The 49,394-nt window shown below is 73.9% G+C and carries 44 protein-coding genes (1 of these 44 only partly in view); 18 read left to right on the top strand and 26 right to left on the bottom strand.

From position 1 onward, the window contains the following. Positions 1-398 precede the first annotated feature (398 nt). Entirely contained in the window at positions 399-1,403 is a 1,005-nt protein-coding gene (locus ACIO5D_RS06980; RefSeq protein WP_400794156.1) for a stage II sporulation protein M, read from the bottom strand. A 213-nt stretch (positions 1,404-1,616) separates the two neighbouring features. Here ACIO5D_RS06980 and ACIO5D_RS06975 point away from each other — a divergent pair, with 213 nt between their 5' ends. Further along, positions 1,617-2,525, top strand: coding sequence for an RDD family protein (locus ACIO5D_RS06975; RefSeq protein WP_400794154.1), 909 nt, complete (start codon positions 1,617-1,619; stop codon positions 2,523-2,525). Between the two features lie 33 nt (positions 2,526-2,558). On the opposite strand, the gene ACIO5D_RS06970 is transcribed toward ACIO5D_RS06975, so the two are convergent. Continuing rightward, positions 2,559-3,194, bottom strand: coding sequence for a hypothetical protein (locus ACIO5D_RS06970; protein ID WP_400653307.1), 636 nt, complete (start codon positions 3,192-3,194; stop codon positions 2,559-2,561). Positions 3,195-3,314: 120 nt separating this feature from the next. Here ACIO5D_RS06970 and ACIO5D_RS06965 point away from each other — a divergent pair, with 120 nt between their 5' ends. Both ACIO5D_RS06965 and ACIO5D_RS06960 read left to right on the top strand, forming a co-directional pair. Beyond that, on the top strand, positions 3,315-3,833 hold the full coding sequence (locus tag ACIO5D_RS06965) for a SigE family RNA polymerase sigma factor (protein ID WP_400653305.1): 519 nt from the start codon (positions 3,315-3,317) through the stop codon (positions 3,831-3,833). Next, entirely contained in the window at positions 3,830-4,891 is a 1,062-nt protein-coding gene (locus ACIO5D_RS06960; protein ID WP_400794152.1) for a hypothetical protein, read from the top strand. The genes ACIO5D_RS06965 and ACIO5D_RS06960 overlap by 4 nt, the downstream gene beginning before the upstream one ends. Positions 4,892-4,962: 71 nt before the next feature. Here ACIO5D_RS06960 and ahcY read toward each other — a convergent pair whose 3' ends face one another. From ahcY to ACIO5D_RS06930, 6 genes are all read right to left on the bottom strand, one after another. Continuing rightward, a complete protein-coding gene (gene ahcY, locus ACIO5D_RS06955; RefSeq protein ID WP_363613101.1) occupies positions 4,963-6,411 on the bottom strand; it encodes an adenosylhomocysteinase in 1,449 nt (482 codons plus the stop codon). A gap of 347 nt (positions 6,412-6,758) precedes the next feature. Then, entirely contained in the window at positions 6,759-7,733 is a 975-nt protein-coding gene (locus tag ACIO5D_RS06950; protein WP_363613103.1) for a cation diffusion facilitator family transporter, read from the bottom strand. A gap of 115 nt (positions 7,734-7,848) precedes the next feature. After that, positions 7,849-9,123 carry an SIS domain-containing protein gene (locus ACIO5D_RS06945; RefSeq protein WP_400794150.1) on the bottom strand — a complete coding sequence of 425 codons (1,275 nt, stop codon included), beginning with the start codon at positions 9,121-9,123 and terminating at the stop codon, positions 7,849-7,851. A 110-nt stretch (positions 9,124-9,233) separates the two neighbouring features. Then, entirely contained in the window at positions 9,234-9,416 is a 183-nt protein-coding gene (locus tag ACIO5D_RS06940; protein ID WP_363613107.1) for a Trm112 family protein, read from the bottom strand. A gap of 87 nt (positions 9,417-9,503) precedes the next feature. Further along, on the bottom strand, positions 9,504-10,889 hold the full coding sequence (locus ACIO5D_RS06935; protein ID WP_400794148.1) for a phosphomannomutase/phosphoglucomutase: 1,386 nt from the start codon (positions 10,887-10,889) through the stop codon (positions 9,504-9,506). Between the two features lie 164 nt (positions 10,890-11,053). Next, on the bottom strand, positions 11,054-11,419 hold the full coding sequence (locus ACIO5D_RS06930) for a DUF3499 domain-containing protein (RefSeq protein ID WP_363613111.1): 366 nt from the start codon (positions 11,417-11,419) through the stop codon (positions 11,054-11,056). A 163-nt stretch (positions 11,420-11,582) separates the two neighbouring features. Between ACIO5D_RS06930 and ACIO5D_RS06925 the strand changes: the two genes are divergently transcribed. Next, complete coding sequence (locus ACIO5D_RS06925; protein WP_363613113.1) at positions 11,583-12,035, top strand: metallopeptidase family protein; 453 nt, start codon at positions 11,583-11,585, stop codon at positions 12,033-12,035. Positions 12,036-12,102: 67 nt separating this feature from the next. On the opposite strand, the gene ACIO5D_RS06920 is transcribed toward ACIO5D_RS06925, so the two are convergent. The 3 genes from ACIO5D_RS06920 to ACIO5D_RS06910 form a co-directional block, all read right to left on the bottom strand. Then, positions 12,103-13,836 carry a DUF5719 family protein gene (locus ACIO5D_RS06920; RefSeq protein ID WP_400794146.1) on the bottom strand — a complete coding sequence of 578 codons (1,734 nt, stop codon included), beginning with the start codon at positions 13,834-13,836 and terminating at the stop codon, positions 12,103-12,105. Positions 13,837-13,842: 6 nt separating this feature from the next. Then, the gene (locus ACIO5D_RS06915; RefSeq protein WP_400653296.1) at positions 13,843-17,721 is read right to left on the bottom strand and encodes a glycosyltransferase; all 3,879 of its coding nucleotides are present in this window, start codon (positions 17,719-17,721) and stop codon (positions 13,843-13,845) included. Between the two features lie 228 nt (positions 17,722-17,949). Further along, positions 17,950-18,222 carry a WhiB family transcriptional regulator gene (locus ACIO5D_RS06910; protein WP_238862849.1) on the bottom strand — a complete coding sequence of 91 codons (273 nt, stop codon included), beginning with the start codon at positions 18,220-18,222 and terminating at the stop codon, positions 17,950-17,952. A 618-nt stretch (positions 18,223-18,840) separates the two neighbouring features. Here ACIO5D_RS06910 and ACIO5D_RS06905 point away from each other — a divergent pair. The 3 genes from ACIO5D_RS06905 to ACIO5D_RS06895 all read left to right on the top strand — a co-directional run bounded on the left by ACIO5D_RS06905 (position 18,841) and on the right by ACIO5D_RS06895 (position 21,806). Continuing rightward, positions 18,841-19,491: a cysteine dioxygenase family protein gene (locus tag ACIO5D_RS06905; RefSeq protein WP_363613121.1), complete on the top strand. Its 651-nt coding sequence runs from the start codon at positions 18,841-18,843 to the stop codon at positions 19,489-19,491. 66 nt (positions 19,492-19,557) lie between these two features. Next, entirely contained in the window at positions 19,558-20,517 is a 960-nt protein-coding gene (gene cofD / locus ACIO5D_RS06900; RefSeq protein ID WP_400794144.1) for a 2-phospho-L-lactate transferase, read from the top strand. Further along, positions 20,514-21,806, top strand: a complete 1,293-nt coding sequence (locus ACIO5D_RS06895) for a coenzyme F420-0:L-glutamate ligase (protein WP_400794142.1) — start codon at positions 20,514-20,516, stop codon at positions 21,804-21,806. The genes cofD and ACIO5D_RS06895 overlap by 4 nt, the downstream gene beginning before the upstream one ends. A gap of 3 nt (positions 21,807-21,809) precedes the next feature. Here the strand turns inward: ACIO5D_RS06895 and ACIO5D_RS06890 are convergent, their stop codons facing one another. Genes ACIO5D_RS06890 through ACIO5D_RS06880 form a run of 3 tightly spaced genes read right to left on the bottom strand, consistent with a single transcriptional unit; the run spans position 21,810 to position 23,358 of the window. After that, entirely contained in the window at positions 21,810-22,079 is a 270-nt protein-coding gene (locus ACIO5D_RS06890) for a type II toxin-antitoxin system RelE/ParE family toxin (RefSeq protein ID WP_363613127.1), read from the bottom strand. Continuing rightward, entirely contained in the window at positions 22,076-22,348 is a 273-nt protein-coding gene (locus ACIO5D_RS06885) for a type II toxin-antitoxin system Phd/YefM family antitoxin (RefSeq protein WP_400653292.1), read from the bottom strand. The genes ACIO5D_RS06890 and ACIO5D_RS06885 overlap by 4 nt, the downstream gene beginning before the upstream one ends. Before the next feature lie 44 nt (positions 22,349-22,392). Further along, positions 22,393-23,358 (bottom strand): DNA-3-methyladenine glycosylase family protein, encoded by a 966-nt coding sequence (locus ACIO5D_RS06880; RefSeq protein WP_400653291.1) that lies wholly within the window; start codon positions 23,356-23,358, stop codon positions 22,393-22,395. Positions 23,359-23,364: 6 nt separating this feature from the next. On the opposite strand from ACIO5D_RS06880, the gene ACIO5D_RS06875 reads away from it, so the two are divergent. Next, a complete protein-coding gene (locus ACIO5D_RS06875; protein WP_363613133.1) occupies positions 23,365-23,856 on the top strand; it encodes an SgcJ/EcaC family oxidoreductase in 492 nt (163 codons plus the stop codon). Here ACIO5D_RS06875 and ACIO5D_RS06870 read toward each other — a convergent pair. Beyond that, entirely contained in the window at positions 23,853-25,151 is a 1,299-nt protein-coding gene (locus ACIO5D_RS06870; RefSeq protein WP_400794140.1) for a peptidoglycan recognition protein, read from the bottom strand. The two genes, ACIO5D_RS06875 and ACIO5D_RS06870, sit on opposite strands and share 4 nt — an antisense overlap. A gap of 103 nt (positions 25,152-25,254) precedes the next feature. Between ACIO5D_RS06870 and ACIO5D_RS06865 the strand changes: the two genes are divergently transcribed. The 3 genes from ACIO5D_RS06865 to ACIO5D_RS06855 all read left to right on the top strand — a co-directional run bounded on the left by ACIO5D_RS06865 (position 25,255) and on the right by ACIO5D_RS06855 (position 29,283). Next, positions 25,255-26,046, top strand: coding sequence for a TIGR03089 family protein (locus tag ACIO5D_RS06865; protein WP_363613137.1), 792 nt, complete (start codon positions 25,255-25,257; stop codon positions 26,044-26,046). 36 nt (positions 26,047-26,082) lie between these two features. Then, positions 26,083-27,393: an LCP family protein gene (locus tag ACIO5D_RS06860; RefSeq protein WP_363613139.1), complete on the top strand. Its 1,311-nt coding sequence runs from the start codon at positions 26,083-26,085 to the stop codon at positions 27,391-27,393. A gap of 237 nt (positions 27,394-27,630) precedes the next feature. Next, a complete protein-coding gene (locus tag ACIO5D_RS06855; RefSeq protein ID WP_400794138.1) occupies positions 27,631-29,283 on the top strand; it encodes an LCP family protein in 1,653 nt (550 codons plus the stop codon). Here the strand turns inward: ACIO5D_RS06855 and ACIO5D_RS06850 are convergent. After that, complete coding sequence (locus tag ACIO5D_RS06850; protein ID WP_363613143.1) at positions 29,241-29,906, bottom strand: N-acetyltransferase; 666 nt, start codon at positions 29,904-29,906, stop codon at positions 29,241-29,243. The genes ACIO5D_RS06855 and ACIO5D_RS06850 overlap by 43 nt on opposite strands. Positions 29,907-29,991: 85 nt before the next feature. Continuing rightward, positions 29,992-31,032, bottom strand: coding sequence for a glycosyltransferase family 2 protein (locus ACIO5D_RS06845; protein WP_363613145.1), 1,041 nt, complete (start codon positions 31,030-31,032; stop codon positions 29,992-29,994). Between the two features lie 164 nt (positions 31,033-31,196). Here ACIO5D_RS06845 and ACIO5D_RS06840 point away from each other — a divergent pair, with 164 nt between their 5' ends. Then, positions 31,197-32,705 carry an LCP family protein gene (locus tag ACIO5D_RS06840; protein WP_400794136.1) on the top strand — a complete coding sequence of 503 codons (1,509 nt, stop codon included), beginning with the start codon at positions 31,197-31,199 and terminating at the stop codon, positions 32,703-32,705. Between the two features lie 191 nt (positions 32,706-32,896). Here the strand turns inward: ACIO5D_RS06840 and ACIO5D_RS06835 are convergent, their stop codons facing one another. The 4 genes from ACIO5D_RS06835 to ACIO5D_RS06820 all read right to left on the bottom strand — a co-directional run bounded on the left by ACIO5D_RS06835 (position 32,897) and on the right by ACIO5D_RS06820 (position 37,371). Then, entirely contained in the window at positions 32,897-35,467 is a 2,571-nt protein-coding gene (locus ACIO5D_RS06835; protein ID WP_400794134.1) for an ABC transporter permease, read from the bottom strand. A 16-nt stretch (positions 35,468-35,483) separates the two neighbouring features. Next, complete coding sequence (locus ACIO5D_RS06830; protein ID WP_363613161.1) at positions 35,484-36,251, bottom strand: ABC transporter ATP-binding protein; 768 nt, start codon at positions 36,249-36,251, stop codon at positions 35,484-35,486. 351 nt (positions 36,252-36,602) lie between these two features. Beyond that, positions 36,603-37,157, bottom strand: coding sequence for an NADPH-dependent FMN reductase (ssuE, locus tag ACIO5D_RS06825; protein WP_363613151.1), 555 nt, complete (start codon positions 37,155-37,157; stop codon positions 36,603-36,605). A 136-nt stretch (positions 37,158-37,293) separates the two neighbouring features. Further along, positions 37,294-37,371: a putative leader peptide gene (locus ACIO5D_RS06820; protein WP_359810240.1), complete on the bottom strand. Its 78-nt coding sequence runs from the start codon at positions 37,369-37,371 to the stop codon at positions 37,294-37,296. Positions 37,372-37,620: 249 nt separating this feature from the next. Between ACIO5D_RS06820 and ACIO5D_RS06815 the strand changes: the two genes are divergently transcribed. Further along, entirely contained in the window at positions 37,621-38,994 is a 1,374-nt protein-coding gene (locus tag ACIO5D_RS06815) for an LCP family protein (protein WP_363613153.1), read from the top strand. Positions 38,995-39,058: 64 nt separating this feature from the next. Further along, positions 39,059-39,520: a hypothetical protein gene (locus ACIO5D_RS06810; RefSeq protein ID WP_400794131.1), complete on the top strand. Its 462-nt coding sequence runs from the start codon at positions 39,059-39,061 to the stop codon at positions 39,518-39,520. A gap of 115 nt (positions 39,521-39,635) precedes the next feature. Here the strand turns inward: ACIO5D_RS06810 and ACIO5D_RS06805 are convergent, their stop codons facing one another. Next, positions 39,636-39,926 carry a hypothetical protein gene (locus ACIO5D_RS06805; RefSeq protein ID WP_363613157.1) on the bottom strand — a complete coding sequence of 97 codons (291 nt, stop codon included), beginning with the start codon at positions 39,924-39,926 and terminating at the stop codon, positions 39,636-39,638. Between the two features lie 632 nt (positions 39,927-40,558). Here ACIO5D_RS06805 and ACIO5D_RS06800 point away from each other — a divergent pair. Beyond that, positions 40,559-44,551: a Pls/PosA family non-ribosomal peptide synthetase gene (locus ACIO5D_RS06800; RefSeq protein ID WP_400794129.1), complete on the top strand. Its 3,993-nt coding sequence runs from the start codon at positions 40,559-40,561 to the stop codon at positions 44,549-44,551. Positions 44,552-44,733: 182 nt separating this feature from the next. Here ACIO5D_RS06800 and ACIO5D_RS06795 read toward each other — a convergent pair whose 3' ends face one another. Next, on the bottom strand, positions 44,734-45,237 hold the full coding sequence (locus tag ACIO5D_RS06795) for a MarR family transcriptional regulator (protein WP_363605790.1): 504 nt from the start codon (positions 45,235-45,237) through the stop codon (positions 44,734-44,736). Between the two features lie 85 nt (positions 45,238-45,322). Here ACIO5D_RS06795 and ACIO5D_RS06790 point away from each other — a divergent pair, with 85 nt between their 5' ends. Together ACIO5D_RS06790 and ACIO5D_RS06785 are read left to right on the top strand one after the other, a co-directional pair. After that, positions 45,323-45,829 carry a cupin domain-containing protein gene (locus ACIO5D_RS06790; protein ID WP_063352400.1) on the top strand — a complete coding sequence of 169 codons (507 nt, stop codon included), beginning with the start codon at positions 45,323-45,325 and terminating at the stop codon, positions 45,827-45,829. 44 nt (positions 45,830-45,873) lie between these two features. Next, positions 45,874-46,293, top strand: a complete 420-nt coding sequence (locus ACIO5D_RS06785; protein ID WP_400794127.1) for a RidA family protein — start codon at positions 45,874-45,876, stop codon at positions 46,291-46,293. 62 nt (positions 46,294-46,355) lie between these two features. On the opposite strand, the gene ACIO5D_RS06780 is transcribed toward ACIO5D_RS06785, so the two are convergent. From ACIO5D_RS06780 to ACIO5D_RS06770, 3 genes are all read right to left on the bottom strand, one after another. Next, on the bottom strand, positions 46,356-46,811 hold the full coding sequence (locus ACIO5D_RS06780) for a barstar family protein (RefSeq protein ID WP_400794125.1): 456 nt from the start codon (positions 46,809-46,811) through the stop codon (positions 46,356-46,358). A gap of 492 nt (positions 46,812-47,303) precedes the next feature. Then, entirely contained in the window at positions 47,304-47,765 is a 462-nt protein-coding gene (locus ACIO5D_RS06775; protein ID WP_400794123.1) for a nuclear transport factor 2 family protein, read from the bottom strand. A 243-nt stretch (positions 47,766-48,008) separates the two neighbouring features. Then, on the bottom strand, positions 48,009-48,911 hold the full coding sequence (locus ACIO5D_RS06770; RefSeq protein WP_400794121.1) for an alpha/beta fold hydrolase: 903 nt from the start codon (positions 48,909-48,911) through the stop codon (positions 48,009-48,011). A 73-nt stretch (positions 48,912-48,984) separates the two neighbouring features. Between ACIO5D_RS06770 and ACIO5D_RS06765 the strand changes: the two genes are divergently transcribed. Beyond that, positions 48,985-49,394, top strand: partial view of a TetR/AcrR family transcriptional regulator gene (locus ACIO5D_RS06765; RefSeq protein ID WP_400794119.1) — the 5' portion only. It continues 229 nt past the right edge of the window; only the first 410 of its 639 coding nucleotides appear in the window; its start codon is at positions 48,985-48,987; the stop codon falls past the right edge of the window.

Here is a 49,394-nt window from a genome sequence, read left to right as displayed (position 1 = left end):
GCTGTTGAGTTCTCAAGGAACGGACACTTCCTTCAGGCCGCCTTCCAGCGGGCCCTCCGGGCGCTTCGTTCTTTCGTGTTCCCAGCTTATCAGATCCGCGCTGCCGGTTTGACCGGCGTTTGTTTCCCTGAATTCCCGCTGGGGGGATTTCCTTCACTTCGCTCCGAAGCTTATCAAAGCTTTCGGTGTGCTCAGTTCCGGAATTTACCTCGTCGGAGGGAGCGCATTCGTAAAACACGCTGGCCTCGTTCGGCGGTGTCGCAGACACTAGCGCCCGAGCCCGACCGTTGTCCAGTCGGTCTCAACCGTTCAAACCTACTAGCCCACCGCCACCACGTCAATGGTTTTGCTGGGATGTGAGAACAGTACCAGGTCAGAGGCCTGTGGATCACATCGGCTCAGGCCGCGACCGGCTGCAGGTCCGCCCGGTCGGCCGCGTCCAGATCGCCGGTTTCGCCGGCCGCGGCGGCCTTCCGGCCCAGGACGAGGGCGTACAACAGGAACGCCACCTCCGCGGCGGCTCCGATCGCGATACGCGCCCAGGTGGGAAGGCCGGACGGGGTCACAAAGGCTTCCAGGACACCGGAGACGGCCAGAACGGTCGTCAGGCCGATGGCCATCCCGATGATGGACCGGCCCTGTTCGGCCAGCGCCGTCCCGCGGGTGCGCGGGCCCGGGTCGATGATCGTCCAGCCGAGGCGCAGGCCCAGGCCGCCGGCCACGAAGACGGCGGTCAGCTCCAGCAGGCCGTGTGGAATCAGCAGGCCGAGGAAGACGTCGAGCCGGCCCGCCGAGGCCATCAGGCCGATGCCGAGGCCGAGATTGAGGACGTTGGTCCACAGCACGAAGAGCACGGGGATGCCGAGCGCGATGCCGTAGAGCAGGCACTGCACCGCGATCCAGGCGTTGTTCGTCCAGACCTGCGCCGCGAAGGAACCGGCCGGGCGGTCCGAGTAGTACGCCTCGTACTCGCCGCCGGGCCTGGTCATCTCCCGCAGCGTCTCCGGCGTGGCCAGGCTGTTGCGGACCTCCGGGTGCGCGGCCACCCACCAGGCGACCACGGCGGTGGCGAGCAGAGAGAGCACGGCGACCGGCAGCCACCAGCGGCGCGAGCGGTGGAGCGCGGCCGGGAAGCTCACCGTGTAGTACCGCGCGACGTCCCGCCAGCCGCTGCTGCGGCTGCCCGTGACCGCGTCGCGGGCCCGGGAGACCAGGCTGGTGAGCCGGCCTTCGAGGGTGGGGTCGGGCGCGGCGGCCTGGACCTTGGCCAGGTGGCCGGTGGCGCGTTGGTAGAGGGTGACGAGCTCGTCGGCCTCCTCACCACTGAGCCGGCGGTTCCTGGCGAGGGCGTCCAGCCGGGCCCACTCCCCCTGGTGGGTGGCGACGAAGACGTCCAGGTCCATTCGGCGGCTCCAGGGTCGGCGCGGGGCGCGCGGGGCAGTCGGGTGCGGGTGCGGCCCAGCATGCCAGCCGACGGGGCCGCCCCGGCCGCCGGGACCTCACTTCCCGCACGGGTGCGCGGCCCCGTATGTTGACGACTGCAGATCGGGGTCGTGGGGGACGATCCGACGGACGTCCCCTCCCCCACGGACCACCAATGGGAACGGACGGGTGTCTTGAGCGACCTGGTGACGGGTGAGGCGGTCGTCCTCGGCCTGCGCACGGCGAAGCTTCCCAGCAGGGCGCTGGCCATCGCACTGGACCTGATCGTGCAGTCGGCCGCACTGGTGCTGTCGTCCCTGATCCTGGGCATCGTCCTCACCGGGCTCGACAGCGCGGCCTTCGCCGCCCTCACGCTCGGGCTGCTGGTGTTCTTCATGGTCGCCCTGCCCGTCATGGTCGAGACCCTCACCCGCGGACGTTCGCTCGGCAAGGCCGCCCTGGGCCTGCGGGTGGTACGCAGCGACGGCGGGCCGGTGCGGTTCCGGCACTCGCTGGTGCGCGGCCTGGTCGGCTTCTTCGAGATCGTCGCGCTGAGCGGGGTGCCGGCCGCGATCTGCTCGGCGGTGTCCTCGGACGGCAAGCGACTGGGCGACATCTTCGCGGGGACGCTGGTGGTCCGCGAGCGGGTGCCGGGCGGCGGCGCCGCGACCGCCCTGCCGGTGGTGCACCCGCAGCTGTTGCAGGCGATGGGCGCCGAGCTGGTCGCGATGGATCTCTCCGCCGTGCCGGAGCCGCTCTGGCTGGCGGTCCGCCAGCTGCTCGGGCGGATCGGCGAGCTGGACCCGGCGGTGGCGCACCAGATGTCCGCCCGGCTCGCCGACGACCTCTCCGCCCGCACCGGGCACCCGGTCCCGTACGGGCTGCACCCGGCGGCCTACCTCGGTGCGGTGCTGACCGAGCGGCAGCGCCGGGAGTGGACCAGGGCGCAGGGCCACGCGTCGTACCGGCAGCCGGCCCCGGCCGCCCCCGCGACACCCACCGCCGCTGCGGCTCCCACGGTGCCCAGCGCGACCGGGGCCCCTGCGGCGCCCGCCCCCGCCCCGCCGCAGTCCCCCGGCACGGGCTTCGCCCCGCCGGCCTGACGCCCCGGGCTCAACCGCTCGGCCCACCGCCGCTCAGCCCCCGAACCCGGCCGGCCAGGCGTTCGGCGGCGACGCCAGCTCCTCCAGCTCGACCCCGGCGGCCGCCAGCACCACGTCCCCCGCGAGGTGGACCACCTGCTGCTCGCCCGTCTCCAGGTCGGCCACCTGGTACCGCTCGACCAGCAGCGGCCCCGAGTCGGTCCGGTGCGTCTCCACCCCCTCCAGCAGCCACCCCTGGTCGAAGGTGCGCGGCGCCAGCACCGGTTCGGAGAACGCGACCAGCCGCACCCGCGCACTGGCCCCCTCCCCCAGCCGTAGCAGCCGGGCGGTCGCGACCAGGAAGGCCGGCGAGCGCCCGGTGAAGCCGTGCGCTCGGTCGTGGCCCTCCGTCGCGTGCTCCCCGGCCGGGTCCGCCGCGTCGGTGCGCACCCACGCCACCCCGTCGACGGCCCCGCCGCGCACCTGCCAGCCGCCCGCCCGCAGCTCCATCCGCAGCGGACGGCTGCGCGAGTCCAGCGTCAGGTCGACGGTGCCGACGACCTGGCCGTCCGGCCCGTACGTCTTGGAGACGTACCGCCAGCCGGCCGGCCCGGGCGCGCAGCTGAAGCGCTCCTCCCCGAGCAGCACGTGGTCATGGGTGTCGTGGAGCGAGTACCGGCCGTTGGGCATGGTCCGAAGCCTACGTGGGCGGTCCGGCCCGGTCGGCATGCAACGTTTACGGCGGGTGCCCGCATTAGGGGGGTGGGCGGCGCGGATCCGCGCCTCCGATCCGGAGGAAGGGGGGCGGGGATGGCGGGGCAGGCACGCGAAACGGAGTTCACCGAGTACGTGGCGACCAGGAGCGGCTGGCTGCGCAAGGTCGCCTATCTGCTGTGCGGGGACTGGCACCGCGCGGACGACCTGGTCCAGGAGAGCGTGACCAGGCTCTACATCAACTGGCCACGGGCCGGACGGATGGAGAACCTCGACGGCTACGCCCGCAGGGTGCTGGTCAACATCTTCCTGGCCGAGCAGCGCTCGTCCTGGTGGCGGCGGACCACCCGCAGCGGCACCGACCGGGAGCTGGACGCGGCCGCCGTCGGCCCCGACCTCGACGCCTCTCTCGACCTGCGGCAGGCCCTCGCCACGCTGCCCCCGCGCCAGCGGGCCACCGTGGTGCTCCGCTACTACTGCGATCTGACGGTCGACCAGGCGGCCGAGGCGATGGGCTGCTCGTCGGGCAACGTCAAGAGCCAGACCTCGCGCGGCCTCGCGACGCTCCGGCACACCCTCGCCGCCCTCCCCGTCGCCACCGAGAGGACGCCATGACGACCGACAAGCCTCGCGACCTGACCGAGCAGCTGATCGCCCTGGCCGACCAGCCCGCACCGCCCACCGCCCTCGACACCGCCTGGGCGATCGTCCAGGGCCGGGCCCGGCTGCGCCGCCGGCGGCGGGCCGCCGTCGGGGCTGCGGCCGCCGCCACGGTGGTGGCCCTGGCCGCCTCACTGCTCCTCCAGGCGCCCGGTGGCGCCCCGGCGCCCGCCGTGCCGGTCGTCTCCCCGTCACCGCCCATGACGTACCTCGGTGCCGACCCGCTCACCACGGAGGTCCGGTTCGGCTGGCTGCCGGACTGGGTCGGCGGCCGGACCGGCATCAGCTACAACCCGCCGGACGCCGAGATCATCGGCCCGTCCGACGCCGACGGCCACATCGCGGCCCGGGGCAAGGGGTCCGACGCCCCCCAGATCCTGCTCTCGCTCTACCCGGCCGGGTCCGAGCCCGTGGAGAGGGATCCGGGCGGATGGCCACTGGCCGAGGAGGAGGCCCCGCCGGTCAACGGGAAGAAGGCCTACTGGGCGCTCCCCCTCAGTGACCGGGAACCCAACGCCGTGATGCTGCGCTGGCTGACGCCCTCGGGTCGCTGGGCGGAGATCACGGCCCACGGCGGCCGGCCGGAGGACGTCTCCCGGGACGTCCTGCACCGGGTCGCGGCCGACGTCCGGTACGGGCACTGGGACGTCCCCCTGCCGCTGCGGATCACCGACCTGCCCGGCGTGGTCAAGGTGGCCGAGGCGCGCCTCCTGCGGTCGGATCCGGGCACGGACGACTGGTCGTTCGATCTGGTGCTCCGGGTCGACGGCCGGACCCTCGCGGTCACCCTGAGGCCGGACGTGCCCGGGCCGAGCCCCACTCCCACCACCCCCGGCAGCTACGGCCGCTACGTGCCGCTCTGTTCGGTCGACCGCGGCGTGCGGGTCTGCGCCCAGATGACGGAGGACCCGCCGCCGTCGCTGGAGCGGCTCGGCGGCGTACCGGCGGTGCTCGACCGCATCCAGGCGCTCGGGCTCGACGACAGCGCCTGGGTCACCGACGTCCTGCGCTGACACCCGCTGAACGCGGCCGCGGCCGGCACCCCTTGAGCAGGGGCACCGGCCGCGGCCGTCGGGTCAACGGATCAGTAGCGGTACTGGTCCGCCTTGTACGGGCCCTCGACCGGGACGCCGATGTAGTCGGCCTGGTCCTGGCTCAGGGTGGTCAGCTTCACGCCCAGCGCGTCCAGGTGCAGCCGCGCGACCTTCTCGTCCAGGTGCTTCGGCAGCACGTAGACGCCGATCGGGTACTGCTCGGTCTTCGTGAACAGCTCGATCTGGGCGATCGTCTGGTTCGCGAAGGAGTTGGACATCACGAACGACGGGTGGCCGGTCGCGTTGCCCAGGTTCAGCAGACGCCCCTCGGACAGCACGATGATCGTCCGGCCGTCCTCCTTGCGCCACTCGTGGACCTGCGGCTTCACCTCGGTCTTCACCACACCCGGCAGCTTCGCCAGACCGGCCATGTCGATCTCGTTGTCGAAGTGGCCGATGTTGCCCACGATCGCCTGGTGCTTCATCCGGGCCATGTGCGAGGCCATGATGATGTCCTTGTTGCCGGTCGTGGTGATGAAGATGTCGGCCGTCTCCACCACGTCTTCCAGCGTCGCGACCTGGTAGCCGTCCATCGCGGCCTGCAGCGCGCAGATCGGGTCGATCTCGGTGACGATCACCCGGGCGCCCTGGCCGCGCAGCGACTCCGCGCAGCCCTTGCCCACGTCGCCGTAGCCGGCGACGACCGCGACCTTGCCGCCGATCAGCACGTCGGTGGCGCGGTTGATGCCGTCGATCAGCGAGTGCCGGCAGCCGTACTTGTTGTCGAACTTCGACTTCGTCACCGAGTCGTTGACGTTGATCGCCGGGAACAGCAGGTTGCCGTCACGGTGCATCTCGTACAGGCGGTGGACGCCCGTGGTGGTCTCCTCGGTCACGCCCTTGATCGTGGCGGCGACCTCGGTCCACTTGTTCGGCGTCTCGACCAGGGTGCGGTTGAGCAGCTCCAGGATGATCCGGAACTCGTCGTTGTCCGCGGTCGACGGGTCCGGCGCGGCCCCGGCCTTCTCGAACTCCACACCCTTGTGGATCAGCAGCGTCGCGTCGCCGCCGTCGTCCAGGATCATGTTCGGGGTCTTGCCGTTCGGCCAGGTCAGCGCCTGCTCGGTGCACCACCAGTACTCGTCCAGGGTCTCGCCCTTCCAGGCGAACACCGGCACGCCCTGCGGGTTCTCCGGGGTGCCCTCCGGACCGACCGCGATCGCCGCGGCCGCGTGGTCCTGGGTCGAGAAGATGTTGCACGAGCACCAGCGGACCTCGGCGCCCAGCGCCGTCAGGGTCTCGATCAGCACCGCCGTCTGCACGGTCATGTGCAGCGAACCGGTGATCCGGGCGCCGGCCAGCGGCTGCGAAGCGGCGTACTCCGCGCGAATCGCCATCAGGCCGGGCATCTCGTGCTCGGCCAGCTGGATCTCCTTGCGCCCGAACGGCGCCAGGGAAAGGTCGGCGACCTTGAAGTCACCGGTGATGTCGGTCGACATGCGTCTGCTCCTCGCTGATGGGGTGGGGCATGGCCACGGTCCTGGCGTGCGTTGCGGCACGGCGGGGCTGCACGGGTGCGCGGCAACGCCGGGGTGCCCGGTCCGTGGAGGACCGGCTCCCTGCTGCGCAGCACAAACCGTCGGAGGACCTCTCTCCCTCGACCGGCGGGCACCCGCACGAGTGCGGACCGCCGATCGACCGCCATCAGCAGCGACGTTCTGGCTCTGGTGACGAATCTACACCGGCGGTCCGGACGGGCGGCTCGGGATGACCGTTTTTCGGCCGGGGGAGGCCCCGCTCTCCAGCGGAACGAGAGCCCGGCCCAAGGACTTTGGGCGAAATATCGTCAGTGCGCCGTGAGCCCCGGGCCGCCGGGGGTGGCCGCCGGGTCGTCACCCTGGGCGGCCTTCTCGGCGCTGTAGACGTCCGGTTCCAGGTAGATCGCCCGGGCGATCGGGACGGCCTGGCGGACCCGTGCCTCGGCGGCGTCGATGGCCTCGGCCACCTGGGCGGCGGTGTCCTCCGCGTTCACCCCGATCTTGGCGGCGACCAGCAGTTCCTCCGGGCCCAGGTGCAGGGTCCGCATGTGGATGACCCGGGTGACGGAGTCGTGGTCCACCAGCGCCTCGCGGATCCTGCGGACCGAGTCCTTGTCGGCGGACTCGCCGAGCAGCAGCGACTTGGTCTCCAGGGCCAGCACCACGGCGATCACCACCAGCAGGATGCCGATGCAGAGGGTGCCGGCGCCGTCCCAGACGCCGTCCCCGGTGATCACGGTGAGCGAGACGCCCAGCAGCGCGAGCACCAGACCGATCAGCGCGCCGGCGTCCTCCAGCAGCACCACGGGCAGCTCGGGGGCCTTGGCGGTACGGATGAACTGCACCCAGCCCTGCCCGCCCTTGGCCTTCGCCGACTCGCGCATCGCGGTCAGGAAGGACCAGCCCTCCATCCCGATGGCGAAGAGCAGCACGCCGACCGCCCAGTACCAGGAGTCCAGCTCCTCCGGGTGGCTGATCTTGTGCCAGCCCTCGTAGATCGCGAACAGACCGCCGACGCTGAACAGCACGATGGCGACCAGGAAGCCGTAGATGTAGCGCTCGCGGCCGTAGCCGAAGGGGTGCTCCTCGTCCGCCTCCCGGCGGGCCCGCTTGCCGCCGATCAGCAGCAGCACCTGGTTCCCGGAGTCGGCGACCGAGTGCACGCCCTCGGCCAGCATCGAGGAGGAGCCGGTGAAGCCGAAGGCGGTGAACTTGGCCACCGCGATCGCGAGGTTCGCGGACAGGGCCGCGACCAGTGCCTTGGTACCGCCTTCGGTGCTCATGCTGAGGAGGGTCCCTCCGTCGGGGGGCCGTCCACACAGCCCGCGCTCCGCTCCGCCGGATCCGTCCCGGTCGGAGTCGTCGAGCGCATACGGTACCGGGCCGCCGGGAACGGCCTCAGGACTGCACCGCCGCGAGCCCCAGGTAGACGGCGGCGAAGTCGGTGAGGGCCACGAGGTCGGCCAGCGCGTGCAGCGGATCGGGCCGGGTGCTGGCGTACTCGGTGAGCCGGACGTCGTGGGCGGCGGCCAGCCGGTGCGCCCGGGAGGCCCCGAACCCGCGCGGGCCCTCGTCGTCCTCCGGCACCTCGACCGGGCCGCCGCCGTCCTGCTCGCCGGGATCACCGGGACCGCCGGACCCGCCCACGCCCCCGGGGACGTGGCGCAGCAGCAGGACCTGGAGGTGCAGCGGGTCCGGCTCGTCCACCCGGTCGCGGAAGAAGTCGTCGGGGTCGGCGCCCGCGCCGAGCTGGCCGGTGAACATGCCGCGGTGCGCGGTGAGCACCTGCGGCAGCGGCCCGGCCAGCGCCGGGCGCCCGGCCCGGTCGGCGAGCTGGGCGGCGAACCGGCCGGCGGCGGCCCCGGCCACCGGCCCCTCGGCCCAGAGCAGCGGGACGGTCCCGGCCAGCCGGGCGGCCAGGCTCTTGGCGGGGTTGGTGTACGCGGCGGCGTCCGGGCGGCAGCGGACGGCGGTCGCGTCGAGCAGGTCGGCGGTGGCCGGCAGCGCGTCGTACGGCAGCTGGGTGACCCCGAGCTTCTGGGCGAGCGCGAGCAGCGGGGTGAGGTGGGCCCAGAGCGCGGCCGGGTCCTCGGCCGGCAGGTCCGGCTCGGCGGACGGTCCCGGCGGCGTCTCGGCCTCGGGGAGGTTGGACGGCACGTACGGCAGCGGCAGCGCGCGCACCTGGAGGGCGGCCTCGGCCAGCGGGCTGCCGGCGGGGGCGGTGACGACGAGGGCGCAGCCCCGCGCGTACGCCTGCTCGGCGAGGCCGATCAGGCCCCGTTCGCCGCCGTCGGCGGAGCTGATGACCAGCAGGTCCAGCGGCCCGACCCAGCCGGGGAGCTGCCAGGCCAGCCCGGCGGTGAAGACCGGCGGCGCGGTGGCGCGGTCCACCCGTGGCACGGCCGCGACGTCGGTCGGCGGCAGCGGGGCGACCAGGCTGGCGGTGCCCGCCAGGACGGCGAGGATCTCGCCCGCCGTCAGGGCGCTGCCGTGGCCGGCCACCAGGACGGCGCGCGGACGGCCGTCCGGGCGGAGCCGGTCGACGCCGGCCGCCTCGGCGAGCCGCAGCGCGGTGCGGACCCGGGCGCCGGAGCCGGCCAGGGCGAGCAGGGCCCGGTCGTGGTCGGCGCGCTGGAGGGCGGCCGGGTCGTCGAGCAGGGTGTCGTCGAGCATGCGGCGGGCCTCCGGCTGCTGGCTGGGCGCTGCGGGCTGAGCGGTGGTGCGGCCGACGGGTGCGGGCGTCCGCTCCCGGACCGTCCGCCCCGAGGTGTCCGCCCCAAGGATCAGGCCGGGCGGCGGGCCTCGTCCACCAGCAGCACCGGAATGCCGTCCCGGACCGGGTACGCCAGGCCGCAGGTCTCGCCGGTGCAGACCAGTTCGGGCTGCTCCTCGGTGCCGCCCTCGGTGAGCGCGGCCCGGCACTGCGGGCAGACCAGGATCTCCAGCAGGAAGGATTCGAGCTTCATGAGGTGTCGGGCTCCAGATCTCGGGGGTGGCACGGCGGTGCCCCGGCCAGGAGGAAACCCTACCGGCCGGGGCACGCGGGTTGTGCGTCAGGCGCGGACGATGGCGAGCACGCCGTCCCGCAGCTCGGCCATCCTGGCCGGATCCCTGGCCTCGACGTTGAGGCGAAGCAGCGGCTCGGTGTTGGAGGCGCGCAGGTTGAACCACCAGTCGGGGCCGGCGACGGTGAGGCCGTCCAGCTCGTCCACGGTGGTGCCCTCCAGGCCGGCGTACGCGGCGCGGACGGCGGCCGAGCGGTCGGCCTGGTCGGCGACGGTGCTGTTGATCTCGCCGGAGGCGGCGTAGCGGTCGTACTCGGCGGTCAGCGCGGAGAGCGTGCCGTCCTGCCCGCCGAGGGCGGCCAGCACGTGCAGGGCGGCGAGCATGCCGGTGTCGGCGCGCCAGAAGTCGCGGAAGTAGTAGTGCGCGGAGTGCTCGCCGCCGAAGACGGCGTCGGTGACGGCCATCTCCTGCTTGATGAAGGAGTGGCCGACCCGGGTGCGGACCGGCTTGCCGCCGAGCTCGCGGACCACCTCGGGGACGGTCCAGGAGGTGATCAGGTTGTGGATGACGGTCGGCTCGTCCTCGCCGGCGGCCTTCGCCCGGGCGATCTCACGGACGGCGACCAGCGCGGTGATGGCGGACGGGGAGACCGGCTCGCCGCGCTCGTCGACGACGAAGCAGCGGTCGGCGTCGCCGTCGAAGGCGAGGCCGAGGTCGGCGCCGGTCTCGCGGACCTTGGCCTGGAGGTCGACCAGGTTCTTCGGGTCGAGCGGGTTGGCCTCGTGGTTGGGGAAGGTGCCGTCCAGCTCGAAGTACATCGGGACGAGCTCGATCGGCAGGCCGTCGAAGACGGTGGGGACGGTGTGGCCGCCCATGCCGTTGCCGGCGTCCACGGCGACCTTGAGCGGGCGGATCGTGCTGAGGTCGACCAGGCCGAGCAGGTGGTCGGCGTAGCCGCGCAGGGTGTCCTGCGCGGACAGGGCGCCGGGCTTGACGTCCACGGCCGGGACGGTGACGGTGTCGTCCTCGCCGGTCCAGGACTCGACCAGCTCGCGGATCTCGGCCAGGCCGGTGTCCTGGCCGACCGGGGCGGCGCCGGCGCGGCAGAGCTTGATGCCGTTGTACTGGGCCGGGTTGTGGCTGGCGGTGAACATCGCGCCGGGCAGGTCGAGCTTGCCGCTGGCGTAGTACAGCTGGTCGGTCGAGCAGAGGCCGATCTCGACGACGTCGGCGCCGTAGGAGGCGGCGCCCTCGCCGAAGGCCCGGCTCAGGGACGGCGAGGAGGGCCGCATGTCGTGGCCGACCACGATCGCGGTCGCTCCGGTGACCCGCACGAACGCGGCGCCGAAGGCGCGCGCGAGGGTCTCGTCCCACTGGTCCGGGACAACGCCTCGTACGTCGTACGCCTTCACGAGCTGCTTGAGGTCGCGCACTGCGGCTCCACCCTGGTCTCTGTCTGATCGGTGTGCGTGTGATCGGCGGGCTGGTCGCCCCCGGTCACGATAGGTCGGGGTACCGCGCCGTTCGGTCGGCGGTAGACGGGCAGCGTACCGGGGCCGGACCAACGGTCCGTGCGCGGTGTGGTCCGGGCCGGGCGTCAGTTGTCGGGCGAGCGCAGCACGCGGAGGTGGCCGCGGCGGCTGCCTTCGATGGATTCGCCTGCGGGCCCGCGGCCCTGACGGGGGGTCTGCGGGCGGGCGGCCTCGCGGACGGCGTTGGCGAGCGCTTCCAGGTCGTCGCTGCTGCGGCGCAGCGGCCCGGCCTCGGCGGCGAGCCGGACGACCTCCCAGCCGCGCGGGGCGGTGAGCCGCTCGGCGTGCTCGGCGCACAGGTCGTAGCAGTGCGGCTCGGCATAGGTGGCGAGCGGGCCGAGCACGGCGGTGGAGTCCGCGTAGACGTACGTCAGCGTCGCGACGGCCGGCCGGCCGCACGCGGTCCGCGAACAACGACGTACAGAGCTCACGAGGGTGGACGGTACCGCACTCCCCGCCGGGGAGCGAAGACCGCCTGCCCGGAGGGTGTGCCGTGTCGCGCTCCGCGCGCCCGTCCGTGCACCCGTCGCCCGGCGCTATTCGCTGTCGGAGTGGTCCACTTCCGACCGTCCAAGGACTACCCTCGGCAGTGATATGGACAGCTCTGCACCGCAGTCATCGACGGGGCCCTCGCGCCGCCCCCGGCACCGCGACCGGCACGGCAGGGGCCTGCGCGGCCCGCTGGCGCCGCCGCAGGTGCCGATCTCGCTCACCCGCTCCGAGTTGTTCGACGACTACGTGCGCGAGTCGGTGGAGCGTCTCGAACGGCGTTGGCCGCAGTTGATCGAGGTCGAGTTCGCCGTCCAGGAGGTGCCGCTGCACGAGGCGGACGGCGCGGACCCGGACGGCGGGGTGCCGCTGGGCCGGGTGTCGCCGGGCCGGCAGGGGCGCAAGAGCCAGATCGTGGTGTACCGGCGGCCGGTGGAGATCCGGGCGAAGTCGCGGGAGGACCGCGCGGCGCTGGTGCACGAGATCCTGATCGAGCAGGTGGCGGAGCTGCTGGGGCTGTCGCCGGACGCCATCGACCCCCGCTACGACGAGGACTGACAGCGCGAAGGGGCGGTACCCGGGTTCGTCCGGGTACCGCCCCTCGGTGTCGCGGGGTGTCGCGGCGTCAGCGCAGCACGACGTCCGGGTCCTGGGCGGCCTGCGGGACCTTGACGCTGCTGCGGTCGTCGCGCAGGGCCTGGACGGTGAACATCGGCACGTCCTTGGTGGGGATCGCGAGCATCCGGGCGGCCACCACCGGGCCGCCGGAGACGGTCTCCACGGTGAGCGCGAAGCTGCCGTTCAGCCCGCCGGGCTCGGGGGCCGGGAGGGCGACCGTGCCGCCGGGCGGGACCTCGACGTCCTTGGTGGCCGGGGTGCCGCCGCCGGTGCCCGCCGAGGCGGTGACCCGGACGGTGGCGGCGTCACCGGTGGAGGTGAGGAAGAGCGTGGACGCGCCCCCGCCGCGGTTGTCGGCCACGGTGGCGCGGGCGCCGACCGGCACGGTGCCGGTCAGCCAGGCGGCGTCCGACTTGCCGTTCTGGCCGGTGCGGTCGATCCGCAGGCCGGCCACGACCGGGGTGGGGTGCTTGTCGTCGCTGGGCGAGAGCCGCAGACCGGCCACCTCGTCGCGGGTGATCTTGCCGAGGTCGACGGCGGCCACCATGCCGGCCTTGACGTGGATGGACTCGTTGCTGGCCGGGGTGAACCAGCCGTTCTTGCCGGAGAGCTCGATCTTCAGGTCGGCGTCGTCCTCCGGCGGCGCCCAGACGATCAGGCGGGCGGCGGCGGTGTCGGCGGGCAGGCCGGGGAGCACCTGGGTGGGCGCCGGGTCGGCGGAGGCGGGGATCCAGTCGGCGCCCTTGCCGCCGTCGGCGGCGTGCAGGGCGGCGCCGATCCGGCCGCTGCGGGCGACCACGTGCACGGCGAGGTCGGTGACCGCGCCCTTGCTGATGGTCGGCAGCAGCACGGACTGCGAACTGCCGGGAGCGACGGTGATGCCGTTGGCGGCGTCGTTGTCGATCAGGCCCTTGTCGCCGTACAGCTTGATGTCCACGACGGCGGCGGTCGACTCGGTGTTGACCAGGCTGACGTAGTCGGTGCGGTCGCCGGCGGTGCTGGCCCCGGCGAACCAGAAGCCGGTGCCGGCCGGGGTGCAGGTGATGCCGGACAGGCCCAGGCCGCGCTGCTCGGTGACGGTGGTGGTCTGGGTGACGGTGAAGCCGGGCGCGAAGGCGCCGGTGGCGACGGCCCCGGCACCGGGGGCGGTGTCGCCGTTGGCGGCGGGGGCGGCCACGGGGGTGCCGGGCTTGGCCAGGTTCAGCCGGGCGTCGGCGGGAGCGCCGCCCTTGTCCGGGCCGCCGGACGCGGCGGGCGCCGGGGTGGCGGCCGTGGTCGGGGCGGCGGACGGCGCGGCGGTCGGAGCGGTCGCGGGGGCCGCCGCGTCGGCCGCCCAGCCGGCTCCGCCGGTGGCGGCGCCGGTGCCGGGCGGGGTGTACGCGGTGAGGGTGGTCGAGCCGGTCAGGCCCTGGAGCGGCTGCGGGCAGACCACGGCCGTCCGCTCGACCTGCGCGGTACTGGCGGTGCCGCCCTGGTCGGCCTTGGCCGGCGCGGCCGGCGGGCGCAGCTCGGCGACCCCGAAGACCACCGCGAGCACGGCGGCGGCGGCCAGGAACGACTGGGTGGTCTTCGTTCCCCCCGAGGCCCGGGAGGGCCCGGAGGACCCCGACGACCCCGGGGCCCCTGCGGCCGTCCGGGCGGAGCCCGAAGATCCGGCGGACCCGGCGGCCGCGGACTGCTCCGGGGCCCGGCCGTCGACGGCCTCGGCCTTGGGCTTCTTCTTGAAGGCGGGCTTCTTCATCGCGGGTCAGCTCCCCGATCCGTGGTGGTGCGGGTACCGGCCCGGCCCGTTGGGGTTGTTCGGATCATTCGGGTCGTTCGGGTCGTAGTAGGGCTCGGCCTGCGGCTGCCCCGGTACCCACGGCTGCTGCTCGGCCTGCTGGTAGGGGTCGTAGGCGTACTGCTGGTCCTGCTGCTGGTAGGCGTCGTAGCCCGGCTGGCCGCCCTGCGGGTAGGCCTGCGGCTGGTAGCCGTCCTGGCCGTACCCCTGGCCCTGGCCCTGGCCGCCGTACGGGGCGGCCGCGGGCTGCTGGGCGGTGTAGGGGTCGTAGCTGTACGGGTCGGCCTGCTGGTACGTCTGGTACGGGTCGGCGTACGGCTCGGCGTCCTGGACGGCGGCGGCCGCCTCGACCGCCTCGACCGGCGCCTCGCCGGTGGCCTGGTGCGGGATCGCACCCGGCCGGCCCTCGTACACCCCGCCGTCGTCGGGGCCGCCGTCGCCGCCCTCGCCGCGTTCGGCCATCCGGCGGGCCCGGCGGCTGCCGGGGGCGGGCGCCTGCGCCTGGGCCGCGGCGGCCAGCGCGGCGGCGGCCACCACCTCCTCGGGCAGGTCGTCGTCCTTGTGGCTGCGGCGGCCGGGCAGGGCCAGCACCAGGACGGTCAGGCCGAGCAGCAGCTGGGCCCAGATCCAGCCGGTGTGCAGCAGGCTGCCCTCACGGGTGACGACCAGCTTGCCGCCGGCGGCCGGGAGCTTGAAGCCCTGCGCCCAGCCGTCGACGGTGGTGGACTCCAGCGCGGTGCCGTCCAGGGTGGCCTTCCACCCGGGGGCGGCCGCCTCGGCGAGGCGCAGCACCCGGCCCTCGGGGCCGGCCGGGACGGTGGTGTCGAGGTCGCGCTCGCCGGAGGGGACCACGACCGGGCCGGTGCCCGGGGCGGTGATCACGGCGCGGGTCGCGGGGGTGCCGCTGACCTGCCAGAGCGCGGCGGCGCCGTCCTGGTTGACCTTGACCAGGCCGGGGGTGGTGTCCAGGACGTCCTTGAAGGTGGCGATCACCGGCTGGTCCACCAGCACGTAGGCGATGCCGTAGCCGGCCAGCGCACCGGCCTGGTCGGCGCCGGAGCCGGCCAGCAGGCTGCCGACCATCTTGTCGAGGCCGCTCCCGGTGCCGGTGGCCGGGTCCACGGTGGACTCGGCCTGGCCCAGGGTCAGGCCGGCCCCGCGCACCAGGGCGTAGCGGACGGAGCCGCCCTTCGGGTCGCCGGTGACGAGCAGGGTGCGGGAGCGGTCGGTGGTGCCGGCCTCCTCCGCGATGAAGGCGGGCACCTGGGCGGACTGGGCGCGGTGCAGCGGTCCGGCGGCGCCGGTGACGGCCCACCAGATGCCGGTGCCCAGCGGGGCGAGCACGGCGGCGGCCACCACCAGCGCGGCGACCGGCTGGCGCCAGCCGAAGGCGATGCCGGCCACCCGGGCGTTGGCGCCGTCGGCGCCGATGGCCGCGGCGGCCAGCAGGGCGATGCCGGCGAGCAGGGTGGCCGGGCCTGCCCAGGCGGGCACGGCCGGGCCGCCGGAGGCGGGGGTGACGGAGGTACCGGCCACCACGACCGCGAAGACCATCCCGGCGCCGGCGGCGCCCCAGGCGGCGAGGACGGCGCGGCGGCGGTCGGCGCGCAGCAGGGCGGCCAGCGCGGCGAGCACCACGCCCGCCGACAGCCAGACCGGCGGCACCCCGGCGCCGCCGGGGTTGACCAGCACCAGGCCGAGCGCGTCGGCGCCGCTGCCGTGCAGTCCGGGCAGGCCGGCCTCCAGCAGCAGCCGCTGGGGGTGCGAGAGCACCTGCAGCGACCAGGGCGCGAGCACCAGGACCGGCACCCCGAGGATCAGCAGGACGCGCAGACCGAGCAGGCGCAGCGCGTCGAGGCCGGAGCCGAACGCCCCGCCGCGGACCACCGCGATGGCCAGCATGGCCAGGCAGAGCGGCACGGCCAGCGCCCAGACCAGCGGGACGAACGCGGTGGCCAGGGTGAGCAGCAGGACGGTCATCCAGGCGGGGCGCCAGCCGGGCCGGGCGCCCTTGGCGGCGGTCTCGGCGCGGATGCCGAGACCTGCGGCGATCGCGGCGGCGCGGGCCAGCGGCGGCAGCAGGACGGCGAGGACGGCGGTGCCGATCCGGCCCTGGGCGAGCGCGCCGGTGGCGGCGGGCAGCAGGGCGTAGGTGGCACTGGCCCAGGCCCGGACCAGCTTGGAGTCGAGCAGCGGCCGGGAGACCAGGTAGGCGCTGACGGCGGCGAGCGGCACCGAGAGGACGACCAGCAGGGTGACCGCGAGGTCGGCGTGGTCGAACAGGATCCAGGAGAGCACCGCCAGCACCCCGAGGTACGGGGGTGCGGCGGCGGTGGATCCGGTGCCGACGGGGTGCCAGGCGCCGGCGTACATGTCCCAGAGACCGGAGGCGCCGTCGGTGGCGGGCAGCAGGGCACCGCCGAACAGGGCGCCGCCGCCGAGCAGGCCGCGGCAGGCGATCAGGGCGAACACCAGCAGGGCGGCGAACAGGACCGGCGCCGGGCGCCGGGCCAGCTTCTTGATCAGCGTGAACTGCTCGACGACCAGGTCCTCGGACTCCTCGTCGCCCGGTCCGGCCTCGACCGAGCCGTGCCGGCCGGCCCCGGCGTCGTCGCCGCCGCCGATGCCGAGCGCGCCGACCACGCCCTCGACGGCGAGCCGGGCGGTGGCCCCGGGCGCCGGGAAGAGCGTCCGGTCGTCCAGGGCGTCGGCGGCCCGGGTGCGGGCGCGCCGTTTGCGGGCGGCCAGCAGCCGGGGCAGCCGGATCAGCTCGTGGCCGAGACCGGCGAGTTCGTCGAAGGCCTGCTTCGGGTCCTTGCCGAGCAGGTTGGCGACGACCCGCAGCAGGGTGCCGAGCACCAGCCGCAGCAGGACGTAGGGGAAGAGCAGGCCCCTGGTGTTGGAGAGCAGGGTGAAGACGGCGCCGGCCTTGTCCAGCCGGTGCGGGTGGGAGGGGCCGCAGTCGATGGCGCGGCGCTCGCGGCTGGCGGCCTCGGCGTGCCGCAGCACGGCGTCGGGGGCGACCACCACGCGGTGGCCGGCGGCGTTGACCCGCCAGCAGAAGTCGGTGTCGTCGCGCATCAGCGGCAGGGCCCGGTCGAAGCCGCCGAGCTCCTCGAAGACGTCGCGCCTGACCAGCATGCCCGCGGTGGAGACGGCGAGCACCGGGCGGACCTGGTCGTGCTGGCCCTGGTCCTGCTCGCGGCGGTCGAGCCCGGTCCAGCGGCGACCGGAGCGGGCGATGGTGACGCCGACCTCCAGCAGCTGGCGGCGGTCGTACCAGCTGCGCAGCTTGGGGCCGACGACGGCGGCGCTGGGGGTGGAGTCGGCCACCTGGAGCAGTCGGCGCAGCGCGTCGGTCTGCGGTTCGCAGTCGTCGTGAAGCAGCCAGAGCCACTCGACCGGCTGGGTCTCGCGGGGGCCGCCGCGGCCGAGGTCGTCCTCGTGGCCGAGCGGGTCGCCGAAGTCGTCCCAGCCGCCGGTGACGGGGTCGTAGCCGGAGGGGTCCAGCCGGTACGGGAGGTCGTCCGGGCGCAGCGGCGCGGCGCCCGCGACGGCCTCGCCGACGGCGGTGCCGAAGCCGGCCCGGCGGCCGAGGATCAGTGGGCCGCTCTCGGGGAGCCAGTCGCCGAGGGTGTCGGCGAGCAACTGCGGAGAGTTGTCGGTGGAGCCGGTGTCGACGGCGAGCACGCGCTGGACCTGGCGGTCCTGGCCGAGCAGGCCGGCGAGGGCCTGCGGCAGCCAGCGGGCGCCGTCGTGCGAGACGATCACGGCGGTGACCAGGTGACGCGGATAGGCGGGCGGCCTGGCAGCGGTGAAGCCGCTCTGGTGGCTGTAGACGGTCATCGCGTGCGCGGGCCCCAGTTCTCGGTGGACACAGCCGGTGAACGGCAACCGGATGGCGCACCACACTAACGGCTCTCGATGGCCTCGTTGTTCGCGGTGTCCGTGCAGAGGCGGTACGCCCGGTCCGGCGGGGATGTCCGGAACGCGAAAGCGCCCCACCAGCACGGTGAGGCGCTCGTCCTGCTGTGCGGTTGTCGAAGAGTCAGAGAGGGTCAGGGGCCGACCCGGTCAGACCGCGCTCTTCTTGAGCCGACGGCGCTCGCGCTCGGAGAGGCCGCCCCAGATGCCGAACCGCTCGTCGTTGGCGAGGGCGTACTCCAGGCACTCGGAGCGGACCTCACAGGCGAGGCAGACCTTCTTGGCCTCGCGGGTGGAGCCGCCCTTCTCGGGGAAGAAGGACTCCGGGTCGGTCTGGGCGCACAACGCGCGCTCCTGCCAACCGAGTTCCTCTTCGTCCTCCTCGATGCCGTCACCGATCAACAGCTCAAAGAGCTCGCTCATGTGGCGCGCCTCCTCTGCCCCTATTGGCGTCCCCGTGGTTGCCGTTGCCTCGTGCGGCGGACGACACGAGTGAAATTACAGTTGCGTCACTCTGGCTCAGTCAAGCCGAGCTCTGGTATTGGGGCCAGGATTCACTCCCCGGCACCAAGCCATTACGAATAGTGTACATATCTGGACACATCGGACTTACCGCCCGAACGCCTCGGATGCCGAGGAACCATCCGCAACCATCCGCCGAGTGACACACGGTCATCGCCACAGGTCGGTCATCGGGCTGCCTTCCCGGCGATCTTCCCATCGAAACATAGAGGGTGATTTATCACCCCATCCGGTGGTTCGTGACTGATCTCGCCCGAATGTCCTAGCTCCCGAGTTGACACCGCCCCTACGGATGCGGTCTCCTTTGTCCCATGTCAGAGTTCGCCAGCCCCCGGAGCGGTTCCGCGCTCCGCCCTGCCGTGAACTCCTGTTGTCGCCTCTGTTCCTGCTGTATCTAGGCGCCCGCAGTCCCACCGCGCGCCGCCCAGGAAGCACAGAGGCCGCCCGCGATTCCCACCCCAGGACATCCCGGATCCGGCTGATCCCCTGACGAACCAGCCGTATACGAGGACGACTCCCGTGCGTATGACCCGCATCCGCAAGCGGAACCGCGACCGCAACAAGCTCGCCCGCCGAGGCCTCGCGCCGACCACCCCGGCCCCCGCGCCCGGCGCCCGCCCCGCCCGCCGCTGGGCCGACGGCCTCAGCGACGTCTCCATCGCCGGCGACCCGCTCGCCTTCCCGCACCTGGCCCGCACCGATCTGCCCGGCCACCCCACCACCGTCGCCGGCTACGCCCAGCTGGCCCGCGAGATCGCCGCCGACCGCGCCCGCTGGGAGCCGCTGGTCCGCTACGACGCGCTCACCCGCTGGTACGCCCGGCTGGAGACCGGCCCCGGCTACGAGGTCTGGCTGCTCAGCTGGCTGCCCGGCCAGAGCAGCGGCTTCCACGACCACGGCGAGTCCTCCGGCGTGATGACCGTCGTCCAGGGCGAGCTGGTCGAGCGCTCGCTGACGCACGCCGGCGAGGGCGCGCGGACCCTGCGCCCCGGCGGGCAGCGGGTGTTCTCCTCCGGCTACCTGCACGAGGTGGTCAACGGCTCGCTGGAGCCCGCGGTCTCCATCCACGTCTACACGCCGGGCCTCACCGCGATGAACCAGTACGCGGCCACCGCCGTCCCCGAGCAGCAGGCCGAGCCGCGCACCCAGGCGGGCGCCGACGCCCACTGACGCCACGCCGCCGACCCGGCCGACGGACCGGGCTGACGGGCAGTCGGACCGTGGCAGGATGGGCGCATGCGCATCGTGGCACTGGCAGGCGGAATCGGCGGAGCGCGCTTCCTGCGCGGACTCCGGGAGGTCGTCGGCCCGCAGGACGAGATCACCGTCATCGGCAACACGGGCGACGACATCCACCTCTTCGGCCTCAAGGTCTGCCCCGACCTCGACACCGTGATGTACACCCTCGGTGGCGGCATCCACGAGGAACAGGGCTGGGGCCGGGCCGACGAGACCTGGTCGATCAAGGCCGAGATGAAGGAGTACGGCGTCGGCCCCGAGTGGTTCGGGCTCGGCGACCGCGACTTCGCCACCCACCTCGTCCGCAGCCAGATGCTCACCGCCGGGTACACCCTGAGCCAGGTCACCGAGGCGCTCTGCGTGCGCTGGAAGCCGGGCGTGCGGCTGCTCCCGATGAGCGACGACCGGGTCGAGACGCACGTGCGGATCACCGACCAGGACGGCACCCGGGCGATCCACTTCCAGGAGTACTGGGTCCGGCTGCACGCCGCGGTGGCCGCCGAGGCGATCATCCCGGTCGGCGCGGACACCGCCAAGCCCGCGCCCGGGGTGCTGGAGGCGATCGCCGCCGCCGACGTGATCCTCTTCCCGCCGTCCAACCCGGTCGTCTCGATCGGCACCATCCTCGCCGTGCCCGGCATCCGGGCCGCCGTGGCCGCCGCCGCCGCGCCCGTGGTCGGGCTCTCCCCGATCATCGGCGGTGCGCCGGTGCGCGGCATGGCCGACAAGGTGCTGGCCGCCGTCGGCGTCGAGGCCACCGCCGAGGCGGTGGCGCTCGACTACGGCTCCGCGCTCCTGGACGGCTGGCTGGTGGACACCGCGGACGAGGCCTCGGTCGCCGCGGTCGAGGCCGGCGGCATCGCCTGCCGGGCCGTCCCGCTGCTGATGACCGACCTCACGGCCACCGGTGAGATGGCCCGGGCCGCGCTGGCGCTCGCCGAGCAGGTCCGCGCGTGAGCCTGCGGATCCTGCCCGTCACCGGTCTGCCCGAGGTCGAGGCCGGCGCCGACCTCGCCGCGCTGATCGCCAAGGCCGACAGCTACGAGGACGGCGACATCCTGCTCGTCACCTCGAAGATCGTCAGCAAGGCCGAGGGCCGGCTGCTGCACGCCGCCGACCGCGAGGCCGCGATCGACGCCGAGACCGTCCGGGTGGTCGCCCGGCGCGGCCCGGTCCGGATCGTCGAGAACCGCAACGGCCTGGTGATGGCCGCCGCCGGGGTGGACGCCTCCAACACCGCCCCCGGCACCGTGCTGCTGCTGCCCGAGGACCCGGACGCCTCCGCCCGCGCGCTGCGCGCCCGCCTCCAGCACCTCACCGGGCGAAGGCTCGCCGTCGTCGTCACCGACACCTTCGGCCGGCCCTGGCGCGACGGTCTCACCGACGTCGCCATCGGCGCCGCCGGGCTGTCCGTCCTGGAGGACCACCGGGGCCGGACCGACAGCCACGGCAACGAACTGGCCACGACCGTCACCGCCACCGCCGACGAACTCGCCGCCGCCGCCGACCTGGTGAAGGGCAAGGCCACCGGCGTCCCGGTCGCCGTCGTCCGGGGCCTGGCCCGGCTGGTCACCGCCGAGGACGGCGAGGGCACCCGGCCGCTGGTCCGCCCGGCCGCCGACGACATGTTCCGGCTCGGCACCTCCGAGGCGCTGCGGCAGGCCGTCACCCTGCGGCGGACCATCCGCTCCTTCACCGCCGAGCCGGTCGACGGGGCCGCCGTCCGCCGCGCGGTCGCCGCCGCCGTCACCGCGCCGGCCCCGCACCACACCACCCCCTGGCGGTTCGTCCTGCTGGAGTCCGCCGGGACCAGGACCGGGCTGCTGGACGCGATGCTCGCCGCCTGGCGGCGGGACCTGCGCGAGCTCGACGGCTGGGACGACGCGAAGATCGCCCGCCGCACCGCCCGCGGCGACGTCCTGCGCGACGCGCCCTACCTGGTGGTCCCCTGCCTGGTGATGGACGGCTCCCACGACTACCCCGACGAGCGCCGTGCCACCGCCGAACGTGAGATGTTCACCGTCGCCATCGGCGCCGCCGTGCAGAACCTCCTGGTCACCCTGGCCGGCGAGGGCTACGGCTCCGCCTGGGTCTCCTCCACGATGTTCTGCCGCGACACCGTCCGCGCCGCCCTGGACCTCCCGGCCGGCTGGGACCCGATGGGCGCCATCGCCGTCGGCCGCCCCGCCGAACCCCCGCGCGACCGCCCCGCCCGGCCCGCCGACGCCTTCATCGAGGTGCGGTAGGGCTCAGAGCCGGCGGTACACATCACGACGGTTGCCCACGTGCACGACGAGAATCACCAGCACCTCGCCGTCGATCTCGTAGATCACGCGGTAGTCGCCGGCTCTCAGCCGGTAGAGACCGTCGTGGCCACTCAGCTTCTTGACGTCAGGACCGTCGGTGCAGGGGTCGTCTCCCAGCGCGGTGAGCGCGGTGAGGATCCGCAGCACCTCGACCTGGCCGATCGTGCGCAACTGGCGCTGGGCATGCGTGGTGAAGCGGAACGCGTACTTCACGCGGCGCTCCCGGCGGAGCCCGGGGGCGAGTCGAACAGGTCCGCCAGCAGCTCGCCCATGCTCACCGTCGGATCGCCCCGGTGCTGCTCGGCCTCGCGGGCGGCGAGTTCGTCCGCGGCCTCCTCTATGGCGTCGAGGATCTCGATGGGTACCACCGCCCCGACGCGTTCGCCCTTGCGCGTGATCACGGTGATCTCGCCGGCCTCGGCCCTGGTGACGACCTCGGCGAGGTGGGCCCGGGCTTCACGGATGCTCAGTGCGTCAGCCATGCATCGAGCGTACACCCGCAGGTGTACACCGGAGGTTCCGTCGCCTATCGCCCCCGGTGGTCGTTGGGGGTCAGGCGGGGGCCGTAGCGGGGGGCGTGGGAGGCGGTGGCGAGGAGGAGGCGGCAGAGCCGGTGGCGGTGCGGGCGGTAGGGCTCCAGCAGGGCGAGCATCTGGGCGTCGTCGCTGCGGGGGCGGCCGGCCAGGGCCCAGCCGACCAGGTTGGGGAGGTGGTAGTCGCCGACCGAGACCGCGTCCGGGTCGCCGTTGCTGCGCTGGAGCGTCTCGGCGGCCGTCCAGAGGCCGATGCCGGGGACGGCGGTGAGCCGGGCGAAGGCGGCGTCGTGGCCGAGGGCGGACGCCTCCTCCAGCCGGGGTGCCAGCCGGACGGCGCGCTGGACGGTGGCGGAGCGCTTCGGGTCCACCCCCGCGCGGTGCCACTCCCAGCTGGGGACGAGCGCCCACTCGCGGGCCGACGGCGCCACCCGCATGCCCTCGGCGGGGCCGGGCGCCGGGGTGCCGAAGTCCCGCAGCAGGGTGCGCCAGGAGCGGTACGCCTCGTCGGTGGTCACCTTCTGCTCCAGGATCGCCGGCACCAGCGACTCCAGGACCAGGCCGGTGCGCCCGAGCCGGAGCCCGGCCGCCCGCCGCCGGGCCTCCCGCAGCGGGCCGGGCGGCAGCACCAGGCCCGCCGGTTCGTCCTCCGCGCCGAGCAGCGCGGGCAGCCGCTCCAGCAGCCAGTCGGCGCCCGGCCCCCAGGCCCGCGCCTCCACCTCGCCGTCGGCCGGGCGGGCCAGCACCCGCAGCGTGCCGACCCCGGCCGGGGTGCGGGAGGCCCGCCAGATCGCGCCGTCGCCGGTGGTCCGGTACGCCGGGTCGGCGGGGCCGCGCCGCAGTGGCAGCAGGGTGCGGGCCGCGTCCAGCGGGAAGCCCGGCCGCCAGCGCCGTACCGCCTCGCCCGTCACCGCCGTACGCCTCCTCCGCTGTCCCGCCCCACCGCCTTCCCCGACCATGGGGGTATGAACGATACGCGGCTGCCCGAACTGTCCCCCGGGGACCGGAGCGCGGTGCGCGCGCTCTACCACCGGGTGCTGGAGGGCTGGAACCTGCGCGACGGCCCGGCCTTCGCCGGACCGTTCGCCGAGGACGGGGAGGTGATCGGCTTCGACGGCACCCGGCACAGCGGACGGTCGGTGATCGCCGCCGAGCTGGGCCGGCTCTTCGCCGACCACGCCACCCCCGAGTATGTGGCGAGGGTGCACCGGGTACGGGCGCTCGGGCCGGGGGTGGCGCAGCTGGACGCCGTCGCGGGCCTGGTCCCGGACGACGCCGAGGACCTCGACCCGGCGCTCAACGCCCTGCAGACGGTGATCGCGGTCAACGCGGGCGCCGGCTGGCGGATCGCGCTGCTGCAGAACACCCCGGCCCGCTACGACCTGCGACCGGACCTCGCCCGGGAGCTGACCGCCGAGCTGCGCGCCCTGGTCGGGCGCGGCCCGGGGCCGGGTTAGCCCGCAGCCGGAGCAGGAGCAGGAGCTGCGTCCGGAGCAGGAGCAGGAGCCGGGGCCGAGTCCGGAGCAGGAGCCGGGCCCGAATCCGGAGCCGGGACTGGGTCCGGGGCCGGGGCGCCGTCGGCGTGCTGGAGACGGGCGGCCGCGGCACGGATGCCGGGGAGGCGCTCGTAGAGGACCGAACCGGGGCACTCGGTGTTGAAGCCGTCCCGGTGGCCGGAGACGGCGTCGAAGTCGGCCTTGCTGCCCTTGGGGTAGCGGCTGGCGGAGGACGCGGAGACCAGCTGGACGCGGCCGGCCGCGTCCTGGCCGGTGAGGCCGAGCTTCCAGGCGGCCGTCCGGGCGATCCCGTCCAGCAGGGGTTCCGGCGGGACGTCGGTGGTGAACGTGCCGATCGCCGCGACGCCCGCCGAGTCGGTGTTGAAGCCGAGGGTGTGCGCGCCCCGCACGGGCAGGCCGACGCCGCCCGCCCGGCCCTCGTAGACGGTGCCGCAGCGGTCCACCAGGAAGTTGTAGCCGATGTCCCGCCAGCCGTTGCTCTGTACGTGGTACTGGTACAGCGCCCTGATCACCCGGGGCGCGTCGGCGCAGTCGTACTCGGTGGCGGTGGCGGTGTGGTGGACGAAGACCGCCCGGACCGGGCCGGTGTAGACGAAGCCCTCTTCCCGCAGCGACTCGTCGGCGCCCCAGCCGGCCCGGGTGACGACGGTGGGGCGGGGGGCCTGGTGCCCGTCCGCCGGGCTCCCGGGCAGCACCTGGGCGGTGGCCGCGTCCGCGCCCTGCCCGGGGTCGACCAGTTCGACCCGCAGTCCGGGCGGCGGCCCGGCGGGGCCCGGGACGACCTCGACCGCGACACCGTCGCTCGGCCCGGTCCAGAGCGGCGCCGTCGCACCGTGCGGCGGCCCGTCGGGGCCGTCAGGGCCCTCGGCGCTGTCAGGGCCGTCGGGGCCGTCGGCGCCGTCCGTGTCCAGGTCGTGCCAGCCGCTCCAGGCGCCGGTGGCGGCGGACCGGACGCGCACCCGGACCGAGCCGTCCGCGAGCGCCGCCGCGGGGCCGTCCCAGCCGACCCCGAGCAGCTCGAACGGCCGGGTGGCGCGCGCCGCGAGGCCGCGTCCGGCGGGCCCGGCACGCCCGGTGGCCCCGGTGGATATCGCGGTCAGCGGGAGCGAGGTGACCGAGCCGCCGCCGGCCGGGGTCCGTGGCCGCGGGGCCGGTTCGGCGGCGGCGGTGACGGGCTGGAGGAGCAGGACGGCGGTGCAGCCGGCGAGAGCGGCGGCCGGAAGATGAAGGGTCATAGAAGGGATGTTCACCGCAAACAGACAGTGTCGCCACGTCACTCCCACCCGGCCCGCCTCCCCTCCCGGTGGCCCACCCGAAGGCCGTAGGCTGGGGCGCACCATGACTGCGCATTTCGCTGCCGATGCCCGAACCCCCGTCGAGCTGCTGCACGCATACCTGCGAGGTGGCACTCCCTCAGTCGACCCCGCCGCCCCGCTGGTCACCTTCTACGACGACGCGACCGGCGAACGGGTCGAGCTCTCCGCCCGGACCTTCGACAACTGGGTGGCCAAGACGGCCAACCTGCTCCAGGACGAGCTGAACGCCGGCCCGGGCGACCGCGCCGCCCTCCTCCTGCCCGCCCACTGGCAGAGCGCCGTCTGGCTGCTGGCCTGCTGGTCGGTGGGGGTGGCGGCCGTCCCGGGCGGCGAGCCCGGCACCGCCGACCTGGTGGTCAGCGGCCCGGACGGCCTGGCCGCCGCCCACGCCTGCGAGGGGGAGCGGGTGGCCCTCGCCCTGCGCCCGCTCGGCGGACGCTTCCCCCAGCGCCCGGACGGCTTCCTCGACTACGCCGCCGAGGTGCCCGGCCAGGGTGACCGCTTCGCGCCGTACTCCCCCGTCACCCCGGACGCGCCCGCGCTGGAGACCGAGGTCGACGGGCTGCCGCTGAAGCTGACCGGCGAGCAGACCGTCGCGCTGGCCCGCGAGGGCGCCGTCCGGCTCGACCTGGGGCCCGGCGACCGGGTGCTGTCCACGCTCTCGTACGACGACTGGACGGGCCTGGAGGCCGGACTGCTCGCGCCGCTGGCGGCCGGCGCCTCGGTGGTGCTCTGCCGCAACTCGCAGGACCTGACCGCCGAGCAGTGGGAGAAGCGGGCGGAGTCCGAACGGGTGACACTGCGCCTCGGGTAACCCCCGGGTCCGGCCCGGCGGGTAGGGATCCCTGCCATGGCCGAGGACGACACCGAGCACCCCCCGACCGAGCGCCCCCCGCCCGGGGCCTCCCCGACCCCGGGCCTCCCCGACCCGGACGCCCCGAAGCCGGACGTCCCCCGGCCGGGCTCCCCGACCGCACCCGGACGAGGGCGCCGGCGGTGGCTGATGATCACCGCCGGCGCCTTCGCCTTCCTGCTGGTCGCCTCCGGCGCACTGCTCTGGATCGCCTACCGCAAGCTCGACGGCAACATCGGCACCGACACCGCCACCGACCGGCTGCTGGCCCAGCTGGAGGCCGAGCGGCCCAGCCGGACCGCCGGGGCCAAGGGTGCCGAGAACATCCTGCTGATCGGCAGCGACGACCGGACGGGCGCGAACGCCTCGTACGGCGAGGCCGGCGGCCGGCGCTCGGACACCACGATCCTGCTGCACCTGGCGGCGGACCGGAAGCACGCGACGGCGGTCTCCATCCCGCGCGACGTCATGGTCACCGTCCCGGCCTGCGAGAAGCCGGACGGCACCCGGAACAAACCCGGGCTGATGCAGTTCAACTGGGCGTTCGAGATCGGCGGCGCGGCCTGCTCGATCCGCACCGTCGAGCAGCTGAGCGGCATCCGGATCGACCACCATGTGATCCTCGACTTCACCGGCTTCAAGTCGATGGTGAACGCCGTGGGCGGGGTCGAGGTGTGCGTCCCCCAGCCGATCCACGACAAGGACGCCAGGCTGGACCTGCCGGCCGGGCGGCTGACCCTGAACGGCGAGCAGGCGCTCGGCTACGTCCGGGCCCGGGAGACCCTCGGCGACGGCAGCGACACCCAGCGAATGGGGCGTCAGCAGCAGTTCCTGGCGTCGCTGATCCGCAAGGCGCAGTCGCAGGGCGTGCTGCTGAACCCGGCCAGGCTCTGGCCGGTGCTGGACGCCGCGACCTCCTCGGTGAAGGCCGACGGGGGCCTCTCCTCGCTGGGCGCGCTCTACGACCTCACCCAGGACCTGCGCGACATCCCCTCGGCGAACGTGGTGTTCCTGACCGCGCCGCGCCGCCCGTACCGCTTCGACTCGGACCGGGACGAGTTCGTGCAGCCGCAGACCACCCAGCTGTTCACCACGCTGCGCGACGACCGTCCGGTCGTCGTCCGCCCGCCGGGCTCCGTCACCGCCCGGGGCACCGGACCCGCCACCGGACCGGGCGCCGGGGCGACCGCGTCCGCCGCAGCCGGCTCGGACGGGACCGCCCAGACTGCCGAGGCGTCAGCCGACCCGTCCGCCTCGCCCACGTTCGAGGGACGCACCGCCGATGTGGACGCCTGCGCGGCGCACTGACCCGCCCGGCACCGGGCACTGATCGCAGGTCAGGGTCACTCTTTTGTGTGCGGATCATTCCTTCGAAGGCTTTCGAGGGAAATTCCCGGTCCCTGATTTACCTGGTGAATTGACGCCCGGGAACATGGCGGAGATCACATCAGGAACAATTCCCCCACGCGACTCGTCTAGTGTGTCCGGGTCGGCGCGCGGCATCCGCGCACCGGCCCGTGGACCGGTCGGAGGGAGGGAAGCCCCGTGCAGCAGGACCAACAGGAGGTCGACCCCGCCGACCAGTGGGTGCTCGATCCGGAGACCGGGCAGTACCGGCTCGACCCCGCCGCCGCCATCCCGCCGCAGCGCCGCCGGAAGCCCGCCCCGGAGCCGTCGGCGGCCGCCGCGCCCCCGCCGGGCCGTCGCGACGGCGGCGGCCGGGCCGCCCACCGCAGGGCCGGCGCCGCCAAACGGAGCCGTCGGCGGCGGGTGCTGAAGTGGACGGCCGGGATCGGCGCGATGGTCCTGGCGGCCGGCTGCGGCGGCGCGTACTACGTGTACCAGCACCTCAACAGCAACATCACCGCCGTCAAGGTGCAGCTGGGCAGCGAGGAGGAGCGGCCCAAGGCGGCCGGCGACGCGCTGAACATCCTGGTGCTCGGCACCGACAGCCGGGAGGGCCTCGGCCGCGAGTACGGCGACGAGGGCAGCGCCGGACACGCCGACACCACCCTGCTGTTCCATGTCGCCAAGGACCGCAGCAATGCGACCGTGATCAGCATTCCGCGCGATCTGATGGTGCCGATCCCGGAATGCCAGAGCGGTGACGGCAAGAAAATCCCGGGCTCGACGCGCGCGATGTTCAACACCAGTCTCGGTCAGGACGGCCGTGACCCGGGGTGCAGCTGGAAGACCGTCGAGAAGGTGACGGGCATTCGGGTCGACCACTTCGTGATGGTCAACTTCGAAGCCGTGAAGACGCTCTCCGCCGCCGTCGGCGGGGTCGAGGTGTGCGCGGCCAAGGACATCAACGACCCCGACTCGCACCTGAAGATGAGCAAGGGCCGGCACGTGGTGCAGGGCGACGAGGCGCTGGCCTTCGTCCGCACCCGGCACGCCGTCGGCCTGGGCGGGGACCTCACCCGGATCCCGCTCCAGCAGCAGTTCATCAGCTCGATGATCCGCGCCATCAAGAGCGGCGACACCCTGACCAACCCGGCCAAGCTGTGGAAGCTCGCCGACGCCGCCACCAAGGCGCTCACCGTGGACTCCGGGGTCGGCAGCGTCGACAAGCTGAAGGACCTGGCGCTGGACGTCAGCAAGGTGGACACCAAGAACATCACCTTCGCCACCGTGCCGGTGCTGGACGACCCCAAGGACAAGGACCGGCTGGTGCTCAAGCAGCCGGACGCCGGGCAGCTGTTCTCGATGATCGCGAACGACCGCTCGCTGACCGAGACGGCCACCCCGGCCGCCCCCGCCACGCCCGGGGCCGGCGCCCCGACCACCCCCGCCCCCGGGCCGACGGCCACCACCCCGGCCGTGGACACCAAGGGCCTCCGGGTGACGGTGCGCAACGGCAGCGGGACGCCCGGGCAGGCCCAGCAGGCCGTCGACAAGCTCCAGGCGAAGGGCTTCACCAGGGCCGCCACCGGCGCCAACATGCCTGCCACACCGGCCAGTTCGGTGTCCTACCCGGCCGGCCGGTCGACCGAGGCGGCCGCGCTGGCCGCCGCCCTCGGCCTGCCCGCCGACGCGGTCAGGGAGGACCCGAAGGCCGGCACCAGGGACGCTCTGGTGCTGGCCCTCGGCAAGGACGTGCTGGCGGCTCCCGCGAACCCGGCCGCCGTGCCGACCGAGGCACCCAAGGACCTTCAGCGCGTCCAGGCCGACGACACCGACGCCTGCGCCAAGTAGGCCGCTCGGGCCTCGGCGAGGAGGCCGCCCGTCTCCCGGCACTCCTCGCCGGTGCGCGGGCAGCGCCAGCGGCCGGGGCCGTCGGGCTCCAGCGGCTCGCCGGCCCGGCCGACCCACTTGATCCGGCGGGCCGGTACACCGGCGACCAGGGCGAAGTCCGGGACGTCCCGGTGGACCACGCCGCCCGCCGCCACCAGCGCCCGGCGGCCGGCCGTCACCCCGGTGACCAGGACGGCGCGGCCGCCGGCCGAGCAGCCCTCGCGGAGCGTCACACCCTGGGCGTGCCAGTCGTCCCCGCGCTTCAGCCGGCCGTCCTCGACCACCGACCGGGGGTGGAGGTCGTTGGTGAGCACGGCCGCCGGGCCGATGAACACCCCGTCCTCGGCCATCGCGGGTTCGTGGACCAGCGCGTGGTTCTGGAGTTCGACCCGGTCCCCGATCCGCACGCCGGGGCCGACGTGGGCGCCGCGTCCGATGACGCGGTCGGCGCCGATCACCGCGTCCTCGCGCACCTGGGCGAGGTGCCAGACCGTCGTCCCGGCGCCGAGCACCGCCCGTCCGTCCACGTCCGCGCCCGGCTCGACACGGGCACCGACGACGGACCCGCCCTCGACTGTCCCCATGGCGACCGGCGATAGCGCCGGGCGGCGGGTCAGGAGGGCGGGTCGGTGGGATCGGCCGGACTGCGGTCGGCCGGGCTGCGCCGGGTCAGCGGCCCTCGGTCACCACGTCCGTGGCGGACGGGGCGCGGCTGCCGATCACCCGGCGGGCCAGCGAGCTCGGCGAGGTGAGGAAGCCGAAGCCCCAGCTGAGGTGCATGGTCGCGAAGGCCACCGGCAGCATCGCCTTCGCCTTCGGCGCCAGCCCGCGGCCCTCGACCAGCGCGCCGCCGACGATGCCGAGCAGGTAGGCGCCGGGCACCGCGAGGAAGACCGGGTGGACGGCGGCACCGAGCACCAGCCCGAGCGTCACGCCGACGAAGGCGGCCGGCGGGGCGAGGTAGCGGAGGTTGACCGAGCCCTTGTGGTAGCGGGTGACCACCCGGCGCCAGCGGCCGTAGTCCTTGTACTGCTTCGCCAGCGCCCGCACGCTCGGCCGGGGCCGGTAGGTGACCCGCAGCTGCGGGGTGAACCAGACCAGCCCGCCGTCCTGGCGGATGCGGTAGTTGAGCTCCCAGTCCTGGGCGCGGACGAACTCCTCGTTGTAGCCGCCCAGCTTCTCCAGCACCTCGCGCCGGAACACCCCGAGGTAGACGGTGTCCGCCGGGCCGGCCAGGCCGCCGGTGTGGAAGGCGGCGTTGCCGACGCCTATCTTCGAGGTCATCGCGGCGGCGACCGCGTTCTCCCACTCGGTCTCGCCCTCGGCGTGCATGATGCCGCCGACGTTGGCGGCCTCCATCTCGCCGAGCAGCCGGACCGCGGTGGTGATGTACCCCGGGGTGAGCAGGCCGTGCCCGTCGACGCGGACCACGATCGGATGGCTGGAGCCGCGGATCGCGGCGTTCAGCCCGGCGGGGGTGCGGCCGGTGGGGTTCTCCACCGTCCTGACCCTCGGGTCCTCGGCGGTCAGCTCGGCGGCGATCTGCGCGGTGCGGTCGGAGGACGGACCGAGGGCGATCACCACCTCCATCGGCCCGGCGTAGTCCTGTTCCAGGATGTGCCGGACGGCCGTGCGCAGGTGTCGTTCCTCGTTGAGCACCGGCATGATCACGGAGACCGCCGGCAGCTCCTCAGCAGCCTTGGTGTTCATCGGGGCCAACCGTACCGGTGCGGGCGGGTCGCCGTCTTGTCCCGGTCTGGGCGGCTCCTCGTACCCCTCGCTGAAGGAACGTTTCGCCAATCAGGCCCACCGTACTACCCACCCCCGGCGCGCCCTCACCCGGCCTAGTGCGAGCCACCCCTACCATCCGAGAGATGCCCGTCTCCCCCCTCTCCGCCCGTCCCCGGCGGCGCCGCTCCTGGCCCCGCCGGCTGGCCGCAGGCATCGCCTTCGCCGTCCTCACCACCTCCTGCGGCGGCTGGGCGGTGCTGCACGGCCTCGGCTCGATCGACCGGGTCGACGCCTTCGGCGGCGACCAGGCCAGACCGGCCGACGACGGGGCCACCACCTTCCTGGTGGTCGGCACCGACGACCGCTCGGGCATCCCGGAGAAGACCCTCAAGGAGGTGCTGCACGCCGGGGGCGAGTCCTGCCGCTGCACCGACACCATGATGATCGTCCAGCTCGCCAGGGACGGCGCCCGGGCCAGCGTGGTCAGCATCCCGCGCGACTCCTACGTGGACATCCCCGCGCACCGCGACCCGGCCACCCGCAAGGAGGTGCCGGCCGGCAAGGGCAAGATCAACGCCGCGTACGGGATGGGCGGGCCGCAGCTCACCGTCGCCACCGTCGAGCAGAACACCGGGCTGCGGATCGACCACTACCTCCAGGTGGACTTCGCCGGGTTCGTCTCCGCCGTGGACGCCGTCGGCGGGGTGCGGGTCTGCACCGCCAAGCCGCTGAAGGACGAGTACTCCGGGCTCGACCTGCCGGCCGGCACCAGCACCCTGGACGGCGCCGGGGCGCTCAAGTACGTCCGCGCCCGGCACGTCGACGGCAGCTCCGACCTCGGGCGGATGCACCGGCAGCAGCGGCTCGTCGCCCAGCTGATGCACCAGGTGACCAGCGGCGGCACCCTGCTCAACCCGGTCCGGCTGGCGCGGGTCACGGACAGCCTGCTGGGCTCGGTCAAGGCCGACAAGGACCTCACGGCGGACGAACTGATCACCCTGGCGACCAGGATGAAGGACCTCTCGGCGGGCAAGGCGGACTTCGCCACGGTGCCGCTGGCGCAGCTGGGCCACCAGGTGAACGGCTGGGGCTCGACGGTGCTCTGGGACCAGGCGGGGGCCAAGGCCCTGTTCGACGCCGTCCGGGACGGGCGGCCGCTGGACGAGGCGGTTCCCACGGCGGCGCCCACCGCCGCCCCCACAGCGGTTCCCCCGACGGCCCCCGCCACCGCGCCGGCCGCCAAGCCCGCCGTGACGCCCGAGCAGGTGCACGTCCAGGTGTTCAACGCGGCCGGGACCGCCGGGCTCGGCTCCCGGGTCGACGGCGACCTGCGACGGGCGGGCTTCGCGACCACCGGCGCGCCGTCCAACGCCCCGGCGGGCGGGCCGGCCGCGCGGACGGCGATCCGGTACGACCCGCGCTGGGACGAGTCGGCCCGGACGCTGGCCGCCGCCCTGCCGGGCGCCGAGCTGACGGCCGTCGCGGGGCTCGGGCCCACCCTCCAGGTGTACGCGGGCACCGCCTACCAGACGCCCCCGAGCCCCACCACCGGCCCGGCCGCCGGCGCACCGTCGGTTCCCCCCGCTCCCCCGGTGCCCTCCGCCGCCACGACCGTGACCGCCGACAAGGCGGCGGACATCCTCTGTCCCTGACCGCCCCGGATCGCCCCGACCTCCCCGACCGTCCCGGCCCGGGCCGGACACGCCGCGGGGGCCGGATGCGGTGTCGCACCCGGCCCCCGCGGTCCCCTGTCCCCCCGTCCCCCCGGTTCCCCCCGTTCCCCCTGCCCCGCCCATGCCCTCCCCGGCGCTGTCCCCCGGCCGGGAAGGCCCCCGTGGCGGGGTCAGTCCGTCGCGATCGCCGCGAGGACGTTCATCCGCCCGGCCCGGAAGGCCGGGACGAGAGCGGCCAGCAGACCGATGACCACCGAGGCGGCCAGCGTGGCGACGATCGTGCCGACCGGCACGGCCAGCGTCGCCAGCCCCTGGTCCTTCAGCACCTGCTGCCCGGTGATGCCCCAGGCCAGGCCGAGGCCGGTGCCGAGGACGGCCCCGAACAGGGCGATGACCACGGACTCCAGCCGGATCATCCGGCGCAGCTGGCGGCGCGAGAGGCCGATCGCCCGCAGCAGGCCGATCTCCCGGGTGCGCTCGACCACCGACAGCGCCAGGGTGTTGACCACGCCGAGCACCGCGACCACGATCGCCAGGCCGAGCAGGCCGTAGACCATGTAGAGCAGGGTGTTGACCTGGCCCTGCACGAGGTCCTTGTAGCCGGCCTGGTCCTTGATGCCGAGCTGCGGGTACTCCTTGAGCGAGTCCTCCAGCGCGGCGAGCGTCCTGGTGATGTCCGCTCCGGCGGCGGCCGTGCCGTAGACCGAACTGTCGAGCGGCAGCTCGGCCGCCGGGACGGCCTTGGCGACGGTGTCGATGGCCACGAAGACGGCGCCGTCGAAGAGCGAGCCCTTGGCCAGCACGACCCCGACCGGCAGCGACTGGACGTGGCCCTTGGCGTACTCGACCTTGATGGTGTCGCCGACCTTGAGGTTGCGCTCCTTGGCGTACTCCTCGCCGACCGCCAGCGAGCCCTGCTGGACCGAGGCCGCCGTACCGGACGTGACCGGGAGCCGGAAGTCGTCGGTGAAGCGCTCCGACACCGCGGCGAGGAAGGACTTCGTCGTGTTGCCGTCCGGCGTGGTGAGCTTCGCCGGCATGTTCTTCTGCTCGGTGACGTGGTCCAGGCCGGGGGTGTTCCGCGCGGCGGTGACCATCTCGGTGCTGAGGCCGGTCCGGCCGCCCGAGATGATGTAGTCCGCGCCGACCGACTTGTCGATCTGCTCGGTGGAGGACTTGACCATCGAGGAGGTGAACACCGAGGCGCCGATCACCAGCGCCAGCCCGATCATGAGCGCGCCGGCGGTGGCACCGGTACGCCGCGGGTTGCGCATCGCGTTGCGCTGGGCGAGCTTGCCGGACGGGCCGAACAGGGCGGGCAGCAGCGCGCCGAGCACCCGGATCACGGCGGTGGCCAGCAGCGGGCCGAGGACGACGAAGCCGAGCAGGGTGAGCAGGACGCCCAGGCCCAGGTACGCCCCGCCGGTGGCCGCCTTGTCGGCCTTGGCCGCGAGCACCAGCAGTCCGCCGCCACCCGCCGTCAGGACGAGGCCGATCACCGTGCGGACGGTGTTGGACCGGCCCTCGGCCGGGGTGCCGTGGTCGCGCAGGGCGGCGATCGGCGCGATCCTGCTGGCCCGGCGGGCCGGGAACCACGCCGCCACCAGGGTGACCCCGACGCCCAGCAGGTAGCCGTACACCACCGCGTCCGGCCCGATCTGCAGGTCGTCGGTGTTGAGGTTCATGCCGACGGCCTTCATCAGCTGCATCAGGCCGACGGCGAGGCCGAGCCCCGCGCCGATGCCGATGGTGGAGCCGAGCACGCCGAGGATCAGCGCCTCCACCAGCACCGAGCGGTTCACCTGCTTGCGGCTGCCGCCGACGGCGCGCAGCAGCCCGATCTCCCGGGTGCGCTGGGCGACCAGCATGGAGAAGGTGTTGACGATCAGGAAGCCGCCGACCAGCGCCGAGACGACCGCGAAGCCGAGCATCGCGTTCTTCATGAAGCCGAGGAAGGAGCCGATGCTCTTGTTGTTCTCCTCCTTCTGCTCCGCCGCCGTCTTGATCTGGTAGCCGCCGCCCGTCGTGCCGGCCGCGTCGGCCTTGAGCTGGTCGTTGCTGCGGCTGCCGTCGCCGAAGACCTCGACGGAGGTGTACGCGGTGGTGCCGAGCAGGACCTGCTGCGCGGTGGCGGTGTCCAGGAAGGCCAGCGCCGCGCCCGGGTTGGTGGTCTTGAAGGAGACGATGCCGACGATGGAGAAGTCGTGCTTGCCCTCGACGGTGATGACGCGGAGCCTGCCGCCGAGGCCGAGCCCGGCCTTCTTGGCCGTGTCGGCGTCCAGCACGATCTGGTCGGGGCCCTGCGGCGCATGGCCGCTGGTGACCTCCACCGAGCTGCGCGGGGTGTCCGTCCAGCTGCCGGTCAGGGTCGGCGCACCGCTGGTCGGGCCGACGGCCTTGTTGGTGACCGGGTTGACCAGGGTGGCGTTGGCGATCATGATCTGGCCGATGGCCTGCTTCACGCCGGTGGTGGCGGCCACCTTCTCGACGACGTCCACCGGCAGGGTGGCGGTCCTGCCGCGCGCGTCGTCGTCCTCCTCGCCGTCGAGGCCGGTCTTGGCGGGCTGGACGGATATGTCGGAGGCGGTCGAGGCGAAGAGCCGGTCGAACGTGCCGGTGGCGGTGTTGGAGAACACCAGGGTCCCGGAGACGAACGCGACCGACAGGACGACCGCGATCAGGGAGAGTGCCATCCGCCCCTTGTGGGCGAAGAAGCTTCTCAGTGAGGTCTTGAGCAGCATGGTTCCGGTTCCCCGCTCAGCTCGTGCGCTTGCCGTCGAAACGGCGCATGCGTTCGAGGACGGAGTCGGCGGTGGGGGCGTACATCTCGTCGACGATCACACCGTCGGCGAGGAACAGCACGCGGTCCGCGTAGCCGGCGGCGACCGGGTCGTGGGTGACCATGACGATGGTCTGGCCCAGTTCGTCCACCGAGCGGCGCAGGAAGGTCAGCACCTCGGCGCCGGCCCGGGAGTCGAGGTTGCCGGTGGGCTCGTCGCCGAAGATGATCTCGGGGCGGGCGGCCAGCGCCCGGGCCACCGCGACGCGCTGCTGCTGGCCGCCGGAGAGCTGGGTCGGACGGTGCTTGAGGCGGCCCGCCAGGCCGACGGTCTCCACGACCTGCTCCAGCCAGGCGGTGTCCGGCTTGCGGCCGGCGATGTCCATCGGGAGCGTGATGTTCTCCAGCGCGTTCAGCGTCGGGAGCAGGTTGAAGGCCTGGAAGATGAAGCCGATCTTGTCCCGGCGCAGCCTGGTCAGCTGCTTGTCCTTCAGGCCGGTGATCTCGGTGTCACCGATCCAGATCCGGCCCTCGGTGACGGTGTCCAGGCCGGCCAGGCAGTGCATCAGGGTCGACTTGCCGGAGCCGGAGGGGCCCATGATCGCGGTGAAGCGGCCGCGCTGGATGTCGACGTCCACCGCGTCCAGCGCGGTGACCCTGGTCTCGCCCGAGCCGTAGGCCTTGGTCACCTGCCGGGCCGAGGCCGCGACACCGGCGTCGCCGGCGGGAAGCTGGGGGTCGTACACGGCTGCTGCTGCCGTCGTCACTGAAGTCTCCTAAGAAGTGGGCCCACCCGTTGCCCCCAGCCTCGCCGCCCCCGCCTGTCCTGCGACATGGCGGAGGCGGTAGTCCTCGACCGGGAGTTAGCACCACCCATCGCGTGTGGCCGGCTCCGGTTCCGCTGAGCCTCGCCCTCGTTCGCACGAGTGGGGATAAGGACAACGTTAGGAGCGGCCCGCGGATCACTCGTCATCCGCCGGGATGAAGCGGCCTAACCGGAGATGTACGGGGAGGGGCGCCCCTCCCCCTAGGGGTAGCGGCGCCCCTCCTCAGGGTCGGCCCGTACGGGAGAATTCCTGACGGTGCGTCAATTCTCCTCAGGCGGTGAGGGCGGGTGCGGCGAGCCGCTCCAGCGCGGTCGCGAACGCCTCGACCACCGGCGTGAGCAGCACGTCCGTCTCCCGCTCGATGGTGGTGCCGCCGTCCTCCCCGACGGTGATGTGGCGGTCGAGCACGAACCAGCCCTGGGTGATGTGGCCGGCGCCCATCGAGCTGAGCACCGGGCGCAGCGCGTAGTCCACCGCCAGCACGTGCGCGGCGGAGCCGCCGGTGGCCAGCGGCAGGACGGCCTTGCCGGTCAGCGCGTACTGCGGCAGCACGTCGAGCAGGGTCTTCAACAGGCCCGAGTAGGCCGCCTTGTAGACCGGGGTCCCGATGACCACGCCGTCCGCCCGCGCGAACAGTTCGGTGGCCGCGACTATGTCGGGGTGGGAGAAGTCCCCCGAGAGCAGGGCGTGCGCGGGCAGGCTGCGCACCTCGAACGGGACGACGTGGTGGCCCCGGGCTTCGAGCCGCGCGTCGACGTGGCGCAGCAGGCGGGTGGTGCGGGAGGTCGCGGACGGGGAGCCGGAGACGGACAGGACGGTGGCCATGGGGTTCACCTCGGGGCAGGAAGCGGGGACGGCGCTACGACGGCGGAGCGTCGGAAGGACGGAAACGGCGCAACGCTGAAGCCGCCGCAAGGCGGCGGCGGAGCGGGGAGGACGGAGAGGGTTCGACGGGCGCGCGTCAGCCACGACAGAGGGAGCAGGACACACGCTGAAGGTCGACGTGACGCCGACGCGTGAGAGTCCATCGCTGATCCATGGCAGTCATGCAAACACGCAGCGTTCCGGCCGGTCAAGGATCGTTCCGGCTGGTGAACACAGGGTGAGACGCATGGTGAGACGGCCGCGGCCGCGCCGGGCCGGGCCGCGGACCCGGTCGGGGCCCGGCCGCGGGCGCTTCGGGACGATGCGGTGGAACGATCCGGCCCGTGCATCAAAACCGCTACAAGGGGCCCGGTGGGGGCCCCGGGGGGAGTCACCGCGGCCGGCGTCGGGCATCCTCTCCCACATGAACACGTGGCAGGAGGGCCGCCCGGGGGGCGGCGGGAACCCGTACGGCGGCGGCAACGGTGGTGGCGGCGGCGCGTACGGGCGCGGCGGCGGCTCGGGGGCCGAGCCGCCGCTGCCGTCGTCGCTGAACCCGCGCGGCCCGGGCGCTCCGGCGCCGCGCCGGCCGCAGCCGGCCGGGCAGCCGGCCCGGACGCCCGCGCAGTCGCCGGTGGCCCCGCAGGGCTACGGGCCGCCGCCGCAGGGGTACGGGCAGCCGGCCCGGCCCGGGGGCGTACCGCCGCAGGGTCCGGGGGCGCCCGGCCGGCCTGGTCCGGGCGGGCCGGGCGGGCCCGGCGGTCCGATAACCCCGGGCGGCACCCGGCCGCCCGCCACCCCTGGCCCGTCGCGCTGGCCCCGGCGCCGCATCGTCAAGTGGTCGGTCTTCGGCGTCCTGACCGCCCTGATGGTCACCTCCGTCTCCACCTGGTTCTGGGCCGACTCCAAGCTGAACCACGAGAACGTGCTCGCCGACTACCCCGGCCGCCCGGCCGCCGGGAAGGGCACCAACTGGCTGATCGTCGGCTCCGACAGCAGGGACGGCCTCTCCGACTCCCAGGAGGAGGACCTGCACACCGGTCACGCGGGCGGCAAGCGCAGCGACTCGATGATGATCCTGCACGTCGGGGACAACGGGAACACCCTGATGAGCATCCCCCGGGACTCCTGGGTGCCGATACCGGAGCACCCCGGCGACAACGGAAAGACCGTCAAGTCCTCGACGGCGAAGATCAATTCGGCCTTCGCGGCCGGTGGCGGAAAGCTGCTCACCCAGACCGTCGAAACGAACACCGGCATCCACATCGACCACTACGCCGAGATAGGCTTCGCCGGCTTCGTCGGCATCGTCGACTCGATCGGCGGCGTGGACATGTGCATCGAGCAGGACGTCAAGGACAAGGACTCCGGCCTCGACCTCAAGGCCGGCTGCCAGAACCTCACCGGCACCCAGGCCCTCGCCTTCGTCCGGCAGCGCCACCAGATGGCCGACCAGGACCTCGGCCGCATGCGCAACCAGCAGAAGTTCCTCGGCGCCCTCGCCAAGCAGGCCGCCTCCCCCCTCACCGTGCTCAACCCGTTCACCTTCTACCCGCTGGTGGACTCCGGCCTCGGCACCCTGATCGTCGACGACGACGCCGGTCTGACCGACCTCGGCTCCCTCTTCCTCGCGATGAAGGACGTCAACGGCGGTGACGGCAGGAGCATCACCGTCCCGATCGCCGACCCGAACTACCGCACCAACACCGGTGAGTCCGCGGTCAAGTGGGACACCGCCAAGGCCAAGCAGGTCTTCGACGCCTTCAAGAACGACACGGCGGTCCCCGAGTTCAAGTGACCGCTCCCGGGTCCGGGTGACCGGCAGACGTGACGCCGGGTGACCGCACGGACACAATGGGTGGATGTCTCTCGTCACCGCGCTCATCTACCGCCGCCGCCACCGCCTCCTGGGCCGCCTGGTCCAGGAGGCGCTCGCCCTGTACGGGGTGGAGGTGCCCGCGGCGGTCGACATCGGGCCCGGGCTGGCGGTGTTCCACCGCGGCTTCGGCACCGTCCTGCACCCGTACACCACGCTCGGCGCCGGTGTGACGCTCTACAACGGCGTGACGATCGGCCGGGCCGACCCGTGGGTGCCGCAGGAACTCAGCGCGATGCGGCGGGTGGTGGTCGAGGACGGCGCGGTGCTGTGCGCGGGCGCCAAGGTGGTGTGCAAGGCGGGCGTGCTGACCGTCGGCGCCGGCACCGTCGTCGGCGCCAACGCCGTCCTCACCCGCTCCACCGGCCCCGGCGAGATCTGGGCGGGCGCCCCGGCCCGCAAGGTGGGTGTACGCGAAGGGGCCTGGGCCCCGACCGCCACTCCCTGACCGCACCCCGCGCCCCGGGCCGGCCCGCACGGGACGGTCGGCATGCGGCGGGGCGGGCCCACCCCAGCGGGCCCGCCCCGATCACCGGACGCGGCCTCGGACCCGAGGCCCGGGGTCACTTGATGTAGACGCTGGCCCCGAACTCGAAGGTGCGCTCCTCGCCCGGGCGGACGATGCCCAGCACCCGACCCCGGCAGTCCGCGTGCTCGTAGACGTAGGCGACCTCGTTGGTGTCGTTGGTGACCGACAGCGGCCAGCGCTCGCTGTCGTAACAGCCGCTCGGGTTCTGGTACCGGTGGCCGCTGACGTACAGGTTGCCCGACGCGGCGAGGGCGGCGGCGGGGACGGCCAGGGCCATCGCTCCGGCCGCGGCGAGGGTGGCGCACACGGTTGCGAGACGTCGCATGGTCGATACCTCCGGGGAAGGGTGACGAAGGAACGGGGGCTCCCGCCTTCGTGGCAGTCCGTACCCGGGTCGACACGCTCCGAAAGCACAGGTCACCCGCACGCGCATCTCGAACCCGCGGACGTACGGCCGACCGGCCCACCGGCGGCGCCCAGCCAGTGCCCAGGCGGTGCCCAGCCCGTGCCCAGGGAGGGATTACCGGCTGGTACGTATGCAATTCACCAAAACGGGGGAATTGCTTATCCAGAAGTTTGCCGAGTTCCCGGGTGACCGCCCGGACGGCCAATCGGCCTAACCCTCCGCCTGTGCGGGGAATGTGAACTTCCATTCGATTTTTCGTGCGGTTCCAGTGTGTCGTCCGCGTGTTCACACGCCGAAACACGGTCCCCACCTGCGGATTCACCAATTCGGCCGAGTGGCCGACTCCCCCAGGCCAATGGTCGGGATGGATGATGAGAATTTCCTTTGGTCTCGCCATTTCCGCATCCGCGCACGCCCGGGGCGAGTCATGGTGAATGGGCGCGGCATCCGTCCGATACCCCCATCGAGATCGTCGCGCGCTGCCGCTCCCGTGCGGGGGAACGGCTCATCCGCGTCGTCATTCTGTACACGGATCTGAGGAAGAAACTCCTATGGACGCACACGAGAACACGGGCGGGGCGGGTACCTTGCGCCGACCCGCGCCGGGCCGTGCAGCCGGCTGGCCGGTGGCCGAAGCGCCGGAGCCCCGCAGCCTGCTGGACATCCTCGCCAGAACCGCCGGAACCCACCCGCACGCGCCGGCGCTGGACGTCGGCGGAACGGCCCTCGACTACCGGGCGCTGCTGCACGAGGTCGAGCGGTTCGCCGACCGGCTGGCCGCGCACGGCATCGGCACCGGCGACCGGGTGGGCGTCCGGGTCCCGTCGGGCACCGCCGACCTGTACGTGGCGATCCTGGCCGTGCTGCGGACCGGCGCCGCCTACGTCCCGGTCGACGCCGACGACCCGGACGAGCGGGCCGAGTTGATCTGGCAGGACGCCCGGGTCTGCGCGGTGATCGGCGCGGGCGGGCAGCTGACCGCCGATCCGCGGTGCGCGCCCGGCGGCCGGCCCGGACGCCCCTCCCCCGCCGACGACGCCTGGATCATCTTCACCTCCGGCACCACCGGCCGGCCCAAGGGCGTCGCGGTCACCCACCGCTCGGCCGCGGCCTTCGTGGACGCCGAGGCCCGGATCTTCCTGCGGGAGCGCCCGCTCGGCCCCGGCGACCGGGTGCTGGCCGGTCTCTCCGTCGCCTTCGACGCCTCCTGCGAGGAGATGTGGCTGGCCTGGCGGCACGGCGCCTGCCTGGTGCCCGCGCCCCGCTCGCTGGTCAAGGCCGGGACGGACCTCGGCCCGTGGCTGGTCGAGCGCGGCATCACGGCGGTCTCCACCGTGCCCACCCTGCTGGCGCTCTGGCCCGACGAGTGCCTGGACGCCGTCCGGCTGGTCATCGTCGGCGGCGAGGCCTGCCCGGCCGAGCTGGTCGAGCGGCTGGCCGCGCCGCACCGCGAGTTCTGGAACACCTACGGCCCCACCGAGACCACCGTGGTCGCCACCGCCGCCCGGCTGCTGCCCGGCGAGCCGGTGCGGATCGGCGCCCCGCTGGACGGCTGGGAGATCGCCGTGGTGGACGCCACGGGCCACCCGGTGGGCTGGGACGAGACCGGCGAGCTGCTGATCGGCGGCGTCGGCACCGCCCGCTATCTGGACCCGGCCAAGGACGCCGAGAAGTTCATCGCGCATCCGCGGCTCGGCAGCGCCCGGGTGTACCGCAGCGGCGACCTCGTCCGCAACGACCCGCGCGGCCTGGTCTTCGTCGGCCGCGCCGACGAGCAGGTCAAGCTGGCCGGCCGCCGGATCGAGCTCGGCGAGGTGGACGCCGCGCTCCAGGCGCTGCCCGGGGTCCGGGCGGCCGCCGCCGCGGTGCGGACCACCCCGGCCGGGGGCCAGCTGCTGGTCGGGTACCTGGTACCGGGCCCGGGCGGCACGCTCGACCTCGCCGCCGCCCGCCGCACCCTGCTGGAGCGGCTGCCGCAGTCCCTGGTACCGGTGCTGGCGGTGCTGGACGACCTGCCCACCCGCACCTCCGGCAAGGTCGACCGGAACGCGCTGCCCTGGCCGCTCGCCACGGCCGGCCCGCAGCCGGAGGCCGGGCCCCGCCCGGACGGCACGGCCGGCTGGCTGGCCGGGCAGTGGGAGGCGCTGCTCGGCCAACCCGTGGGCGCCGACGGCGACTTCTTCGCCCTGGGCGGCACCAGTCTGGCCGCCGCCAAGCTGGTCTCCGTGCTGCGCGCCCGTTACCCCGACGTCTCGGTCGCCGACCTCTACGCCCACCCCACCCTGCCCGGTCTCGCGGCCCGGCTGGACGAGCTGGGCGGCGGTCCGCGCGAGGAGCGCCGGGTGCGCCCCACCCCGCTGCGCGCGGGTCTCTGGCAGACCCTGGTGCTGGCCGCGCTGTTCACCCTCGGCGGGCTGCGCTGGGTGCTGGCCCTGGCCGCGCTCGACAACCTGACCGGGGGCAACCTGACCTGGGCCCCGAAGACGTCCTGGTGGCTCGTCATCACCGGGCTGCTGCTGCTCTCCAGCGCGCCCGGCCGGATGGCGCTCGGCGCCGGTACCGCCCGGCTGCTCACCGCCGGTCTGCGGCCCGGGAGTTACCCCCGGGGTGGCGCCGTCCACCTGCGGGTGTGGACGGCCGAGCGGGCGGCGGTCGCGTTCGGGGTGGCCGGTCTCTCCGGCACACCGTGGGCCCGGCACTACGCGCGGGCCCTGGGCTGCGAGGTCGGCGAGGGCGTGGATCTGCACACCCTGCCGCCGGTGACCGGCCTGGCCCGGCTGGGCGCGGGCTGCACCGTCGAGGGCGAGGTCGACCTGGCCGGCTGGTGGCTGGACGGCGATGTGCTGCACCTCGGAACGGTGGAGATCGGCGAGGGCGCCCGGATCGGCACCCGGTCCACCCTGATGCCCGGCGCCCGGGTCGGGGCCGGTGCGGACATCGCCCCCGGCAGCTGCGTCCTGGGCGTCGTCCCGGCGGGCGGGTTCTGGCACGGCTCCCCCGCCCGGCCCAGCACCGAACCGCGCCCGGCCTGGCCCGCGCCGCACGGGCCGCGGCTGCGCCGCCGCGCCCGTTCCCGCCGCTGGGACCTGGCGTACGGGCTGGGGCTGCTCGGTCTCGGCCTGCTCCCGGTGGTCGCCGCCGCCCCCGCGCTCGTCCTGCTCTACTCGATCATCGACGGTGACCGCACGCTCGGCGGCGCGCTGATCCAGCTCCTGCCCGCCAGCGTGCTGCTGACCGTGGTGACGGTCGCCTGCTACGCGGGACTGGTGGCGCTGCTGGTCCGGCTGTTCAGCCGGCCGATCCGGCCCGGCTTCCACCCGGCGCACGGCAAGGTGGCCTGGTGCGTCTGGGCGGTCAGCCGACTGACCGACACCGCGCGCCGCTCGCTCTTCCCGTTCTACGCGAGCCTGTTCACCCCGGTCTGGCTGCGGATGCTCGGCGCCAAGGTCGGCCGCCGGGTGGAGGCCTCCACCGTGCTGGCGCTGCCCGGGCTGATGCAGGTGGACGACGGCGCGTTCCTGGCCGACGACACCCTGATCGCGCCGTTCGAGCTGCGCGGCGGCTGGCTGCGGGTCGGCCCGGCGCGCGTCGGGCGCCGGGCGTTCGTGGGGAACTCCGGCATCGTCGGCCCCGGCCGCACCCTGCCCGACCACGCCCTGGTCGGCGTCCTCTCGGACGCGCCGGTGCGCAGCCAGCCCGGCTCCTCCTGGCTGGGCCGCCCCGGTTTCGCCCTCCCCCGGGTGGCGGACGCGGGCGAGGACAGCCGCACCTACAACCCGCCGCGCCGGCTGGTGCTGGCCCGGGCGGCGGTGGAGCTCTGCCGCTTCATCCCGCTGGCGCTCGCCGTCGTCCTCGGCAACCTGGTCTTCGGTGCGCTCCAGGAGCTGCGGGACCGCTACGGGCTGGCCGTCTCGCTGGCCGGTGGTGGCGTGGTGCTGATCGCCGCCGCGATCGCCGCCTGCCTGGTCACCACGGTGGCGAAGTGGCTGCTGGTCGGGCGTTTCAAGGCCGCCGAGCACCCGCTCTGGTCCAGCTTCGTCTGGCGCAACGAGCTGTACGACACCTTCGTGGAGGATCTCGCCATGCCGTGGGGCGGGCAGACGCTGACCGGCACGCCGTACCTCAATTTCTGGCTGCGGAGCCTGGGTGCCGAGATCGGCCGCGGGGTCTGGTGCGAGACGCACTGGCTGCCGGAGAGCGACCTGGTCGCGGTCGAGGCGGGCGCGAGCGTCAACCGGGGCACGGTGCTGCAGACCCATCTGTTCCACGACCGGGTGATGCGGCTGGACGCCGTGCGGCTGCGGGCGGGCGCCACCACCGGCCCGCACAGCATCGTGCTGCCGGGCTCGACGCTGGGCGCCGGCACCACGGTCGGGCCCGCCTCGCTGGTGATGCGCGGTGAGAAGGTCCCGGACGGGGGGCGCTGGCTGGGCAACCCGATCGCCGCCTGGCCGGCGGCCGCGGCCACCGCCGCGGCCGTGGCGGAACCGCCGGAGACGCCGCGTCGGGCCGCGGCGGAAGCGGAGTACGTCAGGGTGCGGTAGTCGTCACGGACGGCAGGGCGCACCGGGTGTCGGCCGCCGTACGCGTTCCTCGCGTACGGCGGCCGACGGCGTTCCGGGGCGGCCGGGGCGGTCGCGGGCCGGTCGCCGGGCCGGTCGCCGGGCCGGTCGCCGGGCCGGTCGCCGGGCCGGTCGCGGGCGGCCCTGGTCATCGGGCGGGGCCGTCAGGACGCCGGGCTCTCCGCGCCCTCGACGTCGGCGAGCAGTTTGCGCAGGAGCCCGTCCAGGGCGGCCCGTTCCTCGTCCGAGAGGGCGGAGAGCAGCGCGGTCTCGTTGGCCGCGTGGTCGGTGAAGGCGGCGTCCACGAGGGCGCGGCCGGCCGCGGTGAGGGCGATGCGGACGCTGCGCCGGTCCGCCGGGTCGGTGCGGCGTTCCACCAGGCCCGCCGATTCCAGCCGGTCGATCCGGCTGGTCATGCCGGCCCGCGACATCAGCAGCAGCGCGGCGAGTTCGGAGGGCATCAGTTCGTACGGGGCGCCGGAGCGGCGCAGGGTGGCGAGGACGTCGAACTCGCCGCGCTGGAGGCCGTGTTGCTTGAACACCTCTTCGACGGCCCGGCCCGCGAGCAGCGCGAAGCGGCCGAGGCGGCCGACGGTGCCGACCGCCGCCAGGTCGAGGTCCGGGCGCTCCCGGCTCCACTGGTCGAGCATGACGTCCACGTGATCCATAGGGGCATATTATTCGATGGGAGATAGTTAGACGCAGTACTATCAGCCAGGGAACTATCGGAGCGCTCACTGTGGGGAGAGGCCAATGACGTTGATCGGACCGGAAGCCGTGGTGGTGCGGGGCGACGAAGCCGAGACCGTCGGAATGCTCGGCGGCAAGGGGCGGCTGCTGGCGGACTCCAGCGCCACCGGCGGCGCCCTGAGCACCCTGCGCGTCACGCTGGGGCGCGGAAAGGACGGCGCCACTCCGCACTACCACGGGGGTTCCTCGGAGCTGTTCTTCGTCGTCGACGGCTCGGCCCAGGTGCTGGTCGGGAACGAGGTGGTCACCGCCCGGAGCGGCGACCTCGTGGTGGTGCCGCCCCATCTGCCGCACGCCTTCGCGGCGGCGCCGGACTCCGGGGCGGACCTGCTGATCGTGATCACCCCCGGGGTGGAGCGCTTCGACTACTTCCGCCTGCTGGAGCGCATCCGCGCGGGCGAGGCGACGGTCGAGGAGCTGCTCGCCAAGCAGGACCTCTTCGACAACCACTTCCTGGAGTCGCCGAGTTGGCGCGACGCCCGGGAGGAAGCCGCCCGGTCCGAGCCGTAGACCGCCCGGCACCGGGCCCGGCCCGACAACAGGGGAGGAACCCCGTGACCGACACCCGCACCATCACCAACCCGCCCGGCCTGCACGACCCGACGCCGTTCGGCTACAGCCACGCCGCCTCCGCGCCCGGCGAACCGGTGTTCATCGGCGGCCAGTACGCCTCCGACGCCACCGGCCAGGTCGTGCCCGGCGACTTCGCCGCCCAGGTGGAGCTCGCCCTCGCCAACCTGCGCACCGCGCTCGCCGGGGTCGGCCTCGGCTTCGAGCACGTCGTCCGGCTCGGCTCGTACATCGTCGACCACGACCTGGAGAAGCTGGCCGTCCTCGGCAGGGCCCTGGCCGGGGCCTGGGGCGACCGGCTGCCCGCGCAGACGCTCAGCGGGGTCGCCTCGCTCGCCCTGCCGGGGATGCTCTTCGAGATCGACGCGGTCGCGGTCCGGCCTGCGGCAGGGGCCGCGGGCTGACCCGCCCGCGCGAAGGGGTCCCACCGGTCGCGTACCGCCGGAGGTCAGCCCGCGCAGAGCGCTCACATGGCCCGGGTCGCCGCGCGCAGCCGTCGTTCCACGGCGTCGGGATCGTCGCTGAGGAACAGCACCCGCAGGGACGGGCCCTCGTCGGTGGCGGCCGTGTCGAGGACCTGGAGCAGGATCGTCAGCTCGCGGACCGGCTCGTCGACGAGGACGGCCTCGGCGCCGCTCACCAGGATCAGCAGCCCGGCCGGGTCCGACTGCCGGGGCGGGTAGCGGATGTCGGCGAGGCATTCCTCGAAGGCGTCCCAGTTGTGGCCGAAGTAGGCCGGGAACGACAGGGCTTTGGCCCACTCGTAGAACACCTCCCGCCTGGTCCGGCAGAGTTCGCCGCGGACTCGGTAGGGGTGGACGATGCCGCCGGTGCACGGGTTCGCCAGACCGGCCCAGGCCCGGCCCGGCAGGAGGTCCCACCGGGCGGCCGCGAGCAGGTCCAGCGGGGTCGGGTCGGTCATGCGGTGGCGCCGGTACGGTCGCGGAGGGCGGTAATCGCGGTCGGCATCCACCCGCGGTCCCGCGGAAGTTGGCGTCGTGGCGGCTGGTCGGGGCGGGCGAGGGGGAACACCGGCGCCGCCGTGGCCAGCCGGCCGACCCGGGCGGGGGACGTGGTCACGGGGGTACCTGCCTTGGGGTGGAGGTGGGTTGAGGCCGAGAGAAGGAGTACCGCGCGGGGGCGAACGCCGATGGGCGACCACGCCGCGCTCAACGGGCTACCACCCGACCGGCCGATGGGCGGGGGTGTCACGGGTGTCGGCCCGCCACCCCGGGGTCCTCGCTCCCGTCGCCGGAGGCGGCCGTCCCGCCGTGGGGAACGGCAGGAACCGGGCGGCGGCCTCCGGCTGCGCGCAGCCGGAGGCCGAGTCGCGCCCCACCGGGGAACGACGGGCCCCTCGTGGGAGCGTCGGAGACCTGGCGGTTTCCAGACGAATGAGTCCGAAGTCAGGGCTTCAGCGGCGGTCGCCGAGACTGGCGACCACGGCGTCCAGTCGACCCATGGTGTGGGCCACGCCGAGCCCGTCCATGTAGTCGCGGACATGGACGATCCGGCCGTTGCGGACCCGGAGCACCAGGAGGCCGGGAACGCTGAAGGTCTGGCCGGTGGTGGCCACGGTCCCGGTGACGACCTGCTCGACGGTGATCACCTCGGGGTCGGTGCTCTCGTGCACGGCGACTTCGTGGATCTCCCTCGGCTGCACCGGGCTCGCGCCCCAGGCCGCTCGGTAGCCCGCGCGGACCTCTTCGCTCCCCTGGTAGCGCGCGGGCATGCCGGGGGACAGGAACGGGAACTCGTGGACGGCGTCGACCGCGTACAGATCGGCCAGGTCGTCCGCGGACTTGTCCAGCATCGCCCGCTGGTAGCGGGCCAGGATCTCACGAGGGCCGGGGCTGGTGGAGGTTGTGTCCGGCATGGCGGTCGGGCTCCGTTCGGTCAACGCGCGGCCGGGCTCATACGAGCGACAGGCCGGGACTTCGGGCGTACGGACGTGGCGAAGGCCTCCAAGATCCGGTTGTGACGCCCGACTTGGAGACCCTCTCGACCCCACTTTATGTGAAGGCCGGCGACGGGACCGGAGGAACTCGACGGATGGGACGACCACCCCGGCCCAGCGACTCCGAACTCATCCGCCCGGCGGCGAACCGCCCCTGCCCGGCTACTGGCTCCGTGTCTCCTGCCGGCAGGAGGCGATGAACCGCAGCAGGTGTTCATTGACCAGGTCGGGGCGGTCCAGGTTGAGTCCGTGGCCGGCCCGTTGCACGATCTCGGCCCGGACTCCCGGGATCAGCGCGGTGACCCTCTTGAGGGCCTGGCGCGGCCGGAGGAGGGCGCTGCGGCTGCCCAGCAGGACGAGGGTGGGCAGCTCGATGGAGCTCAGCTCCGCGTCGGTGAACGGCCTGGCCGCGGGGCGGGTGTTCGGCTTGTAGGTCCGCATGCCCAGCATCAGGGGGGCGATCATCTCGGGCGGTGAGCCGAGTGCGGGGTTGGCGAGCAGGCGCCCCAGCGCGGGGCGGAAGCGCCGCGGGGCGAGCATTCCGAACAGGCCCCCGATCATGTGCGCGTAGAACCGGGCGGGGACCTTCTCGATGCCGCCCGGGTCCAGCGGTGCGATCGAGGCGAGGCGCTCGGGTGCGTGGACGGCCTGGTTGAGGGCCAGCCACCCACCGTAGGACAAGCCGACCAGGTGGATCTTTTCCAGTCCGAGGCCGGCGAAGACCTCGCCGAGCCAGGCGGCGTTCTCCCTGGATCCCGTTGCGACGGCGCGCTGAACGCTGCGGCCGGGGTCGTCCAGCGTGTCGATCGCGTAGACCGGGTGGTGCTCGCCCAGGGCGGCGATCTGCGGGTACCAGTTGGACGCGTGTCCGGCGTGGCCGTGCAGCAGCACGATCGGTTCGCCGGTCCCGGGCCCGTAGTGGTGGACGTGGACGGTGCCGTAGGCGGTTTCGACATCGAGTTCCCGGCGGGGGCGCGGCCACAGTTCCATCGCCCGGTCGTATGCCTCAAGGAACTTCGTCCGGGCTTCCTCGCTGACGAAGTGGCCGACGCCTGTCCTGGTCATGATCCCTCCCGGTGCACGAAACAACAGGGCTTGATGGTATGTTTGTACCATAAAAATATTCGAAGGAGGTCCGGTGCCGAAGCTGGTGGATCACGAGGAGCGGCGAGCCCACATCATCGACGCCCTGCTCCGCACGGCGGCGGACACCGGGCTGCATGCCGTCACCATGCGGTCCGTCGCGATCGAGGCGGGTGTCTCGGTGCGGCTCGTGCAGTACTACTTCGACACCAAGGAACAACTCCTGCTCGCCGCGATGACCCGCCTGGCCGTGCGCATGGGCGAGCGGGTCCGCGACCGGGTGAGAACGGCCGGGCCCTCGCCGGCTCCGCGCGACATCGTCGAGGCGGTCCTGCTCGAAGCCGTACCGACCGACGAGGAGAGCCAGACCTTCCACCTCGTCCACACCGAGTACGCGGTGCTCTCCGTCACCGACCCCGCACTCGCCGGCCAGTCGTTCCTCGCGGCGCCCAACGAGATGGAGGA

Origin of the sequence: Kitasatospora sp. NPDC087315 (genome assembly GCF_044744345.1) — a bacterium.
Taxonomy (GTDB): domain Bacteria; phylum Actinomycetota; class Actinomycetes; order Streptomycetales; family Streptomycetaceae; genus Kitasatospora.
Note: the sequence above shows the minus strand (reverse complement) of the source record. Positions and strands in the feature narration are given on the sequence as shown.

Excerpts from the sequence above, each read along its gene's own strand:
- ACIO5D_RS06805 (WP_363613157.1), bottom strand. The coding sequence starts at position 39,926 with ATGCGACGTCTCGCAACCGTGTGCGCCACCCTCGCCGCGGCCGGAGCG.
- ACIO5D_RS06915 (WP_400653296.1), bottom strand. The coding sequence starts at position 17,721 with ATGACCGTCTACAGCCACCAGAGCGGCTTCACCGCTGCCAGGCCGCCC.
- ssuE (WP_363613151.1), bottom strand. The coding sequence starts at position 37,157 with ATGGCCACCGTCCTGTCCGTCTCCGGCTCCCCGTCCGCGACCTCCCGC.
- ACIO5D_RS06770 (WP_400794121.1), bottom strand. The coding sequence starts at position 48,911 with ATGACCAGGACAGGCGTCGGCCACTTCGTCAGCGAGGAAGCCCGGACG.
- ACIO5D_RS06940 (WP_363613107.1), bottom strand. The coding sequence starts at position 9,416 with ATGAAGCTCGAATCCTTCCTGCTGGAGATCCTGGTCTGCCCGCAGTGC.
- ACIO5D_RS06860 (WP_363613139.1), top strand. The coding sequence starts at position 26,083 with ATGGCCGAGGACGACACCGAGCACCCCCCGACCGAGCGCCCCCCGCCC.
- ACIO5D_RS06845 (WP_363613145.1), bottom strand. The coding sequence starts at position 31,032 with ATGAACACCAAGGCTGCTGAGGAGCTGCCGGCGGTCTCCGTGATCATG.
- ACIO5D_RS06795 (WP_363605790.1), bottom strand. The coding sequence starts at position 45,237 with ATGGATCACGTGGACGTCATGCTCGACCAGTGGAGCCGGGAGCGCCCG.
- ACIO5D_RS06820 (WP_359810240.1), bottom strand. The coding sequence starts at position 37,371 with ATGGATCAGCGATGGACTCTCACGCGTCGGCGTCACGTCGACCTTCAG.
- ACIO5D_RS06965 (WP_400653305.1), top strand. The coding sequence starts at position 3,315 with ATGGCGGGGCAGGCACGCGAAACGGAGTTCACCGAGTACGTGGCGACC.
- ahcY (WP_363613101.1), bottom strand. The coding sequence starts at position 6,411 with ATGTCGACCGACATCACCGGTGACTTCAAGGTCGCCGACCTTTCCCTG.
- ACIO5D_RS06885 (WP_400653292.1), bottom strand. The coding sequence starts at position 22,348 with ATGGCTGACGCACTGAGCATCCGTGAAGCCCGGGCCCACCTCGCCGAG.
- ACIO5D_RS06790 (WP_063352400.1), top strand. The coding sequence starts at position 45,323 with ATGACGTTGATCGGACCGGAAGCCGTGGTGGTGCGGGGCGACGAAGCC.
- ACIO5D_RS06980 (WP_400794156.1), bottom strand. The coding sequence starts at position 1,403 with ATGGACCTGGACGTCTTCGTCGCCACCCACCAGGGGGAGTGGGCCCGG.
- cofD (WP_400794144.1), top strand. The coding sequence starts at position 19,558 with ATGCGCATCGTGGCACTGGCAGGCGGAATCGGCGGAGCGCGCTTCCTG.
- ACIO5D_RS06835 (WP_400794134.1), bottom strand. The coding sequence starts at position 35,467 with ATGCTGCTCAAGACCTCACTGAGAAGCTTCTTCGCCCACAAGGGGCGG.
- ACIO5D_RS06870 (WP_400794140.1), bottom strand. The coding sequence starts at position 25,151 with ATGACCCTTCATCTTCCGGCCGCCGCTCTCGCCGGCTGCACCGCCGTC.
- ACIO5D_RS06810 (WP_400794131.1), top strand. The coding sequence starts at position 39,059 with ATGTCTCTCGTCACCGCGCTCATCTACCGCCGCCGCCACCGCCTCCTG.
- ACIO5D_RS06970 (WP_400653307.1), bottom strand. The coding sequence starts at position 3,194 with ATGCCCAACGGCCGGTACTCGCTCCACGACACCCATGACCACGTGCTG.
- ACIO5D_RS06950 (WP_363613103.1), bottom strand. The coding sequence starts at position 7,733 with ATGAGCACCGAAGGCGGTACCAAGGCACTGGTCGCGGCCCTGTCCGCG.
- ACIO5D_RS06945 (WP_400794150.1), bottom strand. The coding sequence starts at position 9,123 with ATGCTCGACGACACCCTGCTCGACGACCCGGCCGCCCTCCAGCGCGCC.
- ACIO5D_RS06920 (WP_400794146.1), bottom strand. The coding sequence starts at position 13,836 with ATGAAGAAGCCCGCCTTCAAGAAGAAGCCCAAGGCCGAGGCCGTCGAC.
- ACIO5D_RS06780 (WP_400794125.1), bottom strand. The coding sequence starts at position 46,811 with ATGACCGACCCGACCCCGCTGGACCTGCTCGCGGCCGCCCGGTGGGAC.
- ACIO5D_RS06925 (WP_363613113.1), top strand. The coding sequence starts at position 11,583 with ATGGACAGCTCTGCACCGCAGTCATCGACGGGGCCCTCGCGCCGCCCC.
- ACIO5D_RS06910 (WP_238862849.1), bottom strand. The coding sequence starts at position 18,222 with ATGAGCGAGCTCTTTGAGCTGTTGATCGGTGACGGCATCGAGGAGGAC.
- ACIO5D_RS06800 (WP_400794129.1), top strand. The coding sequence starts at position 40,559 with ATGGACGCACACGAGAACACGGGCGGGGCGGGTACCTTGCGCCGACCC.
- ACIO5D_RS06775 (WP_400794123.1), bottom strand. The coding sequence starts at position 47,765 with ATGCCGGACACAACCTCCACCAGCCCCGGCCCTCGTGAGATCCTGGCC.
- ACIO5D_RS06850 (WP_363613143.1), bottom strand. The coding sequence starts at position 29,906 with ATGGGGACAGTCGAGGGCGGGTCCGTCGTCGGTGCCCGTGTCGAGCCG.
- ACIO5D_RS06865 (WP_363613137.1), top strand. The coding sequence starts at position 25,255 with ATGACTGCGCATTTCGCTGCCGATGCCCGAACCCCCGTCGAGCTGCTG.
- ACIO5D_RS06880 (WP_400653291.1), bottom strand. The coding sequence starts at position 23,358 with ATGGTCGGGGAAGGCGGTGGGGCGGGACAGCGGAGGAGGCGTACGGCG.
- ACIO5D_RS06840 (WP_400794136.1), top strand. The coding sequence starts at position 31,197 with ATGCCCGTCTCCCCCCTCTCCGCCCGTCCCCGGCGGCGCCGCTCCTGG.
- ACIO5D_RS06875 (WP_363613133.1), top strand. The coding sequence starts at position 23,365 with ATGAACGATACGCGGCTGCCCGAACTGTCCCCCGGGGACCGGAGCGCG.
- ACIO5D_RS06960 (WP_400794152.1), top strand. The coding sequence starts at position 3,830 with ATGACGACCGACAAGCCTCGCGACCTGACCGAGCAGCTGATCGCCCTG.
- ACIO5D_RS06815 (WP_363613153.1), top strand. The coding sequence starts at position 37,621 with ATGAACACGTGGCAGGAGGGCCGCCCGGGGGGCGGCGGGAACCCGTAC.